The organism is Sutcliffiella tianshenii (genome assembly GCF_016908565.1).
Lineage (GTDB): Bacteria > Bacillota > Bacilli > Bacillales > Bacillaceae_I > Sutcliffiella_A > Sutcliffiella_A tianshenii.
This window is the reverse complement of sequence record NZ_JAFBED010000017.1, coordinates 1-55,642: the sequence shown is the minus strand read 5'-3', so window position 1 is coordinate 55,642 and position 55,642 is coordinate 1. Positions and strand designations below refer to the sequence as shown.

The 55,642-nt window shown below is 44.6% G+C and carries 56 protein-coding genes and 2 tRNA genes; 3 read left to right on the top strand and 55 right to left on the bottom strand.

The features are described 5' to 3' along the window. Positions 1 to 458: 458 nt before the first annotated feature. From lysS to spoIIE, 19 genes are all read right to left on the bottom strand, one after another. Positions 459 to 1,949, bottom strand: a complete 1,491-nt coding sequence (lysS, locus tag JOC95_RS20555; RefSeq protein WP_204419976.1) for a lysine--tRNA ligase — start codon at positions 1,947 to 1,949, stop codon at positions 459 to 461. A gap of 183 nt (positions 1,950 to 2,132) precedes the next feature. Next, the gene (gene dusB, locus JOC95_RS20550; RefSeq protein ID WP_204419974.1) at positions 2,133 to 3,131 is read right to left on the bottom strand and encodes a tRNA dihydrouridine synthase DusB; all 999 of its coding nucleotides are present in this window, start codon (positions 3,129 to 3,131) and stop codon (positions 2,133 to 2,135) included. Further along, on the bottom strand, positions 3,131 to 3,364 hold the full coding sequence (locus tag JOC95_RS20545; protein ID WP_204419972.1) for a helix-turn-helix domain-containing protein: 234 nt from the start codon (positions 3,362 to 3,364) through the stop codon (positions 3,131 to 3,133). Before JOC95_RS20545 ends, dusB begins: the two co-directional genes overlap by 1 nt. After that, on the bottom strand, positions 3,316 to 3,837 hold the full coding sequence (gene folK, locus JOC95_RS20540; protein ID WP_204419991.1) for a 2-amino-4-hydroxy-6-hydroxymethyldihydropteridine diphosphokinase: 522 nt from the start codon (positions 3,835 to 3,837) through the stop codon (positions 3,316 to 3,318). The genes JOC95_RS20545 and folK overlap by 49 nt, the downstream gene beginning before the upstream one ends. Next, a complete protein-coding gene (folB, locus tag JOC95_RS20535) occupies positions 3,834 to 4,196 on the bottom strand; it encodes a dihydroneopterin aldolase (RefSeq protein ID WP_204419988.1) in 363 nt (120 codons plus the stop codon). Before folB ends, folK begins: the two co-directional genes overlap by 4 nt. Further along, entirely contained in the window at positions 4,189 to 5,043 is an 855-nt protein-coding gene (gene folP, locus JOC95_RS20530) for a dihydropteroate synthase (RefSeq protein WP_204419970.1), read from the bottom strand. Before folP ends, folB begins: the two co-directional genes overlap by 8 nt. Then, entirely contained in the window at positions 5,015 to 5,920 is a 906-nt protein-coding gene (gene pabC, locus JOC95_RS20525; protein WP_204419968.1) for an aminodeoxychorismate lyase, read from the bottom strand. Before pabC ends, folP begins: the two co-directional genes overlap by 29 nt. 1 nt (position 5,921) lies before the next feature. Then, entirely contained in the window at positions 5,922 to 6,503 is a 582-nt protein-coding gene (gene pabA, locus JOC95_RS20520) for an aminodeoxychorismate/anthranilate synthase component II (RefSeq protein WP_204419966.1), read from the bottom strand. Further along, the gene (locus JOC95_RS20515; RefSeq protein WP_204419964.1) at positions 6,500 to 7,927 is read right to left on the bottom strand and encodes an anthranilate synthase component I family protein; all 1,428 of its coding nucleotides are present in this window, start codon (positions 7,925 to 7,927) and stop codon (positions 6,500 to 6,502) included. The genes pabA and JOC95_RS20515 overlap by 4 nt, the downstream gene beginning before the upstream one ends. A 123-nt stretch (positions 7,928 to 8,050) precedes the next feature. After that, positions 8,051 to 8,977 (bottom strand): cysteine synthase A, encoded by a 927-nt coding sequence (gene cysK, locus JOC95_RS20510; protein WP_204419962.1) that lies wholly within the window; start codon positions 8,975 to 8,977, stop codon positions 8,051 to 8,053. Between the two features lie 105 nt (positions 8,978 to 9,082). Beyond that, positions 9,083 to 10,012, bottom strand: coding sequence for a peptidyl-prolyl cis-trans isomerase (locus JOC95_RS20505; protein WP_204419960.1), 930 nt, complete (start codon positions 10,010 to 10,012; stop codon positions 9,083 to 9,085). Positions 10,013 to 10,021: 9 nt separating this feature from the next. Then, positions 10,022 to 10,903, bottom strand: a complete 882-nt coding sequence (gene hslO / locus JOC95_RS20500) for an Hsp33 family molecular chaperone HslO (protein ID WP_204419958.1) — start codon at positions 10,901 to 10,903, stop codon at positions 10,022 to 10,024. Between the two features lie 21 nt (positions 10,904 to 10,924). Further along, positions 10,925 to 11,698, bottom strand: coding sequence for a type III pantothenate kinase (locus JOC95_RS20495; RefSeq protein WP_204419956.1), 774 nt, complete (start codon positions 11,696 to 11,698; stop codon positions 10,925 to 10,927). A gap of 267 nt (positions 11,699 to 11,965) precedes the next feature. Beyond that, positions 11,966 to 13,900: an ATP-dependent zinc metalloprotease FtsH gene (gene ftsH, locus JOC95_RS20490; RefSeq protein WP_204419954.1), complete on the bottom strand. Its 1,935-nt coding sequence runs from the start codon at positions 13,898 to 13,900 to the stop codon at positions 11,966 to 11,968. An 84-nt stretch (positions 13,901 to 13,984) separates the two neighbouring features. After that, positions 13,985 to 14,533 (bottom strand): hypoxanthine phosphoribosyltransferase, encoded by a 549-nt coding sequence (gene hpt / locus JOC95_RS20485; RefSeq protein WP_204419952.1) that lies wholly within the window; start codon positions 14,531 to 14,533, stop codon positions 13,985 to 13,987. 22 nt (positions 14,534 to 14,555) lie between these two features. Continuing rightward, the gene (gene tilS, locus JOC95_RS20480; protein ID WP_204419950.1) at positions 14,556 to 15,950 is read right to left on the bottom strand and encodes a tRNA lysidine(34) synthetase TilS; all 1,395 of its coding nucleotides are present in this window, start codon (positions 15,948 to 15,950) and stop codon (positions 14,556 to 14,558) included. 154 nt (positions 15,951 to 16,104) lie between these two features. Then, entirely contained in the window at positions 16,105 to 17,151 is a 1,047-nt protein-coding gene (locus JOC95_RS20475) for a protein kinase domain-containing protein (RefSeq protein ID WP_204419942.1), read from the bottom strand. Then, on the bottom strand, positions 17,117 to 17,854 hold the full coding sequence (locus tag JOC95_RS20470; RefSeq protein WP_204419939.1) for a VWA domain-containing protein: 738 nt from the start codon (positions 17,852 to 17,854) through the stop codon (positions 17,117 to 17,119). Before JOC95_RS20470 ends, JOC95_RS20475 begins: the two co-directional genes overlap by 35 nt. A gap of 75 nt (positions 17,855 to 17,929) precedes the next feature. Then, positions 17,930 to 20,416, bottom strand: a complete 2,487-nt coding sequence (spoIIE, locus tag JOC95_RS20465; RefSeq protein WP_204419986.1) for a stage II sporulation protein E — start codon at positions 20,414 to 20,416, stop codon at positions 17,930 to 17,932. Between the two features lie 301 nt (positions 20,417 to 20,717). Between spoIIE and JOC95_RS20460 the strand changes: the two genes are divergently transcribed. Both JOC95_RS20460 and JOC95_RS20455 read left to right on the top strand, forming a co-directional pair. Then, positions 20,718 to 20,794 (top strand) — tRNA-Met (locus tag JOC95_RS20460). Positions 20,795 to 20,803: 9 nt separating this feature from the next. Next, positions 20,804 to 20,875 (top strand) — tRNA-Glu (locus JOC95_RS20455). A gap of 162 nt (positions 20,876 to 21,037) precedes the next feature. Here JOC95_RS20455 and JOC95_RS20450 read toward each other — a convergent pair. The 26 genes from JOC95_RS20450 to metG all read right to left on the bottom strand — a co-directional run bounded on the left by JOC95_RS20450 (position 21,038) and on the right by metG (position 46,989). Beyond that, positions 21,038 to 21,499 (bottom strand): S1 domain-containing RNA-binding protein, encoded by a 462-nt coding sequence (locus tag JOC95_RS20450; protein ID WP_204419938.1) that lies wholly within the window; start codon positions 21,497 to 21,499, stop codon positions 21,038 to 21,040. 87 nt (positions 21,500 to 21,586) lie between these two features. Continuing rightward, positions 21,587 to 21,970: an FtsB family cell division protein gene (locus JOC95_RS20445; RefSeq protein ID WP_204419937.1), complete on the bottom strand. Its 384-nt coding sequence runs from the start codon at positions 21,968 to 21,970 to the stop codon at positions 21,587 to 21,589. A gap of 15 nt (positions 21,971 to 21,985) precedes the next feature. Then, positions 21,986 to 22,624, bottom strand: a complete 639-nt coding sequence (yabQ, locus tag JOC95_RS20440; protein ID WP_204419936.1) for a spore cortex biosynthesis protein YabQ — start codon at positions 22,622 to 22,624, stop codon at positions 21,986 to 21,988. Next, the gene (gene yabP, locus JOC95_RS20435) at positions 22,621 to 22,926 is read right to left on the bottom strand and encodes a sporulation protein YabP (protein ID WP_204419935.1); all 306 of its coding nucleotides are present in this window, start codon (positions 22,924 to 22,926) and stop codon (positions 22,621 to 22,623) included. The genes yabQ and yabP overlap by 4 nt, the downstream gene beginning before the upstream one ends. Positions 22,927 to 23,006: 80 nt before the next feature. Further along, positions 23,007 to 23,276, bottom strand: coding sequence for an RNA-binding S4 domain-containing protein (locus tag JOC95_RS20430; RefSeq protein ID WP_204419934.1), 270 nt, complete (start codon positions 23,274 to 23,276; stop codon positions 23,007 to 23,009). Positions 23,277 to 23,306: 30 nt separating this feature from the next. Continuing rightward, positions 23,307 to 24,770, bottom strand: coding sequence for a bifunctional methyltransferase/pyrophosphohydrolase YabN (gene yabN / locus JOC95_RS20425; protein ID WP_204419933.1), 1,464 nt, complete (start codon positions 24,768 to 24,770; stop codon positions 23,307 to 23,309). A 13-nt stretch (positions 24,771 to 24,783) separates the two neighbouring features. Then, positions 24,784 to 26,376 carry a putative polysaccharide biosynthesis protein gene (locus JOC95_RS20420; RefSeq protein ID WP_204419930.1) on the bottom strand — a complete coding sequence of 531 codons (1,593 nt, stop codon included), beginning with the start codon at positions 26,374 to 26,376 and terminating at the stop codon, positions 24,784 to 24,786. A gap of 719 nt (positions 26,377 to 27,095) precedes the next feature. After that, positions 27,096 to 27,632 (bottom strand): stage V sporulation protein T, encoded by a 537-nt coding sequence (spoVT, locus tag JOC95_RS20415; RefSeq protein ID WP_204419928.1) that lies wholly within the window; start codon positions 27,630 to 27,632, stop codon positions 27,096 to 27,098. 206 nt (positions 27,633 to 27,838) lie between these two features. Beyond that, positions 27,839 to 31,372 (bottom strand): transcription-repair coupling factor, encoded by a 3,534-nt coding sequence (gene mfd, locus JOC95_RS20410; RefSeq protein ID WP_239583052.1) that lies wholly within the window; start codon positions 31,370 to 31,372, stop codon positions 27,839 to 27,841. Between the two features lie 88 nt (positions 31,373 to 31,460). Further along, positions 31,461 to 31,691: an anti-sigma-F factor Fin gene (locus JOC95_RS20405; protein ID WP_204419917.1), complete on the bottom strand. Its 231-nt coding sequence runs from the start codon at positions 31,689 to 31,691 to the stop codon at positions 31,461 to 31,463. A gap of 63 nt (positions 31,692 to 31,754) precedes the next feature. Next, positions 31,755 to 32,315, bottom strand: coding sequence for an aminoacyl-tRNA hydrolase (gene pth / locus JOC95_RS20400; protein WP_338083129.1), 561 nt, complete (start codon positions 32,313 to 32,315; stop codon positions 31,755 to 31,757). Positions 32,316 to 32,527: 212 nt separating this feature from the next. Continuing rightward, positions 32,528 to 33,175, bottom strand: a complete 648-nt coding sequence (locus JOC95_RS20395; protein WP_204419912.1) for a 50S ribosomal protein L25/general stress protein Ctc — start codon at positions 33,173 to 33,175, stop codon at positions 32,528 to 32,530. Positions 33,176 to 33,258: 83 nt separating this feature from the next. Continuing rightward, positions 33,259 to 34,212 carry a ribose-phosphate diphosphokinase gene (locus JOC95_RS20390; RefSeq protein WP_204419910.1) on the bottom strand — a complete coding sequence of 318 codons (954 nt, stop codon included), beginning with the start codon at positions 34,210 to 34,212 and terminating at the stop codon, positions 33,259 to 33,261. Between the two features lie 18 nt (positions 34,213 to 34,230). Next, a complete protein-coding gene (gene glmU / locus JOC95_RS20385; RefSeq protein ID WP_204419908.1) occupies positions 34,231 to 35,607 on the bottom strand; it encodes a bifunctional UDP-N-acetylglucosamine diphosphorylase/glucosamine-1-phosphate N-acetyltransferase GlmU in 1,377 nt (458 codons plus the stop codon). A 210-nt stretch (positions 35,608 to 35,817) separates the two neighbouring features. Further along, positions 35,818 to 36,108 (bottom strand): septation regulator SpoVG, encoded by a 291-nt coding sequence (spoVG, locus tag JOC95_RS20380; RefSeq protein ID WP_010191385.1) that lies wholly within the window; start codon positions 36,106 to 36,108, stop codon positions 35,818 to 35,820. Between the two features lie 128 nt (positions 36,109 to 36,236). After that, on the bottom strand, positions 36,237 to 36,611 hold the full coding sequence (locus JOC95_RS20375) for a RidA family protein (RefSeq protein ID WP_204419906.1): 375 nt from the start codon (positions 36,609 to 36,611) through the stop codon (positions 36,237 to 36,239). A gap of 15 nt (positions 36,612 to 36,626) precedes the next feature. Continuing rightward, entirely contained in the window at positions 36,627 to 37,469 is an 843-nt protein-coding gene (gene purR, locus JOC95_RS20370; protein WP_204419904.1) for a pur operon repressor, read from the bottom strand. 57 nt (positions 37,470 to 37,526) lie between these two features. Then, positions 37,527 to 38,396, bottom strand: a complete 870-nt coding sequence (gene ispE, locus JOC95_RS20365; RefSeq protein WP_204419984.1) for a 4-(cytidine 5'-diphospho)-2-C-methyl-D-erythritol kinase — start codon at positions 38,394 to 38,396, stop codon at positions 37,527 to 37,529. Positions 38,397 to 38,573: 177 nt separating this feature from the next. Continuing rightward, positions 38,574 to 38,756 (bottom strand): small, acid-soluble spore protein, alpha/beta type, encoded by a 183-nt coding sequence (locus tag JOC95_RS20360; protein WP_204419901.1) that lies wholly within the window; start codon positions 38,754 to 38,756, stop codon positions 38,574 to 38,576. A 126-nt stretch (positions 38,757 to 38,882) separates the two neighbouring features. Beyond that, the gene (gene veg / locus JOC95_RS20355) at positions 38,883 to 39,146 is read right to left on the bottom strand and encodes a biofilm formation stimulator Veg (RefSeq protein ID WP_078378395.1); all 264 of its coding nucleotides are present in this window, start codon (positions 39,144 to 39,146) and stop codon (positions 38,883 to 38,885) included. A 219-nt stretch (positions 39,147 to 39,365) separates the two neighbouring features. Continuing rightward, complete coding sequence (gene yabG, locus JOC95_RS20350; RefSeq protein ID WP_204419898.1) at positions 39,366 to 40,262, bottom strand: sporulation peptidase YabG; 897 nt, start codon at positions 40,260 to 40,262, stop codon at positions 39,366 to 39,368. Between the two features lie 280 nt (positions 40,263 to 40,542). Then, positions 40,543 to 41,433 (bottom strand): 16S rRNA (adenine(1518)-N(6)/adenine(1519)-N(6))-dimethyltransferase RsmA, encoded by an 891-nt coding sequence (rsmA, locus tag JOC95_RS20345; protein ID WP_204419890.1) that lies wholly within the window; start codon positions 41,431 to 41,433, stop codon positions 40,543 to 40,545. Next, positions 41,434 to 41,988, bottom strand: coding sequence for a ribonuclease M5 (gene rnmV, locus JOC95_RS20340; RefSeq protein WP_204419880.1), 555 nt, complete (start codon positions 41,986 to 41,988; stop codon positions 41,434 to 41,436). It lies immediately after the preceding gene. 237 nt (positions 41,989 to 42,225) lie between these two features. Then, the gene (locus JOC95_RS20335; RefSeq protein WP_204419869.1) at positions 42,226 to 43,428 is read right to left on the bottom strand and encodes a G5 and 3D domain-containing protein; all 1,203 of its coding nucleotides are present in this window, start codon (positions 43,426 to 43,428) and stop codon (positions 42,226 to 42,228) included. A gap of 226 nt (positions 43,429 to 43,654) precedes the next feature. Next, the gene (locus tag JOC95_RS20330) at positions 43,655 to 44,422 is read right to left on the bottom strand and encodes a TatD family hydrolase (RefSeq protein WP_204419860.1); all 768 of its coding nucleotides are present in this window, start codon (positions 44,420 to 44,422) and stop codon (positions 43,655 to 43,657) included. A 575-nt stretch (positions 44,423 to 44,997) separates the two neighbouring features. Next, complete coding sequence (gene metG / locus JOC95_RS20325; protein ID WP_204419858.1) at positions 44,998 to 46,989, bottom strand: methionine--tRNA ligase; 1,992 nt, start codon at positions 46,987 to 46,989, stop codon at positions 44,998 to 45,000. Positions 46,990 to 47,523: 534 nt separating this feature from the next. On the opposite strand from metG, the gene JOC95_RS20320 reads away from it, so the two are divergent. Then, positions 47,524 to 47,805, top strand: a complete 282-nt coding sequence (locus tag JOC95_RS20320) for an AbrB/MazE/SpoVT family DNA-binding domain-containing protein (protein WP_204419855.1) — start codon at positions 47,524 to 47,526, stop codon at positions 47,803 to 47,805. Positions 47,806 to 47,839: 34 nt separating this feature from the next. On the opposite strand, the gene rsmI is transcribed toward JOC95_RS20320, so the two are convergent. The 10 genes from rsmI to JOC95_RS20270 form a co-directional block, all read right to left on the bottom strand. Further along, entirely contained in the window at positions 47,840 to 48,718 is an 879-nt protein-coding gene (gene rsmI / locus JOC95_RS20315) for a 16S rRNA (cytidine(1402)-2'-O)-methyltransferase (protein ID WP_204419982.1), read from the bottom strand. A 65-nt stretch (positions 48,719 to 48,783) separates the two neighbouring features. Then, entirely contained in the window at positions 48,784 to 49,533 is a 750-nt protein-coding gene (locus JOC95_RS20310; protein ID WP_204419853.1) for a tRNA1(Val) (adenine(37)-N6)-methyltransferase, read from the bottom strand. Positions 49,534 to 49,628: 95 nt separating this feature from the next. Further along, positions 49,629 to 49,997, bottom strand: a complete 369-nt coding sequence (gene yabA, locus JOC95_RS20305; RefSeq protein ID WP_204419850.1) for a DNA replication initiation control protein YabA — start codon at positions 49,995 to 49,997, stop codon at positions 49,629 to 49,631. A 12-nt stretch (positions 49,998 to 50,009) separates the two neighbouring features. Next, positions 50,010 to 50,837 (bottom strand): PSP1 domain-containing protein, encoded by an 828-nt coding sequence (locus JOC95_RS20300; RefSeq protein ID WP_204419848.1) that lies wholly within the window; start codon positions 50,835 to 50,837, stop codon positions 50,010 to 50,012. 1 nt (position 50,838) lies between these two features. Then, a complete protein-coding gene (gene holB, locus JOC95_RS20295) occupies positions 50,839 to 51,831 on the bottom strand; it encodes a DNA polymerase III subunit delta' (RefSeq protein WP_204419846.1) in 993 nt (330 codons plus the stop codon). 17 nt (positions 51,832 to 51,848) lie between these two features. Then, entirely contained in the window at positions 51,849 to 52,289 is a 441-nt protein-coding gene (locus JOC95_RS20290) for a YaaR family protein (RefSeq protein ID WP_204419844.1), read from the bottom strand. A gap of 77 nt (positions 52,290 to 52,366) precedes the next feature. Continuing rightward, a complete protein-coding gene (locus tag JOC95_RS20285; RefSeq protein ID WP_204419842.1) occupies positions 52,367 to 52,696 on the bottom strand; it encodes a cyclic-di-AMP receptor in 330 nt (109 codons plus the stop codon). 67 nt (positions 52,697 to 52,763) lie between these two features. After that, entirely contained in the window at positions 52,764 to 53,402 is a 639-nt protein-coding gene (gene tmk / locus JOC95_RS20280; RefSeq protein WP_204419840.1) for a dTMP kinase, read from the bottom strand. A gap of 7 nt (positions 53,403 to 53,409) precedes the next feature. After that, positions 53,410 to 54,876: an aminotransferase class I/II-fold pyridoxal phosphate-dependent enzyme gene (locus JOC95_RS20275; RefSeq protein WP_239583049.1), complete on the bottom strand. Its 1,467-nt coding sequence runs from the start codon at positions 54,874 to 54,876 to the stop codon at positions 53,410 to 53,412. Positions 54,877 to 55,013: 137 nt separating this feature from the next. Next, positions 55,014 to 55,211 carry a sigma factor G inhibitor Gin gene (locus JOC95_RS20270; protein ID WP_204419978.1) on the bottom strand — a complete coding sequence of 66 codons (198 nt, stop codon included), beginning with the start codon at positions 55,209 to 55,211 and terminating at the stop codon, positions 55,014 to 55,016. Positions 55,212 to 55,642: the final 431 nt, after the last annotated feature.

Below are 55,642 nucleotides of genomic sequence, written 5' to 3'. Positions count from 1 at the left end.
AGGCACGCCGCCAGCGTTCATCCTGAGCCAGGATCAAACTCTCCAATAAAGAGTTTGAGCTTATGCTCAAATGTTGACTAGCTTATGTTACATAAATCATTTATGGTTAACCTCGTTAAAGATTAACTTAGACGCTGTTGTTTTGTTTAGTTTTCAAAGATCATTTTCTTTCGTCGTCTCTCTCAAGGCGACTTTATTATCTTACCAAAATCATCATTCTGTGTCAACAACTTTTTTCATTTCTTTTTTTGAAGAAACGCTGTCGTTCGTGACAACGTTTATAAATATACCACCGTACAACCCTAAAGGCAATAGCTTTTTGTAATATATTTTACGAAACCTTAATGTTGTAATAATCGCATTATTCTAAGCAGAAAATGCCAGCAAATCCCACTGGAAGATATATGTCTCTGAGCAACAAAAAAGGACCCTTCTCCGGAAGAAGGATCCCTTTTCTATTAACGGTGTCTCATTTGCGGGAATAATAATACATCTCTAATGGAAGGAGAATTGGTTAATAGCATCACGATGCGATCTATACCGATTCCAAGTCCGCCTGTAGGAGGCATTCCGTATTCCAGCGCCTCAATGAAGTCATGATCCATTTCATGCGCCTCGTCGTTTCCTTGCTCTTTTTCCTTAAGCTGCGCTTCGAATCTTTCCTTTTGATCGATAGGATCATTCAACTCCGTGAAGGCATTTGCATGCTCACGTCCTACAATGAACAATTCAAAACGATCTGTGAAACGTGGGTCTTCGGCATTTTTCTTTGCTAGTGGGGAGATTTCCACCGGATGGCCATAGATGAACATTGGCTGTATAAGTGTTTCTTCCACTTTCTGCTCGAAGAACTCATTCAGGATGTGTCCGAATTGCATATGCTCGGTCACTTGGATGCCGTGCTCTTTTGCAAGGGCATGCGCCTCTTCGTCCGTCATTTGCTGCCAGAAGTCTACACCCGTGGCTTCCTTCACTGCGTCAACCATGTGCAGTCGCTTCCACTCCGGAGTCAGATCCACCTCTGTATCGGCATACATGACTTTTGTGCTGCCAAGAACTTCTTTGGCAATATGGGCAATCAGATTTTCTGTAAGATTCATAATGTCTTTGTAGTCCGCATACGCTTCGTACAGTTCGATCATCGTAAATTCAGGGTTGTGTCTAGTGGACACACCTTCATTACGGAATACACGTCCAATTTCATAGACTTTCTCAAGTCCACCGACAATCAGGCGTTTCAAGTGAAGCTCTATGGCAATTCGCATATATAGCGTCATATCCAAGGTGTTGTGATGTGTGATGAATGGTCGTGCAGAAGCTCCACCCGCGATAGAGTGCATCATCGGTGTTTCCACTTCCAGATAACCATGGTCATCAAGGTAGCGACGCATGGATTGAATGATTCTGCTTCTCGCAATAAACGTCTCTTTGCTTTCCGGATTTGTGATCAAGTCAAGATAGCGCTGACGGTATCGTTGCTCCACATCTTTCAGTCCATGATATTTTTCTGGCAGTGGACGTAATGCTTTTGTCAGCAATTCAAAAGAAGTGGCTTTAATGGAAAGCTCGCCAACCTTAGTTTTAAAGATCATGCCTGTAACTCCGACAATATCCCCGATGTCAGCTGAGTTGAATGTCTCATAGGCATCGTCTCCAACCGCATCTTTACGGACATATAACTGGATTTGGCCAGTCAGGTCCTGAATGTGGGCAAAGCCCGCTTTCCCTTTGCCGCGCTTAGTCATGATTCGGCCTGCGATCGTAACCGAGATTTCCTTTGTATCCAATTCCTCTTTCTCGATATCTCCGTATTCAGCAATCAGCTGTTTTGAATCGCCTGTACGCTCAAATCTAGTTCCGAATGGATCTAAACCTTTATCACGGTGCTTTTGCAGCTTTTCACGTCTCACCAATAACTGGTCATTCAAGTTTAATTCTTCTTGACTCATCGCACTCAACTCCAACTTCATAATTATTCTATGTACATGTCTCGTTACATATCTTTTAACACGTTCCATCTATTACTATATCTTATATTTTCGCCAACTATAAATAAAGCTAAAACTGCCAGCATCCTACTGGCAGTTTAGAAGGGTAATCTAGGGGTATTATAGGATAGCCTCATGGGCATGTCAAATTACCTGGATGTTCAATTCCTCTTGTTCTTTTTCTTCGACCATCCTGTCTATAAGACTGACAAGATCAGATCTTGTATTGCATTCATTGATGCCGTTGCGCGTCTTTGCATTCCCACGGATCCCTTTGAGGTACCACGCGGCATGCTTGCGCATTTCACGAACGGCAACATTTTCACCTTTCAGGTCGATCAAACGATCCAGGTGAAGCTTGCATACGTCCATTTTTTCACGAACGGATGGTTCTCCTACCAGCTTGCCTGTTTCAAGGTATTGCACGGTACTGTAGATCATCCACGGGTTGCCTAGTGCGGCACGGCCGATCATCACACCGTCCACTCCCGTTTCCTCGAGCATCCTTTTCGCATCTTGAGGGGTTTCTACATCGCCGTTTCCGATAACCGGGATTTTCACGTTATCTTTTACTTGCTTAATGATGCTCCAATCCGCATGTCCTTCATACATCTGGACGCGGGTACGTCCATGTACCGCTACCGCCTGTCCGCCGGCACGCTCCACCGCTTGGGCATTCTCGATCGCAAAGATATGCTCCTCGTCCCAGCCGGTACGCATTTTGACTGTAACCGGTTTGTCCACTGCATCTACTACCGCAGAAACCATTTCGTAGATTTTGTTCGGATCGAGGAGCCATCTTGCCCCTGCATCACATTTTACGATTTTCGGGACCGGGCATCCCATATTAATATCGATAATATCAGCAGTCGTATTTTTATCCACGAATTTTGCCGCTTCTACTAATGTATCTTTTTCGCCTCCAAAAATCTGAAGGCTTAGCGGTTTCTCTCTTTCATCGATGTAGAGCATGCCCATTGTTTTTGCGTTTTTATAAAGAATGGCTTTGTCGCTGACCATCTCCGCACAAACGAGACCTGCTCCGAATTCTTTGACCGTCAAACGGAATGCTGCGTTACATACTCCAGCCATCGGTGCCAGTACCACTTGGTTTTTCAATGTAATATCACCGATTTTCAACACTAGCTTTTGACCTCCTCTCTTGTTCTTAGTTCTGGTGGTGTCAATTCTTCTAACGGAACCTTCAGTTCTGCCGCTATGGTATGAAGGAATTCTTCTTTTGGCATACGGTTGCCGCGTTCCACCTCTCCAAGTACGGAGACAGATATGTTTAGATTTTTAGCAAAGGCTTCTTGGGTATATCCCTTCAGCTTTCGAAACGCACGGATACGTCTTCCCCATTTTTCGGCTTCCATACTTGTACCCCTTCTCTATCTTGTAATTCAAGAAGTGCTTCTTCATCTATAATTTTTGGGATAGCTGCCCTATCCGCAATCTCTATCAACGGAACCAATACAAAAGCTCTTTCCCACATTCTCGGATGGGGAATGATTAGCTCTTCATTTTCAATATTTTCTTGGTTATACAATAAAATGTCAAGGTCTAAAGTTCGAGGACCCCACCTTATCTTTCTTTCCCTGCCAAAAAAATGCTCTATTTCTTGCAGGACCTTTAATAATTCAAGGGGGGCATACGAGGTATTCACTTTAATTACCATGTTCAAAAACTTTTCCTGATCGGTATAGCCGACCGGATCTGTTTCATATATGGAGGAAGTTCTCTCTATATCCACTTCCTTATCCTCTTCCAACTTTCTGATTGCGCGGTACAGCAATTCCGCACGGTCCCCTTGATTGGACCCCAGTGCAATATAGGAAGTATTCATCAGCCTCTGCTCCTTGTGATCTCCACCGCCACAGATTCATAGTGTCCCGGTATGGGAGGGTCCGGCTTGATCGCCTTGATTGTGCAGCGTTCAATAATAGGAAAGTTTCCCAGTACTTCTGATGCAATGCGTTCAGCAACCGTCTCGACCAATTTGTGGGTTTCCTTTTCCACCACCTGCTGGCATGTGTTGTAGAGGTCTGCATAATTGACCGATTGTGTCAGGTCGTCCGTTTGTCCTGCTTTGGAGAGGTCCAGCTCCACCATCAGATCTACCACAAACCTCTGACCGAGCTTCGTCTCTTCCGGAAAAACACCATGGTATCCGTAAAACTTCATCTGATTCACATAGATTTTATCGATGAGTGCTCCCTCCCCTTTGCAGCATGCTATCCATCATTTGGGCCATTCTCTTGATTTCTTTTACATCATGCACACGGACAATCTGACAGCCCTTCTGTATCCCAAGACACACAGTAGCCCCAGTACCCTCCATTCTTTCCTCCGGAGGAAGATCCAACACATGTCCGATGAAGGACTTTCTCGAGGTTCCAAGCAAAACCGGGTACCCAAGTCCGGTGAAATGTTCGAGCCTTTTCATCACTTCAAGGTTATCTTCCTGTGTTTTGGCAAAACCGATACCCGGATCCAGAACAATGTTCTTTTCCTGTACACCTGCCTGTTTTGCGATTGTGATGCTTTCATATAGGTCACTGATCATATCAGGAATAAGCTGGGCATAGTCCCGCTCTTTTCGGTTGTGCATCAAAATGATCGGTACCCCGTATTCGGCCGCAACCTTTGCCATCTCGGGGTCCGCTTTCGCCCCCCATACATCATTGATGATGGTCGCACCAGCCTCAATGGCCCGCTTTGCCACTTCCGCTTTATACGTATCGATGGAGATCGGCACCTTTATTTCTTTTGCCAATGCAGAAATGATCGGAAGGACCCGCTCGAGCTCCTCCTCCACTTCCACATACTGGCTGCCGGGCCTGGTCGATTCCCCGCCGATATCAATAATATCCGCCCCGTGCCCGATCAATTCTTTGGCACGCGTTACCGCGGCATCTAGATGATTGAATTTTCCGCCGTCCGAAAAAGAATCCGGGGTGGCATTCAGGATACCCATGATGAGCGTTCTCTCTCCAAGCGGAAGCTCGTAGGGACCGCACGTTAATTTATTCTGATATAAGTTTGTCTTTGCCATTTTGAATATCAACCCTCTTTGCCTGTTGGTAGGACTGCAGCTGTCTGTAGGTACTTTCTTTATAAAGCTCTCTTAACCGTTCGAATAGGGAGTGCCAGCCCGCTTTTGGGAATTCAACCTCATCCACTTGATTGATGCGGACCATTTCCTGTGTTGAATTGGTCACAAACACTTCCTCGCTGTGCAGGAGCTCATCTTTCGTAAAAGTCCCCTCTTCCACTTTGACTCCAAGCAGCCTTGCCAAGTGGATCACATATTGCCTTGTTACCCCATTCAGGATTCCCGTGGAAATACTTGGAGTATAAAGGGTACTGTTCTTCACCCAAAATATATTGGAGACAATCCCTTCGGATACATAGCCCTCTCTAGTTAGGAAAATGCCCTCTGTATCTGCAAGATTCCCGAGTTCCCGTTTTCCTAAGAGATTATTAAGATAGTGATGCGATTTAAGACGAACAGATCCCTCCGGGGTATTGCGGGGAATCTGCAGAAATATAGCTCTTCTTCCTTCATCCTGAACCGGGGCAACGGGTCTTGTGAATAGAAGGGTGGAAGGCCTTGTATAGGTTTCATTCGGCAGCCCCCAATTACTGATGCCTGCTGTTACGTTCAGGCGAAGGACACCGTCTGTCAGATTGTTTTTTTCAAGTGCTGTCCCGATCATTTGCAGAAGGGAGTCATCATCTTCCTCCCATTCTATATAAACGGACGCTAGGCCTTCTCTTAACCTTTTCAAATGGTCTTGAAAAAGAAAGGGGGATCCTTGATAGGTCCGAAATGTTTCAAAAAGCCCTACTCCATATAAAAATCCGTGATCCATGACAGGGATGCTCGTTTCTTCAAGCCCTTGCCATGCTCCATCCTTGTAGACAATCATGCTACACCTTCTTTACAGAATAGGTATCGATGAAGTTGCGCAGCAATTCCTTACCGACGGAGGTCATGATGGATTCCGGGTGGAACTGCACCCCTTCGATCGGCAGCTCTTTATGGCGGATTGCCATAATTTCGTCCTGGTCGGTCCATGCCGTGATTTCAAAGCAGTCCGGCAAGGTTTCTTTTTTCACGATCAAGGAATGATACCTTGTTGCGGTGAAAGGATTGGCAAGGGTACGGAAGATTGTTTTTTCATCATGATGCATTTCCGAGGTTTTCCCGTGCATCAGCCTTTCTGCGCGAACAACATCACCGCCAAATACCTGGGCAATGGACTGATGCCCCAGGCAGACGCCAAAGATCGGCTTTTTTCCTGCAAAATGCCGGATTACATCCAAGGATATTCCCGCTTCATTCGGAGAACAAGGACCGGGGGATATCATCAGGAATTCCGGGTCCATTTCCTCTATTTCCTGTATCGTTATTTCATCGTTTCTTTTTACAACAAGTTCTTCACCAAGCTCCCCCAGATACTGTACAAGGTTATACGTGAAGGAATCGTAATTATCAATCATTAAAATCATACTCTCACCTCAGCTCGTAATTTTTGCTCTTCTTCGCTCAACTCTTTTGCCTTCCAAAGCGCTGCCGCTTTTTTCAGGGATTCTTTGTATTCTCTTTTTGGAACAGAATCGATCACCACACCTGCTCCTGCTTGCACATAGGCCATTCCATCCTTTGCAATCATCGTCCGGATGGAAATATTCAGTTCCATGTCACCGTCATAACCGATCCAGCCTATAGAACCAGTATAAACAGAACGCCTTACCGGCTCAAGTTCTTCAATGATCTCCATCGTCCGGACCTTAGGTGCACCAGTAATGGTCCCACCCGGGAACGCAGCTTCAATGATATCATCCACATCTTTATCCTTCGCTAGGACTCCCTGGACATTGGAAACGATGTGCATCACATGCGAATACTTTTCTATGGCCATGAATTCATTTACTTCCACCGTGCCGTACTGACACACCCTGCCAAGATCATTGCGCTCCAGATCCACCAGCATCACGTGCTCTGCGCGCTCTTTTTCATTTTCTATCAGTTCCTTGGCCAGCTGCAGATCCTCGGCATCCGTCTTTCCACGGGAACGGGTCCCGGCGATGGGCCTCGTACTGACAACATCGCCTTTTTTCTTTACTAAAAGCTCCGGAGACCCGCTCACTAGCTGGAAATCGGGAAATTGCAGATAGCCCATATATGGAGATGGGTTTATTTTTCTCAGTGCAGTATAGATTTCCATCGGATGGGTCAAAAGCGGCTCCGCTTGCCTCACAGAAAGATTCACCTGGAATACATCACCTTGCGCGATATACTCCTGCACCTTCACTACCGCATCCATGAAGGATTCTTCTGTAAAGGAAACCTCCCTGTTTAAGGAAGTGCTGGCAGCTGCATAAGGATAGATGACAGACTCCATCTCACTGCTCCACTGTTTTTGGTACCTATCCAGTGCTTCTTCAGCAGATCCCTCTTCCCCTTCTTGTACATGGACAATCATGTAAAGGCACTTTTCCTCTTTATCGTAAACGAACACATCGTCAAACAACAGGAAATACAAGTCCGGTATGGCAAGATCGTCTTCGGAAACAGTAGGGAGGTCTTCAATGAACCTTACACAATCATAGGTCAAATAACCGATGGCACCACCTGTAAAGTCAGGAAAACCCTCAAGTTTCTTTGAGGCCCTCGCTGATACGAACTCTTTCAGCTTTTTTAAGGGTTGGCCATTCACTACTTCTTTTTTCCCCTCATTATCTGTGATCTCAAGTGTGGTATCCTTTCCCTTCAATGAAGCCACGGGGTCCAGACCTATGATACAATACCTCCCGCCCCGGCCACTTTCCAATAGAATATGATAAGGTTTATGTTCAGCCAAAGCTTTATATCGGGTGAACCATTCATTCTCATCCAAAGAGATCTTTCGTCCAACAGGTACTTTTTGCATTCTTGCTGTCACGCTCCTAACTTGCATATTACCTATATTCTACATGAAATTTGTCGATTATTGCACTTCAATAAATCTATAAAAAAAGGAAAACAGTTCATGCCTGTTTTCCTTTAACATTTCCTATTCTTCAAATTGATATAACGCGGTACTCAAATAGCGTTCCCCGTTGCTTGGAATGACCGCTAAAACCTTTTTGCCTTCGCCAAGCTCCCTTGCCACTTTCAATGCGGCAAAAATGGCAGCCCCGGAAGATATCCCGCCAAGTATACCCTCAGCTTTTGCAGCAAGCCGGGCATACTCGAAAGCTTCCTCGTTTTTGACTGTAATAACCTGATCATAGATCTCCGTATCCAGGATGGAAGGAACAAAGCCCGCTCCGATCCCCTGGATTTTATGCGGCCCAGGCTTGCCCCCTGAAAGAACGGGAGAATCAGTAGGCTCCACCGCTACGATCCTGATGCCCGGGTACGTTTCCTTCAGCACTTCCCCTGCACCGGTGATCGTACCGCCTGTTCCGATCCCTGAAACGAAAGCATCAAGCTGCCCGCCCATCTGTTCCACAATCTCTTTCCCAGTCGTTTTACGGTGAATTTCAGGGTTGGCTTTATTATTGAACTGCTGTGGCATGAAGAGGCCCTTTTCCTTGGAGATTGCCTCCGCTTTTCGGATTGCACCACCCATGCCCTCTGCACCCGGTGTCAATACCAATTCCGCTCCATACGCACGAAGCAGGTTTCGGCGTTCTATACTCATTGTGTCAGGCATGACCAAGATCGCCTTCAGTCCTTTGGCAGCGGCCACCATCGCGAGACCAATCCCGGTGTTACCGCTGGTGGGCTCGATAATGGTATCTCCCTCTTTCAAAGTCCCCTCTTCGATCGCCGCATCAATCATTGCCAAAGCAATTCGATCTTTGACGCTGCTACCAGGGTTCATAAACTCAAGTTTCAGGTAGATATCCGCCATACCTTCTTCAACAATTCTATTCAGTCTTACTATGGGTGTTTGCCCCACTAACTCATCAATGGAATTTGCCACTCGTACCAATTGAACTCCCCCATTCGTTTAAAGCTTAGTGTTCTTGTCGGAATTACTTCCATTTAACACCACTTAATCTGAATTGTCAATTTATTTGCATCGACGTTTTTCTTCCTATTGTGCGGAGGTTTGATTCCATTCCACTCCAACCTCTTCCCAAAAAATAGAGGGATCGGCCGTTCCTTCCATATGCTCCAAAGCTAGCTGCCGTCTGATCTGGTCCTTCACTTCTTTATAGGAATATGTAACACCTTCAACCTTTTCATGCAAATACAACACCACATAATGGCCATCTACAGATATCGCATCGCTCCAAGAAGCATTCTTCATCCCTTGCGCTTCTTCAAGATAGGCGCTTGGGTACATTTCTGTTTTTGCAGAAAGGAAACCAAGGTCGCCACCTTGATTGGCGGTAAGCTCATCCGTTGAAACTTCCATCGCAAGGGAGGAGAAGCTAGAACCGCCTTTAAGGTCTTTAATGACGGCCTCCGCTTCTTTTTTCGTCTCCACTACAATGTGCGAAAGGTGAAAAGCTTCATCCAGGGCGAATGTCTCTTTGTTTTGTTCATAGTAGGATTCCATTTCCTCTTCCGGAATGGTTACATCCTTTACAAGCAGCTCCTCCAGTAGCAGGCTTGATTTGATCTGTTGCTTCACTGCTTCTTCTGAGGATGTCTGAAGCATCGGGGAACGGGTGTACATGGTTTTGATCATGTTCCATTCCCTTTCCACCGCTTCATCGGATACCGTGATTTTATATTTTTTGGCCATCTGCCTGACGACTTCCTGGTTCACCAATGAACGGGATACTTCATGGCCATACATCTTTTCCAATTCTTGAAGCAATGCTTTTCTCGTGATTGTTGTATCACCGACAGTGGCCACCACATTATCATTGCCATTGACAAAGGCTGCCGCTTCCGATGCCTCTTTCAGTGAAAAAGATTGCTTGGCTAAAAAGGCCAAGGTCAAACAGTTGATAATGACAAGTCCAAAAATGATATTCCATAACCACTTTCTCTTTAAATGCCCCTTTTGCTGCATAAATGTCACCTAACCTTTAACTTGCTCTCTCATACTTTCTAGCTCTTCTTTGGAGAATTTGTAGGATGAATTACAGAAATGGCACATAGCCTCAGCTTGACCATCCTCCTCGATGATTTCCGTGATTTCCTGCTCACCTAATGAGATGATGGCACGTTCAAACCGTTCTTTGGAGCACTGACATTTGAATTCCACCGGCAACGTCTCCAGGAACTTCACATTTTCCGCACCTAATATTTCATTCAGAAGTTCTTCAGGTGTCAGCCCTTTTTCAATCAGCTTCGAAACAGGTGTCATATTGTTTATCTTTTCTTCTATCACTGTGATGGTTTCCTCTGATGTACCCGGCATCAATTGGATGATGAACCCGCCTGATGCAAGGATCGAGTTATCCGGATTAACCAATACCCCTACTCCGACTGCAGAAGGAACCTGCTCAGAGGATACAAGATAATAGGTGAAATCCTCACCAAGCTCTCCCGAAATCAATTCTGTCTGGCCGGAGAAATGCTCTCTTAAGCCAAGGTCTTTTACAATCGAAAGGTTACCGTTCGTTCCCACTGCACGCGCAACATCCAATTTACCATGCTGATTCAAATCAAAGTGTGTTTGTGGATTGGTCACATATCCCCTTACCTGTCCCTTTGCGTTACTGTCCACGAGGATGACCCCGATCGGTCCCCCACCATCGATCTTTACGGTAAGTTTGTTTTCTCCTTTTAGCATTGCCCCAAGCATAACAGATGCGGACATCGCTCTTCCGAGTGCAGCCGAAGCGGTCGGCCATGTTTGATGGCGCTTTTGAGCCTCCGATACCGTGTCTGTTGTTCTTACTGCATACGCGCGGACTTGCCCTTCAAAGGCGAGTGCTTTTACTAGATAGTCTGACATGGTTGTTGCTCCTTTCTAATCTCAATCTTCTTTTGTATTCTTTGTATAAATCAAATGTAATCCTTTAAGTGTTAAAAACGGGTCGACAATGTCGATGACATCCGATTCATTTCCGATAAGGGAAGCGAGTCCGCCTGTTGCGATGACTTTAGGAGGAATAGGAGATTGACGTTTCATCCGTTCCACTATTCCCTCCACTTGCCCTACATATCCAAAAAGGATGCCTGCCTGCATGGCACTTACCGTGTTCTTCCCTATAACACCTTCAGGTCGGGCAATCTCGATTCTTGGCAATTTTGAAGCTCTGGAATATAGGGCCTCGGTTGAAATGCTGATACCCGGTGCAATCGCTCCGCCCATGTACTGCTTGTCCTCATTAATGTAGCAATAGGTGGTAGCTGTTCCGAAATCAACAATGATCAATGGGCTCCCATATAGATGGATACCCGCTACCGCATTGACGATACGGTCTGCCCCGACCTCCCTCGGATTTTCATACTTTATGTTCAAGCCTGTTTTGATCCCAGGTCCGACTACTAATGGTTTTAAATGAAAATATTTCTGGCACATTCTTTCAAGAGAAAACATGATTGGCGGTACTACGGACGAAATGATGATTCCTTCAAAGTCCTTGAAGGAAAGGCCGACATGCTCCAACAGGGATTTGATGATCATCCCAAATTCATCCTCCGTCTTATTCCGACTCGTTTCCACTCTCCAATGATGCTTAAGTTCTTCTCCTTCGTATACACCAATAACAGTATTTGTATTCCCAACATCCAAGACAAATATCATTATAATCCCCACTTTACTAACTATTTACATGGCTACATCATACCACACAACGCCTTATTCAACTCCAGAAAAAATTCTTATTCCTCGGGAAATACACAAATCGACAAATCTCATCACATAATGCTCTGTTTAACACCGCTGTTGATTTCCGCACTAGGCGCAGGAGTCTCCGCCTATTGCTCCAATCAACAGCTAGAATACACATAATAAGTAATCTTGTATAACTAGCCCCATAAAAAAAGATGCCTGGGACCAGGCATCTTTTTGTTATTCTTTCTTATCGTCAGTTGTATCCAATTTGTCCGCTTCTTTTTTAGTGTTGATGTTCACTTTTACATCATCTTGGCCATTGGCTTGTGTTAAAGGAAGGTCTGGTAGTTTTCCTTTTTCCACAAGGTGCTTGATTTGATCTGCATCAAGTGTTTCAACCTCTAATAAAGTCTGGGCAACAAGCTCAAGTTTATCGCGGTTTTCTGTAAGGATCTGTTTTGCACGCTCATAAGATTCCTTGATGAAGCGCTGGATTTCCATATCGATCTGATGTGCAATGGCATCACTGTAGTTTTGCTCGTTCTGGATATCGCGTCCAAGGAACACTTGGCCGCCTGAAGCCTGGCCGAACTGTAACGGTCCAAGCTTTTCGCTCATACCGTACTCCGTTACCATTTTTCGGGCAATGCCAGTCGCGCGTTGAAAATCGTTATGCGCCCCTGTACTCGCTTCTCCAAATACTAATTCCTCTGCTACACGTCCGCCCAACAATCCGACGATCTTGTCTAACAGCTCTGGCTTTGTCATGAAATAGCGATCTTCTTTCGGAAGCATCACCGCATAACCGCCAGCCTGCCCGCGAGGAACGATGGTAACTTTATGTACCATATCCGCTTCATCAAGGACGACACCGATAATGGTGTGGCCTGCTTCATGATAGGCGACGATATTTCGCTCCTTCTTGGAAATGACTCTGCTCTTTTTCGCCGGACCTGCAATGACACGGTCAATCGCTTCATCAATATCAAGCATATCGATTTTCTTTTTATCATGTCTTGCCGCAACCAATGCAGCTTCATTTAACAGGTTTTCCAAATCGGCACCTGAGAAGCCTGGTGTACGCATCGCAATGGTTTTCATATTGATGTTCTCATCTAAAGGCTTGTTGCGGGCATGTACTTGAAGTACTGCTTCACGGCCTTTAAGATCGGGACGGTCCACCGTGATCTGACGGTCAAAACGTCCAGGACGCAGTAATGCAGGGTCAAGGATATCCGGGCGGTTCGTTGCTGCGACAATGATGATTCCCTCATTGGCACCGAAACCGTCCATCTCGACGAGCAATTGGTTAAGCGTCTGCTCACGCTCATCGTGACCTCCGCCAAGTCCCGCTCCACGTTGACGACCTACTGCATCGATTTCATCAATGAAGATGATACATGGTGCATTTTTCTTTGCATTTTCGAACAGGTCACGCACACGTGATGCACCGACCCCTACGAACATTTCGACGAAGTCAGATCCACTGATCGAGAAGAATGGCACGCCAGCTTCACCGGCCACCGCTCTTGCAAGCAAAGTTTTACCTGTACCAGGAGGACCCACCAAAAGGACCCCTTTAGGAATTCGTGCGCCAAGCTCAGAGAATTTTCGAGGATCCTTCAGGAACTCTACTACCTCTACAAGCTCTTGCTTTTCTTCATCCGCACCGGCAACATCTTTGAACTTCACTTTTTTCTTTTCTTCACTGTACAGCTTCGCCTTACTTTTACCGAAGTTCATCACTCGGCTTCCGCCGCCTTGTGCTTGATTGAGCAAGAAGAAGAATAGGATGAAGATGATGACGAAAGGAATGATGGAAGTGAAGAAGGTTACCCAACCGCTCGTTTCTTCCGCTTTTTCCACTTTCATGACAATCTTGTTAGCTTCAGCAATAGTTTCCACACGTTCCAGGGCACTAGGACTGTTCGGTACGGCAGTGACAAACGTCTTGCCTTCTTCTGCACCTTTGATTTTCCCGCGCACTTCATAGACGGAACGAGTAGGTTGTATGGTGAACTCTTCCACTTTATTCTCTTCAAGATTTTGGATGAATGTATTATAGGTGATCGGGTCTTCTTTCGAATTAGGGCTGTTAAAGAAACTCACTACCCCAATGACCACTAAAAATATCAGTAAATAAAATATGGTGTTTCGAAATATTCTGTTCATCCCTTACCTCCTCCCACGATAGACAAACTAAACCAATAGTATCATAGAAAATTAATCCAATTCAAGAAATCAGGTTTTTGATGTTTACTCTTCGTTATTTGTGTAGATTTCAGGTTTTAACACTCCGATATAAGGGAGGTTGCGGTATCTTTCTGCATAATCGAGTCCGTAACCCACTACAAATTCATCCGGTACGATAAACCCGACATAATCAGCAGTAATATCAGCTTTTCTTCCGCTAGGCTTATCTAACAATGTAACGATTTTTATGGTTTTTGCTTTGCGGTAGCGGAAAAGCTCCACGAGATAGCTAAGAGTCAGACCACTATCGATGATATCCTCGATGATCAGGATATCCCTGCCTTCAACAGATGTGTCCAAATCTTTCAGGATCTTCACCTCTCCTGAGGAGACAGTGGAATTCCCATAGCTTGAAACATCCATGAAATCCATTTCCAGATATGTATCCATACGTTTAATCAGGTCGCCCATGAATGGCATAGCGCCTTTAAGGACACCAATCGCCAATGGAAAACGGTCACTATAGTCTTCTGTTAATCGAGCACCTAATTCTCTTACCTTTGCTTGAAGCTCTTCTTCGCTAAAGAGTACTTTTTCAATGTCTTTGTTCATTTCGTTGTTGCCTCCCAAACTGTTAGCTCTTCTTAATTGTTAAAACTAAAACTGGACCCATCGTTTCCTCTGTGACTTCAAAAGGCGAACGTTTCAACATGGGCACCCATAAAACATTTTCATTTGCATCGACTATAATCGGCCATGAATCCCGCTTTGCAATCGGGATCTTCGCTTCGATAAAGATGCTTTTCAGTTTTTTGGAGCCCGCTGTCCCCTTCAGCTTCATCCGGTCACCGTTGAGCCTCGACCTGACTTGAAGCGGAAATGCTACTTTCGATAAATCTAGGATAGCTTGGTTCTTCTCTGGTTGAACCTCATGATTGTAGTGTGTCCAAACCTCGCTAATGATTACATCATCTGTCGGCAATGTTATCTTCCCAGGCACTTCAATCATGGCACGAAAGGGAATGGCCCTTTCATTTTCAAATGAAAACGTGCAATCATTGTAGGACCGAGTAACCTGCAGATCATCAGGGAAATGTAACATTCCAGAAGGGTGTTCGCTTTCCAATAAGGATAACAAATTATCAATATGTATAGAGGAAAGAGATGGAGGAATTTCATTATTATAGAGATAGTTTAATATTAGTTGAAACCCTCTTCTTTGTAAAGGTTTTGCCATTAAAAGCAAAGGTTTTATCCTTAGGACCACTCTGCTTTCATTTTTGGTTTTAATTACTTTATTCCATTCTTTTTTGGTTAATTCCTCCAAATAAGAATTGTCATCTTGTAAATGCTCGCTGAAGGCTTGGAATTTCTCATTCAAGGAAGGAAATTCATCTTTCAGCAAAGGAAGGACATGATGCCTTAATCTGTTCCTGCGATAGGCATCCTTATCATTGCTTGGATCGTGACGGTAGGAGAGTCCGTTTTCCTTCACATAGTCCAGCACTTCCTCCTTGGTGACAGAAAGGAGCGGGCGGATGATCCACCCTCTGCCGAATTGGCGCTTCGGCAGGATCCCTGCATATCCTTTGATGGAGGAGCCCCTTCCCAACCTCATCAACATCGTTTCCACTTGATCATCTCCGTGATGACCAAGTGCCAGGAGGTTCGCTTGGTGCTTTTCCATCACTTCCTGATAGAAGGAGTAGCGACACTTTCTTGCTGCAACTTGTGCACTCCATTTGTTTTCCCTTTGGTATGACAACACATCGATCTGTGATGCTTCAAAAGGAATGCATCTTTTTTCACATTCCTCCTTCACAAAAAGCATATCTTCCTCCGATTGCCTTCCCCTGAACATATGGTCCACATGGGCAACAATCAGTTCCAAATGCTTTTCCACCCGGATGGTGTCAAAAAAATGCAATAGACTGATGGAGTCTGCACCGCCACTGACCCCGATGACCACCTTGGAACCTTCAGGCAGTAAATTATGCTTTTGAATAAAGGCAGAAACATTGTTCCACATATATCATACCCATTCCTTTGAACTTACACGTATAATTTCTCCTTTATCCTACCACTTGAGGCAATAGCCTGCAAAATAGAAGCTCGTTCCGTTTACCGGTAAAAAACTCCATATCCCTTTATACCCATTCCTCCTTGCCCTAAACGCCATCAGATCAGAGCAATGTTCCATATATATAGAAAAAATATGCGGCAAGCACAATGGTGATCAGGACACTTGTTTCAATAAAGCCTTTGGACTTGCTTTTCGCCGGTACCACCTGTCTTTGTGCGGTCTGCTGATGTGCCCGGTTTTTTTGCGTACGATTTTGCTTACGATTGGTATAGGAAGTTGACGAGCTTTTAGGGGATGCTTTTGCTTTAGCCTGCGGTGCGGCATATGACTTGGCATCGCTCATCGCCTGGAGAAAATCCCTTTTCATTTCGATTGCAGTGGCATACTCGCCGGTCAAAGCCCTGACAAGCACCTTTTCATATTTGCGCAGCCAAAGATTTCCCTGTATATAGGAGGACAGCTGCTTGATTCCGCCCTCTCCATTCTTTTGGAATTGCTTCGGGTAGCATGTATGGATCATGATCATCGCAACAGCAAAAAGGTCATAGGTCGGTTCTGCTTTTCTAGAGCCCAACCCCCAATAGCCTCTATCGAAGAACTCGGTAAATTCCTTGATCGCCCTTCCTTGTATTGTGGTCCCACCGACATCAATCAGCCTTACTTTAGGAGGGTTTGCAGTGACAATCAGGTTGTCCGGCTTCAGGTCACCGAAGACCCAGCCTTCCTCATGCAAGGTATGGAGATCGGTCAACAGCTGCAGAACAAGGATGCCTGCCCACTCCATTCCCTTATTCTGAATAAAAGAGAGGAATGCTTCCCCTTCCAGATATTCCATGACATAGAAGGAGAATACCTTATGGCCATTGGCTATTGCCCAATCATCCACATCCAACAAAGAAGGCCCGAGGGAAAATCCCCGGACCTTCGAAAAATGACGTAGGACGTTAACCTCAGAAGTGATGGATGAACTATTTTCACTGATTTTTAGTGCAGCCAACCCATCGGCGCTTCTAGTCAAGTACACGTATCCTGTCGCGCCATATCCAAGCATCTTAAGAATCGTGTAGCTTTTTTTGTGCCATTTCCCGAAGATGTTCGTTCCTTGAGGCAGGTTACCTACCTGATTCTTCATAGTATTGTTCATCATCGGAAATCAAGCTCCTTAAGCTACGCGTTTTCTTGAAATAAGGAATGGCTTCTTTAAGTGCAGGTCCTGTCGGCGTGATTCCCCCTGTCGCCAACTTAGGGAAAATGCTAGACAAGGATTCCAACTTCGGCGTCCAATCCAGGATATTTTCCACCTCCTGGCGCTTTCCAGGAAAGACAAAGGCTGAAAACTGGTTGTCTCCCATTCTGGCATTCAAGCTAAGGGAAAGATCGAGCAGGGCTTCCTTTACCGTCGGAAGCTTCGATTTCATACTTGCGCTCGTATCCACCAGTATCAATACCTGAAGCGATACTGTTTCCCCTAATTCATCCACCACTTCCATGACCTCGCCGCGCTTTTCCGGAGGCAGATCCTCCATGGAAGAATTGGAACCCAAGATCTGCTGGAGCTCTTTGTTGATTACACCCTGCAAGGTTTGGGTCATTGCCTTTCTCGTCACCATCTGTACGGTCTGGGACAAGTTTTTCGCATAGACGATCTGACTGACCCCGCTACCTGACAATGCAATGCCCTCGATTTCCTGCATGCCTCTTTCATCTATCGTATCTTCATCCATGACCCCAATGACATTTACCGTAATATCCTGCTCCTTGGCAAGGGCTGCCATCGCAATCGGATCTTCCCCCGAGTTCGAGCACCCATCTGTGATCAGTAGAATTTGCTTTAACGTTCCTTTATACACGTTTCGTCCCCTCCTAATGCGTATAATTTACATTAGCCATCATGGACGAAATCACATGGATTTATACCTTATATTTCACAACGCCTCCTTCATTCCCTGATTTTTTGATAGATAGTGATAGGCAGGGATCGCTGCCCATTTCGGGATGTTCCTCTCTACTTTTGCCACCACTACCGTCATGTCATCCTGTATCTGCCCCGAGCGGGTTCTGATGACCTCCTCCATAATGATATCTGCCACTTCCTGCGGATCATCCGTCTGGATCTCCGACACCTTCCGTTTCATCCATAGATCATAGTTCTCTACATGTTTAGGACCCTCAAAGATTCCGTCACTCATCATAATGAGCAAGTCTCCGGCCTTCAGCTGTTCGCTGACGACATCCACATCGAATTCCTGAATAATACCCATCGGTAGGTTACTGGCTTCTATTTTTAATACACGGTCCCCCCTCTTGACGAAGCTTGGCGTGGATCCGACCTTCAGGAACTTGGCAGAAGCGTCCTGAAGATCTATCATCGCAAGATCTAACGTCGTAAATATTTCATCGGTCGTCCGCAACGACAGGACGGAATTCACCGATTTTATCGCGACCTTCTCTTTAATTCCCGATTGCAGGATTTCCTGTAATAATTTTAAGGTTTCTTTGCTCTCATAATGCGCCCTCTCCCCATTTCCCATCCCATCACTGATGGCGATGGCGAATTTTCCATGTCCCAACTCTATTGTGGAAAAACTATCTCCCGATATAAGCCCTCCCCCTTTTGCTGCATGCGCCACTCCTGTATCTATCGTAAATGCTTTCGCAGAACCGAATGATACGTAACAGTATCCATTGTTGTCTGCATTACACTCTTCTTTTTTCACCATAATATTTTCATTCAATATATCTGAAAGCATCGGAGCAATGAGCTTTTCACATTCGCCTCTTCCCTGGCAATAAGGAACAGTCATTTCAATATCGACATTCCCTTGCTCGACGCTGTAGATTTCCACTTGTTCAATTTGGATACCGAACGCTTGCAGCGCATCTAGTATTTGGTCTTCCTGGAGATAATGGTTCTCCCGTTCCCGTTGAATTTCTTTCGCAAAATCCTCCATCACCTGGGATACTCCCAATAATTGATCGGCTACCAACCTCCTACTCTCCATTAATTGTTTTTTCAGCTTTTCACTCGCGTGGAATTGGGTTAACTCGTGCTTGATGACTGTCTTCACTTTTTCGGATTTTACACAATGGCGATCCCACTCCTTTTGTAGTTTGACGTTTAAACTAATAGTCCCCTCCTCGGTGTCCTCCATCAATTTCGTCATATATTCATAGGTTTTATGAAAATTCTGGGTCCAGCACTGGTCCTTCTTAAAGCAGTTCTGACACGTTTTTTCCGTCACATTGCTCAAGAATAGATCCATTTCCTGCTCGGAATCAGGCTGTTCAAACTGAAACTTGGAAAAGCTGCTCGACAGCGCCTGGAATACATGGGAGAACTGCTCGACCCTGTTGGCTGTCACATCCCGTATTTTCCTTAGGTACTGCTGCTGTTCAGCATTATATTCCGCGGTACCCGGGATGAACTTCGCCAGATTGGAAATGGCTTTTTGCGGGGTTAGTAAAAAGAGTACCACCGCCGTCATCGATTCAAGGATGGTCGGCATCAGCATATTGGTCCCCTCGCCATAAATGCCGATCAAAAGAGTCCCGAGGAGCAGTCCCACGGATACACCAAGCTTATTCCCTTCTCTCAGCAGGCCCCCTAGCAGCCCGGCGAAAGCAAGCAGGCTCATCTGGTATAAATTCGAGACGGTGGCAAGGCTCAAAATCAAGCCTGTTACCACACCGACCGTCGATCCGATCGTGGCACCGGCGACAAACGCAAAGATCAGTACGAGGTATCTTGATAAAATATGTTCAATGGCCATGTCGTACATGGTCCATCCGATAGTTCCTGTCAGTACAGATGCCAATAGGATGATGAGGCAGATGATTTCTTCGGTCTTGAATGCCTGCCGCTTCTTTCTCATCATGATCAGCGGGATACTTTGAAAGAAGATAAGTGTCAGGATGAAGCCAAGCCCGGCTTCGACCCCGATCATCATCCAGTCATAGGCCACAATCCCGGTTGTAAAATACAGCATGGCCGACTTGGAAAGGAATGCCGACAGGAAGACGAGAAACGGTAAAGCTTTAAGCGCTTCGAACTTCAATGCCAGCGTCCACCTGAACAGGAGCACAAAAAGAATCATCCCGCCGAACACATAAGCTGCCGTCATAAGCGATACCGTACTCGATCCGACAAGCAGCGCTATCAAGGTCAGGCCCGCACGCTTCTTTTTCATAAAATAAACTGCTGCAAAAAATGGCAGGGCGAATGGCGTCACTTCTCCGAGTATCAGGGCCCGTCCCAACAAAAATCCGATAAAGACCAACAGGAATCCTTGATGAAACAGAATGGATGCAATCCTGCTCCTGGCATTTTGAATATTTCTCGTCAGTCCCTTTTTCAGCTTCCCAAGTTGAACATTGGAAACCGGCTCCCCCATATTCCCTTCTATTCTCTCCATCATATCCACTCCCGTTTCGGTTCATTGAGGTCATTATACAAAGGAAAAAGGAAAAGTTTTGTCAAACGAGCAGTGGCGTTCCTAAAAAACGTTCGACGTAATACAAGGAAATCGGGGAAAAGCTGTCACAAAAACATCGCATTTGCTACTGGTGCCCATCAGTTTTTGTAAATTCGCTACGCATAACCATGGATAATGTTCTAATTATTCTTACATTTTTAAAATGTATTGACATATATTTAATATCTTAGTAATATATTTTTTGTGCCTAATACGCACGCATATGACAACTTATTATTTTGGCGGTGTAGCTCAGCTGGCTAGAGCGTACGGTTCATACCCGTGAGGTCGTGGGTTCGACTCCCTCCGCCGCTACCAACTTAATAAGGCCCATTGGTCAAGCGGTTAAGACACCGCCCTTTCACGGCGGTAACACGGGTTCGAATCCCGTATGGGTCATACAATTCAGCTGTTTCCGGTTAGTTCCCACTAATCGGAGGCAGCTTTTTTGTTTTTTTATTTTTTTAATCCGCAATAAATACAAAAAGCACGCCCCATTTTCTGAGGCGTGCTTCATAACGTTACACGTACGTTTATATATATGTGATGTTCAGCAGCAAGTTAGCCCCTTTTAGCTCCACGACCTCCACGTTTTGATTCCGTGCTGCGCTTCAGGGATGTCAAACGATCTTCGCTATCCTTTAAGAACCTTGCCATTTTTTGCTCGAAGTTTTCCTTTGGACGGAATTCTTCTCTTTTTCTTGGTGGGCGTCCTCCTTGGTTAGGACGGTTTTGGTTATTTGGGCGTTGAGTCGGTTGAGCGGAACGTGGCTGAGGCTCACGGTAAGTATCGCTTGCCTTCTTAATGGAAAGACCGATCTTGCCGTCCTTCTCCACATTGATGACCTTCACTTGTACCTCGTCGCCAACTTTCAAGTGGTCGTTGATATCCTTCACATAGTTGTCTGCAACCTCACTGATGTGAACTAGACCGGTTGTTCCTCCTGGCAATTCAACAAACGCGCCAAAATTAGTTATTCCTGTTACCTTACCCTGTAACTTGCTGCCTACTTCGATTGACATAAAAAAAATGCTCCTCCTTAAAATCATAAAAAATAAATCACTTTACCTATCATTATACCTAGAGCAAGTGAGGTGTCAATACAACGACTAATCCGTTGAGGAATCCTCTGGTAAATTAAAGATGATTTCCCCGTCCTCTGACATGAAATAATCCCTGCGTGCGATCTTCGCAATATATTCATCATCGTTCAGCTTCACAATCTCTTCTTCCAAACGCTGCTGTTCTTTTTGCAACTGTACTAACTCCTGTTCCACCGCTTCTTTTCTATCCTGTTTTTCCTGCAAAATAGCCCTTTGCTCCAGAAGCGTCTTACCCATAAGAATTCCAAAAATTACTACAACCAAAAAGAATAATGACAAACGGCGATAAAGTCCACGGCGTTTTTTTTGCATCAGTATATGCTGTTCTTGTTTGGCGTCTGAATAGTCCGAATGGATTTTTGCTATTTTTTCGTTTCTTGCCGCGCTCATCTTATCATTCCTCTCCTAGCGCTTTTTCCAGAAATTCCTTACTCTATTCATTATACTATGTTTCCTATTCTTTACTAGTGAGAAAAATCCTGCAAATTTCTTGAAAAGACTTTGTAAATATTTTTTCCAGGCGTTCGGAAGCAGTTTCCATCCTAGCATACTGATCCATTTGAATGGTAGAGTACAAAGTTTGATTATTTTCCATACCAAAAGAAGCAAAAATCGCCCCACGGAGTAAACGGCTTTATAGATTCCTACTAAAATAAGAATAATAGCTTGTACCAATAATTGAACGGGCTTCACGATCAACATCTTCACCAACTTTTCCAAAAAGCGGTATAAGCTGATCGATAAACGAATCAAGGACTCTAGCAAACTTAAATACAAGTATCGAAACAAGGCTTGATACGCTGCATAACCACAAACCAGGGCAATGAGGATATAAAACCGGAGCTCTCCTTCGTTTACGAGAAGCAGAAAATAGAAAGTAACCAGTCCCTGCAAGAGCCAAAAGAGAAGGTCGTGCAGGAACACGATCCATCTCGCCCTTTTGTCTCTTTTCAAAAACCTTCCATACGTATCAATGGCCGCTCCAAGATACGCGCCTGTCCCGATCATGGCAAGCATGGTGTAAAGTTGAGTGGTCAGGCTCATTTGAACAACTTACTAAAGAATCCTTTAGCTTTCTCTCCTTGTTGGTCGTCGAGGTAAATGATCTCCATGATCTTGCCTTTGATGGAGACTACCCCTTTTTCCACATCCAGGTTCTTCATCTGGAGGTTTTGGCCCCGGACAGATAAGAAGCCCATGACCGTCTCAAGCAGGAATTCCTCGTTATCGAAGCTTTCCACCTGTTTTACCCCTGTAATATCAAGCAGCCTTCTGCTTCTCATCACGATGTCCTGTTCCTGGACAGTCTGTTTATTCGCCTGATTTGATTCATAGTATTGGTTCATTTTCATCCCTCACCTATCCATTACTTGAAGATAGTACATGTATATGAAAGGGATTCTTTTTTAGAACAAGCCTGCCATTCCTATTCCTCGCTTTGTGTGACTCTCTCTTCTTTTATAATGGTATACATCATGGTCGCTTCTTCTTTCTTCGCTGTTTCCTGCACATGGTCGATCGATGCCGTCACGATTTTCTGTCCAAAATGGATCGTCAGCTCATCACCGGCTTTTACATTGCTGCTCGCCTTCGCCTGAACGCCATTGATGGAAATTCGTCCTTGCTCCGCCACTTCCTTTGCAAGTGTACGACGCTTGATGATACGGGATACTTTTAAAAATTTATCTAAACGCATAAATATTTCCCCCTGTTTTATAGGCTGTCTTTATAAACCAAGCTTCTTCGCTTCATTCCAGATCTCATCCAGCTGTTCAAGCGATAGTGCTTCGAATTCCAGCCCTAACTCTTTTACCTTTTTTTCAATAAAAGTAAACCTGCGATAGAATTTGCGATTGGTTGCTGAAACCGCTTCTTCCGGATCTATTTTATAGAATCTAGCTATATTCACCAACGCGAAAAGGATATCGCCGAACTCCGCTTCGACTTTTTCCGTGCTGCCGCTCTTTGCTATTTCTTCCTTCAGCTCTTGGATTTCTTCTGAGACCTTGTCCCACATAGGTGCTACGTCGGCCCAGTCAAATCCCACTTTCGCAGCCTTTTTCTGGTACTGATAGGCCTTGGTCAAATTTGGCAGTCCTTTAGCCACGGCATCAAGAATGGATTGCTCCGCCCTTTCCTCTTTTTCGGCCTTTTTGATCTGCTCCCAGTTGCTTACCACTTCATCTGCATCTTCGACAGAGACATCGCCGAACACATGGGGATGCCTGCGGATCATCTTCTCATTTACGCCTTCAATGACATCCTCTATAGTGAAGTAGCCCTCATCTTCCCCGATTTGTGCATGCAGCATCACCTGGAGCAATACATCCCCTAGCTCCTCCATGATCCCGTCCACATCACCTTCATCTATGGCGTCTATCAATTCATACGCTTCTTCGATCAGGTACTTCTTCAAGGATTCGTGCGTCTGCTTCTGATCCCATGGGCAGCCATTAGGCCCCCTTAGGATCGCGATCGTTTGGCGGAAATGGGTGAATTGCTTGTACAAGAGACTGTCCTCTTTTACCGGTGGTACATAAACACTTGTAAGATTGTTGATTTCTGCTACACGGTCAAGTTCATATAAAGGAACCTTCGTTATTTTCTCCTGTGAAGATCCTGCTGCAGTCACAATCGTGACAGGATAATCATCAGGCAGGATATCCATCAAAGTCAGTTTTACTTCAGAGGCAATGAACGCGTCATACACCTGACAGAATATCATGTGTTGCGTTGGTACGATCGCCTCTTTGACAAGTGAGGTCGCATCATGGAACTGAAAGCCTTCGATCGGATCCATTCCCACTGCCGTGAACATCGGATCGAGAAAACTTTGTCCACCTTTTATATCGAGTGCTATCTCATTATTATTAGCCTTCTCCAGCAAAAGCTGAACGGTCCGCTCCGCTACGAGCGGATGGCCCGGTACGGCATAGACTATTTCCTTTTCTTTGCTTTCTTCCACCAGTATCCCTGTAATTTCTTCATATACATCCTCAAAGGAATCATGCTTTTCATAAACACTGTCAAAGGATGTAAAGGATAGGTTTTCTTTTGTCAGCTCCTGGATGACTGGATGTTCTTTCGTTCTCAGGTACAGGTGTTCACTGGAAATCAGCTTCTTATAAATGCCCATTGGAAGCTGTTCAAGATCACCAGCGCCCAAACCTAGTACAGTTATCTTCGCCATTTTTTCACCAACTCTATTTGATTAGTTTGCCGAGCTTCTTTCCCAAAGGCAGGAAGGAAAGCTCCGTTTTTGTAAAATAATTATTTTTTATCAACACAAACAGGAACACAATACCACCAAGCATGACCCCGATTAAGCTCTGTGCTGAAGCCAAAAGGCGGTTTGAACCGACTAGTGCAAGGCTTCCCTCCAAGAAAACTGCGAGCGTCGCTGACATAAGGGCGATACTCACGAGGAGTGGATATATGTATGCTTTCTCCATTATGGTTATGCCTGTTTTCCTTTTTATCTCCAATAGCAGGCCGCTTGCCACCACGCCGCTTGCCAGTAGCGTACTGAGTGCCGCACCCATTGTCTGGGATCCAGGTATGAAAGCGACGTTCAGCAGAATTTTCACCAACACTCCAGCAAGTACATAGAAGGCCGGCAGATAGGCATGTCCAAGACCCTGCAAAATTGCGGACGCCGTAAGCGCGATAGAGCAGAAAAGGATGGAAAATCCTAATACCAATAATACACCAGATCCATTTCCATTGGAAAACAGCATCGTATTTACAGGCCAGATCAGCCACGCCAAGCCGACGGAAGCTGCTGCCCCGATTGCAATGCTTACCCGGATCGATATCATCATTTTATCTTTCATCTCACTCAAGGACCCATGTGTCTTTGCCCTTGTAATATAAGGGACCAGTGATAAAGAAAAAGCTGTTGCCACAACCGTCCCGAGTTGGATCAAGGGCTGGCCCCGATCATATATGCCTTTGAGGAGCTTGGCCTCATCAGGCGAACTGCCGTTTTCGACTAAATAGGCATAGACGGAAAAGGAGTCCACCATTTGAAAAAGCACGAGCAATAGACTGCTGATGCAAATAGTAAATCCTTGGAGCACAAGAGCCCTGACTATGCTCCCCGTAGAGAAGAATACAGGGGGATTCTTTTGATGTTTAACTGTCGCTTGATGTCTATGATAAAAAAAGAACAGAACAGCAACAGCTGCCAGGCCGCCACCGACGGAACCAACCATGGCACCTGAGCCAACCTCGTATAAGGAATGGCCATGCTTCACAAGGTAATAAGAGAGCACAAGAATCGTACAAACCCGTATCAGCTGTTCACTTACCTGCGAAACAGCAGTTGGTGTCATTTCGCCCCTGCCTTGGAACATCCCCCTTCCAACAGAAAGAAAGGGCATGAGCAGAAAGGAAAAAGCGACTATTCCAATCAACTGCGTTAATTCTGAATCCCCCATCATCCCTGCCATTGCGTCCGCTCCAAAATAAAGAACCAAAAACAGAAGCCCTCCAAGGAAAAGGAGAAAAACAAAGGAAATGGTCCCGATCTTTTTGGCAGCTTCCGTTTTGTTCACTTCCGGATGCTCTGCAATGAGCTTCGATATGACCACCGGGAATCCATATGTAGAAAGAATGATGGCTATGCCGTAGAACGGATAGACCTGTTGATAAATATAAAAACCGACATCTCCCACAATATTCTGGAATGGGACCCTATATGCCGCACTCAATACTTTTACAAGTATCCCTGCTACCGTTAAGATCATGGCACCCTTCCAGATTGCTTCAAGATGATGGTCTGTCTGATGTTTCATTAAAGTACCCGCTTTCAACCTAATGTTCAATTGTATTATTGTACCATAAGAAAAGCATAAGCGCCTTGGTCACCCCCGACAAGCATAAGACAGTTTTCGGAGAAGGTTGCACTTTAACCTTCGCAGAAAAATCTCTTATGACCTCGAGTGGGTCACTCGTTTTCTCTTTTTGGCGGTTCCATTCCTCTGCTTTTAGACCATCATCTCTCTATTTTCTGTTTATCGCGGTCTCATTACACATCTTTGAGACCGTCATTTACTCTTTTCTACTTTATCGCAGTCTCATTCTACCTCTTTGAGACCGTCATTTACTCTTTTCTACTTTATCGCAGTCTCATTCTACCTCTTTGAGACCGTCATTTACTCTTTTCTCCTTTATCGCGGTCTCATCCTACCTCTTTGAGACCGTCATTTCCTCTTTTCTCCTTTATCGCGGTCTCATTCTACCTCTTTGAGACCGTCATTTACTCTTTTCTCCTTTATCGCGGTCTCATTCTACCTCTTTGAGACCGTCATTTACTCTTTTCTCCTTTATCGCTGTCCCATCCTACCTCTTTGAGACCGTCATTTCCTCTTTTCTCCTTTATCGCGGTCCCATTCTACCTCTTTGAAACCGTCATTTCCTCTTTTCTCCTTTACCGCGGTCCCATTACACCTCTTACAGACCGTAAAAAGCAAAAAGAAGCAGCAGAACGCCTCTGCTGCTTCCAATTACGATATTATTGCTCCATCTGCCTTGCCAAGAAGCCTGCAGCCGTTTCCACAGCCTTTTGTTCCACTTCTCCCAGCGACTTGTCCTTGGACATGATTACCACAGCTCCAATTGGATCTCCATTCGCAACGATCGGTCCAATCGTATAGGATGCGAGGGATTCAACATGACCATCCACAATTGCCAGCTGCTGCTCATCTGTTTTCAATACGGAATTGCGTTCTTCCATGGATTTCTCCACTACATCGCTGACACTCTTATTGAGATACTCCTTCTTGGAGCCGCCAGCTACCGCAATGAACGTATCGCGATCACAGATTAATACAGGGTGTCCTAAACTATCGTACAGAGCCTCAGCATATTCTCTTGCGAAATCACCTAGCTCTGAAATAGGAGAGTACTTCTTAAGAATTACTTCTCCATCCCGATCGACAAAAATCTCCAACGGGTCACCCTCACGAATGCGTAACGTTCTTCTGATTTCTTTGGGAATTACAACTCGACCTAGATCATCAATACGACGTACAATACCAGTTGCTTTCATTTCTTAGGTTGCCTCCTTCATCCGATGATAAAAAGAGATGAGTTAAATTGGTGGAATTGATCAAGATGTCCTGCTTTTGAAGAATTCACCATTTGTTGAAATTAGTATCCTTCACACCGTAAGTTATATACATGTTGGAAAAGTTTTTTTTAGTTTGTAAAATCCCCCAGTATTTATATAGACAAGATTTCACATACTTAAACCTTTTACGATGCATTAACACTTTCTTTTTTCACATTCTCTAGTCCTTTTATCATGGATATGGCAACCTCGATCCACTTATCCGGCTCTGTCCGTTTCGTTTGGATGACGATCTTCAGCCTCTTTCCTTCCATGCCAAGGCTGACCATCCGCCCAAATTCATTTCCAAGCAAAAAGAGCTTCTGCCCGTCGATATCATTACTTGCCTCTTCGGAAATCAGTAAGACCAATTCCTGCTTTGTCTGCTTGATCGAATCCACTTTCTCCTTCAAGCCATATACTTTCATTTCCGACACCAAGAAGAGATACTCGACTTCCTGCGGATACTCTCCGAACCGGTCCTTCATCTCATCCCGCAGTTCGTTCAGGTCCTCCGGCGACTCTATGCCACGGAAGCGTTTATACATATCGATTTTTTGCTTGCTGTCCCCTATATATGATTCAGGGATGTAGGCATCAAGCTCGACATCGATTTCCATAGTGCGCTGTTTCTTCTTTTCAGGATTCCCTTTTCGCTGTTCGATGGCATCCTTGAGCATCTGAGAGTACATGTCAAATCCGACCGAGTCGATAAACCCGTGCTGCTGGGCTCCAAGAAGGTTTCCGGCGCCACGGATCGATAGGTCACGCATGGCTATCTTAAATCCTGAACCAAGCTCTGTGAACTCTTTGATGGATTGAAGGCGTTTTTCAGCAACCTCTGTCAACACTTTGTCTTTTCTATAGGTGAAGTAGGCATAGGCCACCCTGTTGGATCTTCCTACCCTTCCTCTCAGCTGGTAAAGCTGTGATAGGCCCATTCTGTCCGCGTCAAAGACAATGAGCGTGTTCACATTCGGGATGTCCACCCCTGTTTCGATGATCGTGGTACTTACAAGGACCTCGGCCTCCCCTTCAAGGAATTGAAGCATCACCGATTCCAGCTCATTTTCCGTCATCTTCCCATGGGCATATACGACCCTTGCGTCCGGCACGAGCATCGAGATTTCGTCGGCTTTCCGTTCAATGTCCTCCACGCGATTATAAAGGAAATATACTTGACCCCCGCGGGCAAGCTCGCGTTCTATCGCTTCTTTTACTAGATTTCCATTATACTCCATGACATAGGTCTGGACCGGGAATCGGTTCTCAGGAGGTGTTTCGATGACCGACAAATCCCGGACCCCGAGCATGGACATATGCAGCGTCCGCGGGATAGGTGTGGCAGTCAGGGTCAATACGTCTATATTAGCCTTCAACTGCTTGATTTTTTCTTTATGCGTCACCCCGAAGCGCTGTTCTTCATCGATGATCAATAAACCCAGGTCCTGATATTTCACATCTTTTGAAAGCAATCTATGCGTTCCTATGACAATATCGACCGTACCATTTGCAAGCCCCTTCATCGTTTCCGTCTGCTGCTTTCTTGATCGGAAGCGGCTCAACAGCCCGATATTGATCGGGAAGTCCTGAAAACGCTCCCGGATCGTCTCATAGTGCTGTTGCGCAAGGATGGTCGTCGGCACAAGGATGGCAACCTGTTTCTCATCCACGATCGCCTTGAAGGCTGCCCGTATCGCCACCTCCGTCTTGCCGTACCCGACATCCCCGCATAATAGACGGTCCATCGGGCGAGTCCGCTCCATATCGAGCTTTATCTCATGGATAGAACGTACTTGGTCCTCTGTTTCCTGATAAGGGAAACTAGCCTCAAAGTCCCTTTGCATTTCTCCATCAGGCGAGAAGGAGAAGCCCTCACTTGCCTCGCGTTCTGCATAAAGCTTGATCAGGTCGTCAGCAATATCCTGGACGGATGATTCCACCTTGGATTTCACTTTCTTCCAATCTGTTCCCCCAAGCTTGTAGACTTTAGGTTCCTTGCCTTCGGATCCCACATATTTCTGCACCTGATCAATCTGTTCTACCGGAACATAAAGCTTATCAGAGCCCTGGTACTTGATGTGGATATAGTCTTTGTGAAGACCATTGATATCAAGCGTCTCTATTCCTAAATACTTCCCAATCCCGTGATTGATATGAACTACATAATCCCCGACATTCAATTCGGAGTAGTTTTTTATCCGTTCTGCATTGGAAAGCTTCTGCCTGTTCTTTGGCTTTTTCGCTTTCTTTTTAAACAACTCTTCTTCTGTCAGTACTGCGAGCTTCTGCATCGGCAGCTCAAAGCCCGACTGGAGATCACCCTCTATGATTTGGACCTCACCATGGGAGAAGCCGGATCCGCCAGAGAGCTTTCTGACATCCACCTCATAATCAGCCAGGACAGATTCCAATTTATCCATCCGCTCCTCATTGGATGCCATGACGACGATCGCATAATTCGCCTTTCTCCAGCGATCTATTTCCGATTTCAACAAATGCATCTGACCATGGAAATGCTGCATCGACTTTGATGATAGATTGATCAGATTTTCCGGATGGGTATGCGGGACATGCCTTAGAAATAAGGACAAATATATGAAAGGCAGTTTTTTGCTATGAACCAGCTGTGCAAAGGAATGCGAGAATTTCAGGTCGTGAACGGCCTTTCCTTCCGCCAAAAGCTCCACCAGCCATTCTGCTTCCTCTTTATCAAGGCTCTCTGCCGTTTCCTGGATGCGGCTGATTTCATCCAGCACCACAACCCCGTTTTCCGGAACAAAATCTAGTAAACTAGCTGGCTTTTCATAGAAGATACTAAGGTATTTATACAGCTCAGAAAACACCTGACCATTATCCAGCTGTTCTAGCTCATAGGTGATATTTTCCATCAAAAGCTGCTTTACCTTGTCGTTTTTCACTTTAGCAACCGATTTCGAAAGCTCCTTCTGGAGTAGCTCCCTGCCTCTTTCAAGCTCTTCATTTGTGAGGAGGATCTCTGTGGCAGGGCCGATTGCAATACTTTCCTTGTGCGCTTGCGACCGTTGATCCTCGACAGAGAAGGAACGGATCGATTCCACCTCATCATCAAACAGTTCGATTCGGACAGCCAGCTCTTCTGTAAGCGGATAGATATCGATAATGCCGCCACGGATGCTGAAGTCTCCCGGTGTCGCTACCATCCCCACCCTTTGGTAGCCAAAACGCACCAACCGGTCCGCCAGATTATCAAGGGGGATGGTTTTGTTCACTTCTATATGAAGCAAGGAATGCTGCCATTTAACCTTAGAAGGAAGCATCCTTTTTAATCCTGCAATCGGGGTAATGATAATTCCGTTGTTTTTTGTCGCCCAGTGATTCAGGGCTTCAATTCTCTGTGCTTTCAGTTCAGGGCTCGCGATTCCGATTTCTGCCGCGAGAACGTCATTGACCGGATACAGGTACAATTCGTCCTCCGGCAGGAAGCTTGCAAGGTCATCATAAACCTTTTGGGCGTGATACAGATTATGCGTCACCAATAGGACCGGCGCTTTTCTCTCCTCATATAAGGATGCGATAAACAGGGATCTCGCGGAATTTGATATACCGGAAACAAGCTGCTCTTCCAACCCTTCGTTTATTCCTGCCAATATCGACTCAAAATCTTCGTTTTCTGTAAAATATGGAATAAAACCTTTCAAGGCACTACCCCCTCCTCTCCTGATAAAAGTGCTCTGTTCTGAACACATATACGCAAAAAGGCCTTGGCATCAAACCAAAGCGTTTTTATTATTGTATGAAGCTCTCTGTTTCATGCCAGGATGGATTTCGCTCAAGCGCTTCCTGACAATCTTCACATATGGTTTTAACATGTATATCACCGTTTTGTTGGTATGCGATCATTTCCTGCCGTTCTGAATCTGTCAATTGGTGAAATCCCAATTGTTCTGTATAGACCGATTTATTCTCAATCGAACCGACTCTATGTCCGCAATGCCTGCAATTATAATGAATAGCCACTGTTTTCCTCCTAGCCCATTCGTTTTAGGAATAGTATGAACAGGGGCTCTCATTGTTATACAATTATTGGTTAAATGTATTCATCACTTGCAGAAAGTCTTTGGATAGAGCCTCTTCGCATGCTTCAGCCGCTTTTTTGACGGTGGCATCGATGTCCGGGCGTTCTTCCTTGGAGAACCTGCCCAATACGTAGTCCGAAATGGATTGGCCGTTTGTCGGGCGATCTATTCCCATCCGGATGCGGTTAAAGTTCTGCGTCTGCAGGTGGGCAATCAAGGACTTGATACCATTGTGTCCTCCAGCGCTACCCTTCTGGCGCAATCTCAGTTTTCCGACAGGAAGATCCAGATCATCATAAATGACAACAAGATCCTCTATTTCCAGTTTATAAAAGTCCAGTAAAGGACGAACGGTTTCACCTGAAAGGTTCATGTATGTAAGGGGCTTTACCAGCAATACCTTTTCCCCATTTACCACTCCTTGGCCGAATATCCCTTTGAATTTTGATTGGGTCAAGGGTATGCTCCAGCGGTCCGCTAACTCATCTATGACCATAAAGCCGATATTATGCCTTGTTTCTTCATATTGGCGGCCCGGGTTCCCTAAGCCTACTAGAACTTTCATTTTTTCTCCTCCTGATGCAACTGCCTCTTCCTCTTTTGCAAAGAGCGACCGAAAGAATTTTTTCATCCAAGGCCTCCATAAATTAGTAAGGTATCTCTATTTTAACACAAGAAGGGGGGCACTATTACATTTCTGCTTTCGTAAGCTTTCAACATATTCTGCAAAAAAGCATTAAGTTCAGCCAACCAGAGAAAAGACGCAACCCCCAGGGGTTACGCCTCATCTTCTGAATCGTTATTATTTTCTCTGCCTTCGACACGTTCAGGTTCACCTGGTTCCTGTTCTTCCCCACTGTCGATTTCTTCTTCCTGACGTGGAGGAAGGATGGACGCAATCACTTCGTCGTCCTCATGGTTGAACTTATATTTTCCTGAAGTATCCAAGTCGCCAAAAGTAATGGTTTCATTTACCTGCAGGTTCGAAACATCCACTTCGATGCTATCTGGCACATCGCCAGGCAGTACCTTTACAGATGCTTCGTGAAGTACCTGTTGCAGCACTCCTCCATCCTTCACTCCCGCAGCGTCCCCTGTAACATGTACAGTAACATCTACATCGATTTCGGATTTGAAGTTTACCACATGGAAATCCAAGTGGACGAATTCCATACTTTTTAATGGGTCTACCTGATAGTCATACAGCATCACTTTTCGTTTATCGGAACCGATTTCCAGATCGATGATGCCGTTTCTTCCGGTTTCCCTGATTGTTTTAATGAAATCCTTGCTATCGACACTGATTGATTTGTTCTCCGTGTCGTTCCCATATACAACCGCTGGAATTTGGCCTTCCTCACGGGTTTTTCTTCTTGAAGATTTTTTGAATTCCGTACGCTCATTTGCATGTAATACTGAAGTCATCTAATCACCTTCCTGGGAAAATATATTACTTGTCTCTCTAACAATTTCCCCTATTTCCAGAAGGTTAAACCTAAAATCTCCAATTAATCAAATAACGTGCTGACCGATTTCTCTTCATGGACACGTACAATTGCTTCTGCAATCAACTCTGCCACTGAAAGTTGCGTCAATTTATCGATTTTCTTGTCTTCAGCAAGCGCGATGGTATTTGTCACAACCAACTCTTTGATCTGGGAGTTTTCGATGCGCTCGATGGCCGGCCCAGAAAGGACTGGATGTGTACAACACGCATACACTTCTCTTGCTCCATTTTCGATGAGGGCATTCGCCGCAAGTGTGATGGTACCAGCAGTATCAATCATGTCATCAATTAAAATAGCCGTTCTTCCTTCAATATGACCAACGATGTTCATTACTTCCGCAACATTCGGACGCGGTCTGCGTTTATCGATGATGGCAATTGGAGCTTTCAGGCGATCAGCCAGCTTTCTTGCTCTTGTCACCCCACCATGGTCAGGTGATACGATAACTAGATCCTCTAGGTTCTTGCTTTGGAAATACTCAGCCAAAATAGGTACACCCATTAGGTGGTCAATGAGGATATCAAAGAAACCTTGAATCTGTGGTGCATGAAGATCAAGTGTAATGACACGGTCTGCCCCGGCAGTTTCTAGAAGGTTCGCTACAAGCTTTGCCGTAATCGGCTCACGCGCTCTCGCCTTTCTGTCCTGTCTGCCATAGCCGTAATAAGGCATCACGATGTTGATTGTTTTGGCTGATGCACGTTTCAATGCATCAATCATGATCAAGGTTTCCATGATGTGCTCATTTACAGGCGCACTTGTGGATTGGATCACATACACATCACAACCGCGGATGCTTTCTTCAATATTGATTTGAACCTCTCCGTCACTGAAGCGTGACACAGAACACTTTCCGATAGGAACCCCTACCTTGGTTGCAATTTCTTCCGCCAAGGCTGTATTTGAATTCAGAGTAAATATTTTTAAGTTAGAGTCGGCATATTTATTAGACATGATTACATGAACCCTCCGTTAGGATTTTTTATTATGAATCTTTTCTGCGTAATTCTCTTTATTCACTTGACGTGCACGTGCGATGGATAATGCTTGACCCGGAACATCCTGTGTAATGGTCGATCCCGCCGCCACATAGGCATTGGTCCCGATTGTTACAGGTGCAACCAGGTTGGAGTTGCATCCTACAAACACTCCATCCTCGATTTTCGTTAAGTATTTATTTTTCCCATCATAGTTTACGGTAATCGAACCACAGCCAAGATTTACATCTTTTCCTACTTCTGCATCACCGATATAGCTTAGGTGAGAGGCTTTGCTTCCATCTCCAAATGTAGCTTTTTTCACTTCGACGAAGTTACCTAACTTCACTTCGTTCCCGATTTTGGAGTCAGGTCGCACATGTGCGAAAGGACCGATATTTACATCATTCCCAATTTCACTATCATGAGTGACCGATTGACGGATGGAAGTGCGATCGCCGATTTGGCAGTCCTTGATCTCCGAGTTCGGTCCAACTACACAATCTTCTCCAATAACAGTTGCGCCATGGATGACTGTGCCAGGATATATCACCGTATCTCTCCCAATCACAGCATCTACAGAGATATAAGTGTTAGAAGGGTCGATGATGCTGACGCCATTGATCATGTGCTTTTTGTTGATTCGCTTTTTCATGGTAGCTTCCGCTTGAGATAGAGCGACGCGGTCATTTACTCCCAGCGTTTCATCAAAGTCCAATGTTTGATAGGCGGAAACGATATCTCCTTTTTCTTTAAGGATTTCAATTACATCCGGCAGGTAGTATTCCCCTTGGACATTGTCGTTGGAAACATTGCTGAGCGCTGTAAATAGCGCTTCGTTATCAAAGCAGTATGTGCCTGTATTGATTTCTGTGACTTTACGCTCTTCTTCACTTGCATCCTTATGCTCCACGATCTTACCTACATGACCTTCGCTGTTGCGGATGATACGGCCGTATCCGGTAGGGTCTTCCGCATATGCAGTAAGGATGGTTGCCTTTGCCCCCGTATTTTGGTGCAAGTCCAGCAATTCCTGCATGGTTTCAGGAGTGATAAGAGGAGTGTCACCGCATATGACCAGGGTTACGCCCTTTTTATCTTTTAAAATAGGTGCTGCTTGCATGACAGCGTGAGCCGTACCGAGTTGTTCTTCCTGTAGTACATATTCACTTCTGCTGCCAAGATGGCTCTTGACCGTTTCTGCCCCATGTCCCACGACAGTAACGATGCTCTCAAAGTTCAATGCAGAAACATGATCCACGACGTGTTGGACCATCGGCTTGCCACATACAGGATGCAATACTTTATATAATTTGGATTTCATCCGAGTGCCTTGCCCAGCTGCTAAAATTACGGCATAACGATTTATCATAACAAGCCTCCATTTTTACCTAATTATCCATTACGAATATATCTTAAAATGAGGGCTATTTCAAGGAAGTACGCGAAAGTACAATATTTTGACAAAAAGAGGACAGATTTTGAGTGGGTGGGTTGAGGATGATCGAGGTGTTTTATCAAGTGCTTTTTTACAAAAAAAAGAAAAGCAGGGCAATGTTGATCGCCTGCTTTGCTCTATTGATTAAGAAGCGCCTGCTTCTTCGTATTCTACTTCCAGTTCGCCTAAACGATGATACTCGGCCAAGACCGCTTCCTGGATCTTTCCGCGAGTGCCTGAATTGATAGGGTGCGCGATATCGCGGAACTCTCCATCAGGCGTACGTTTACTAGGCATCGCAACAAATAAGCCATTGTTCCCATCGATTACACGAATATCATGAACAACAAATTCATGGTCAAGTGTAATAGACGCGATAGCTCTCATGCGACCATCGGTATTAACGCGGCGTAATCTTACGTCAGTTACTTCCATTCTGTTCACCACCTTTTCCCCAATAAAAAAACTTAGTATTATAAATTCTCTAAATTTTTAATAATTCCTTCTTATTTCAAAAATATTTTTTGAAAATTTTGGGCGAATTGGTGAAAAAAGAATAGATACTATTTTACTAGCGCGATTACTTCGATTTCTACAAGGACATCTTTCGGCAGTCGGGCTACCTCTACACATGATCTTGCAGGTTTATGTGTGTGGAAATACTCGCCATACACTTCATTGATCTGTTGGAATTCATCCATGTTTTTTATGAATACAGTAGCTTTTACGACAGTTTCAAGGGAAGCACCCGCTTCAGCCAATACGGCCTTCAGGTTTTGAAACACTTGATGTGTCTGTTCCTTCACATCTCCGTTTAACAGTTCCCCATCCGCTTTTAATGGAATTTGTCCGGAGCTGTAAAATAAATTGTTCACAACAATACCTTGAGAGTATGGTCCTATTGCTTTTGGCGCATTGTCAGTATGCACGACTTTCATATTCACACACCTCTATCATTTTAAATTAGTGTTCGTTTTGACGTGCTGCAGATAGTTGCCTTTCTGCACTTCGATTTGACGATCCTTTTCATTTACCTTTTCAAGCTTCACCAAGGACACGTAATCCTCGATCAGGCGTTCTTCGATATGCTCCGATTCTACCAGGATCCCGATCCCCGCCACATTGGCCTGGAATTCTGCCAGCAGGTTGACCATTCCGCTCACGGTGCCGCCTGCCTTCATGAAATCATCGATGATCAGGACATTTGAACCTGTTGCCAGGCTTCGTTTCGCCAGGACCATCGTCTGGATCCTTTTGGAGGAACCTGATACATAGTTGATGCTTACCGTAGAGCCTTCCGTTACCCTGCTGTCTCTTCTGACGATCACTACAGGTACATCCAGGTAGCTCGCAACCGCATGGGCAAGAGGAATGCCTTTGGTGGCCATCGTCATGACGATATCCACTTTTTTGTGACTAAAGGCTGTGGCAAACATTTTTCCGACTTTGTTCAGCACTTTTGGATTACCCAATATATCGGTCATATACAGGTATCCACCGGGCAGCAGCCTTTCCGGTTTGGCGATGATGGTACATAGCTCCTCCAGGTAAGCTTCTGCCTCTTCATTGCTGACAAATGGAATATATTTCACACCACCGGCAGCTCCTGGTACCGTAATGAGGGTCCCGATTCCCTGCTGTTCAAAAGTCTGTTTGATGATTCCCAGGTCTTCACTGATGGATGATTTCGCAGAACCGTATCTGTCAGCAAAGAAGGAAAGTGGTACAAGGCCTTGCGGATGCTGCAGCATATAATGCGTCATATCCACAAGACGACCACTTCGACGTAATTTCATGACTTTTCCTCCTAAAATCCGAATATTTTAATGTAAATATAACATTAATATACGGATTTAATCAAGGGTGTTTCGCTCTCCAAGCACTCGCACGGCAAATACCTGATCACAGAATCCCCTTAGGCCATTATAAATGCGGTGCATTCTGGAATCGTACTGTACAATCCCGAACACGGTCGGCCCGCTCCCGCTCATCAGCACAGCATCAGCACCGAATTTTTTCATCTGATCCTTGATATGTGCCACTTCCGGATAAAGCTTCAGGGTAACAGATTCCAATACGTTGCCGACCAGTCCTGTCATCCGGTCATAATCGTTTTCCTGTATCGCCGCTATCATGCCATCTACATCAGGATGAGACACCTTTGTCAAATCCAGGTTGTTGTAGACTTCTGCTGTGGATACACCGATTGTCGGCTTGGCAAGGACAATCCAGCTATGTGGAGGTGCGGGCAGATGCTCCACGATCTCCCCGCGTCCAGTAGCGAGGGCCGTTCCCCCGTATACACAGAAAGAGACATCCGATCCGATTTCGGCACCGATCACCGCAAGCTCGTCCAGCGTAAGCCCTAATTTCCACAACCTATTCAACCCTCTGAGCGTTGCCGCTGCATCACTGCTTCCACCGGCCAATCCTGCAGCAACAGGAATCATTTTGGTAATCGCAATCGACACTCCCTTGTCCACCTTGAATCTCTGCTTTAAGAGAGAGGCTGCCTGGTAAGCAAGATTCCGATTATCGTCCGGTACATAACGGTTATGGGAAATAATATGGATCTGACCATCATTTCTTTCTGTCAGCTCAATGCGATCAGCCAAATCGATGGTGGTCATGATCATCTTTACTTCATGAAAGCCGTCCGGACGCTTATGTAGCACATCTAGCGATAAGTTGATTTTCGCTGGCGCTTTTTCTAACAGTCTCACTTTCTTCACCTACTTTTATCGTCTCCAATTATTTCTGTATTGTACCACATTTTGATGTAGAAATATCTCATATTATGTCAAATATTATGCCACTTAAAAAAGTGCACCATATCAACCGGCATTTTCCCTTTATCGTGAAAAAACCGAAGTGTCTCGCACTCCGGTTTTGACTGTGTGTCACTTAGGTTGATTTTGTCCTAATTGTCTCTCCGCAAGTTCAATGGCCCGTTTGACCATATTGCCTGCATCCTTGGCGCGAATGGCGCCCCAACCTTCCTGCTGCACCACATCATAGAAGCCAAGCTCTTTTGCAAGTTCCTCTTTCAGCTGGTAAGACATCATTCCACGTCTTCTGCCCAAAATGAACAGCCCCCTTTATGATTTTAATGGTGACAGTATTAGTATAGGTACCAATCAGTCCTTTTATAAGCGGATATATATGTATGGGGATTTTTTGGGCAAAATAAAAAGCAGCAAACTATTTGTCTACTGCCCACTAATTGCCATATTGCCTTCTTCGAAGAATGTAAGTTGTACCGTTTCTGTGAGGACATCTGCATAGCTGTAGGATACGCGTTCAAAAGCATTTTCGTCTTGATCTAGTTCTATTACAAATACAGATGGATAAGTCTCTGCCAAAACCCCAATGCGCTCAATCGTCTTTCTCCGACCACCGTTTGCACGAAGAGTTAACTTTTTTCCTAAATTAGAATCTAACGTCCTTTTGATATCAACCAACGTTTTTCCCATTTCACTCCACCTCACTATACTATACATAGTATAACACATCACAAAGAAAAATTCAAATAAAACTTAAAATTATAACAACCCTAAAAGCAACCTGTCAATAACTTTCCTTCAACAATTATCTCCATATGTCTACATTTATGATGTGCTACTAGTTATTGGAATATGTATAATATCCGGAAAAAGTTTATAGGGCGTAAAAAAACCCTTAACATCATGATGTTAAGAGTCTTCATCGTCGTCATCTGACGGAGGGCTGAATGGCATGCCGGTCCTTAGCACGCCCCGTGTTTCGATTCCGCCTAGCCCTTTTTCCCCTGTGAGTGTATTTTTTAGGACATCCCAGACATTTACGCGGTCCATGAAAGGGGTAAAGCAAATTCTGGCGACAATATATACAGGATCCAAGGCGTGGATGTTCACCCTTGAAGGAGAGCTTGCAAAATTGGCCCCCGCCCTGATCAGCGACTCAAAATGCGACTGGCAGGCTCCTGCGAAAATGACAAGCTGATCAAGGTTCGGCTGGATTTTACGGGCTTTTTGAACCGTTTGTACAAAATGGCGTGAGTGCCTATACGCTGAGATATCCGACACTTTTCCCTTGCTTTTGGAATAGGCGTCATGCCCGGTAATGACGAGGATATCCGGGCGATACTCTTCCATCAGCCCTGCAATCTTTTGCGGCATTTCCTTTTCATTAACATGAAAGCCATTTACAGGTACGCCGATCCGCTCATATAGCTCCAGGCACTTTTTTAAATACAGGGGATCTCCATCGATATGAAGCACCCTTCCAGGCATCTGAAAGTAATTTTGGTCCGTACTGTACCCTCCTGTTGCCTGGTATTCATTTTTCTCGCGGATCAATTGATAATCCTGTTGAAACAGCTGAAGTGAGCGGTTAGCCTTTGTTTCGGCACGAATTTTTCGCATCAGTTGTTCCTTGCCATCCATTATTTCGAGATCACTGTATGGGGCATCTGCCATCAATCGCACATCTTCCCCATATAATAAAACGACCAATTGGTCATATTCCGTTTTATGAATATCCATGACGCGAAAGAGAAGGTCATAGTTATATGATTTGCGGGCTACAATATCTCCAACCTTAATTTTCATATTTTCCCCTCCAACTGGGAGGCTGCACCTATCCCAACTGACTATCTAACCTAGAGTATGCAACACCTCGTTTCAATGTGAGAGGGAATATGCCTTTGGAGCACATACGATAAAACAAACAACTTCCCCACCTCACCAGTGCCTGGACCCTCCAACCACCACCCATCCTCTCTCTCCCCCAAACAAAAAAAGAGGGGCCTGGCACTACTAAGTACCGTCCCTCATAACAAAAATTCCAAATAGCAAAACCAAAACACAAAAAAACGACCCTAAAGGCCGTTTAGTTTATTGATATTGGATAGATTTCCAGTAGTGCATCACTTAGCTTGCCAAACTCCTCGATGGAGAGTGTTTCGCCCCTTCTCTTCGGATCGATGGATGCTGAATCCAGGGCAGTTTCAATTTGTGCTTTTTTTGCCTTTCCTTCAGGGAGGTGACTTGTAAGGTTGTTCAGGATGGTTTTCCGGCGTTGTCCGAAGCTTGCCCTGACCACTTCAAAGAAAAAGTTTTCATCCCCTACCTTCACTGCAGGCTCGTCTCTGACGGTGAGGCGGATAACAGCTGAATCTACGTTAGGTTGCGGCACAAAAACTGTCTTAGGAACGATCATGACCGTTTCAGCCTTGGTATAGTACTGCACGGCAATGGAAAGGGATCCATATTCCTTGGTGCTCGGTTTTGCAGCCATCCTATCGGCCACTTCCTTTTGCAACATGACGGTGATGCTGTTTAAAGGCAAACCTTCCGTTAAGAGCTTCATGATGATCGGCGTGGTTACATAGTAAGGAAGGTTCGCTACCACCTTCACTTCTTCAAAGCCTTTGATCTCATCACGTATCAGGTTTTCTACATCTGCCTTCAGGATATCCTGATGGATCACTTTTACATTATCATACGGTGATAGTGTGTCCGCTAAGATTGGCAATAGACGCTGATCGATTTCAAAGGCGATGACCTTACCCGCTCTTTTGGCAACCTGTTCGGTAAGGGCGCCAATACCCGGTCCGATTTCGATCGCGGCAGTGTTTTCTGAAACCCCTGCAAAGTCCACAATCTTATTAAGGATGTTTGTGTCGATCAGAAAGTTTTGCCCTAAGCTTTTCTTGAATGAAAAGCCGTATTTATCGAGTATTTCCTTCGTTCGTTTCGGTGTGGCGATATCCTTTTGCATTTATTGCTCCTCCTGCTCTATTTGAACTAATGCCTCTTCAAGCCGCTCCTGGGTGATATGGAACATCTGCAAGCGCCTCTGAAGCTGCTTTCCATTTGTGTAGCCTATATTCAGGAACTCCCCTAACCGCTCTCTTTTTTTCTTGGCAGAAGGACCTGCTATCAGACCGAAAGATAACAATATGTCAAAGGATATCAGTTCCATGTTCTGCTCATATTCCTGATGAAGTCCGGATAAGGCCTCTTGGATGGAAGCAACCGTAGCGTGCTCGACTCCAATCCCTTTGCCGTTTTTTCCACGCGCCAGGCTCTTTGGCAAAAACGCGTGCTTGCAGCCAGGAACAGACTGTCTGATGGTATGCCGGATCTTTTCACCGGGATAATCAGGATCGGTGAATACAATCACCCCCCGCGTCTCTTGGGCATGCTTGATCCTATTCAATATCTCTTCATTGATGGCAGAGCCGCCCGTTTCAATCGTATCGGCATCCACCGCTCTTTTTATGGCAACTGTGTCGTCTTTTCCCTCGACCACAATTATTTCTTTTATTTTCATTTTTTCCTCCAAAATGGTGAAACTTTCTTTAGTTTGATTCGTCTAACTATATGAACGGTGACAATAGTATGTATTCTACTTTATTTTATCTATCTTGACTAATTAATATTAGTAGCGGGTATGGAATAATAGGAACGGCAATAAGCCATTTCACTCTTTCCATTCTAACAGAATAACAGAAAAAAGCAGAGGCTGTTCACCCCTGCTCCGTTATTTACCAAAAATAAATAAATCATATTAATCGAGGATTTTGATTTTAACTCTTTTTCTTCCCCAGCGATACGCAGATTCTTTGTCAGCGAAAAACACATCGATTTTATTTCCTTTGATGGCACCGCCAGTATCTCCGGCAATCGCATAGCCGTATCCTTCTACATAGACCTTTGTACCCAGCGGGATCACGCTAGGATCCACGGCAATCACCTTCACACCCGGATTTGCGCGCAAATCGATCCCTGTGCTTGTGACTCCACTACAACCATTGCAAAACGCAGTATAGGCTGTGGAGGACACATAGAATTCCTTCGAGCTGCTTTCCGTACTACGGGAAACAACTTGTTCCGGCTTTGGAGCAGCTTTCGTTCCGACTGCCACGATTTTATCCATCGTCTCTTTTAACGTCTCTTCCTTGACCAATTCACGAGACACTTCTTTTCCATTCTCAAAAACCACTTCATAATGCTTTGCAACGGTACCGTGTTGTCCTTCTTGAACAACTTTTTCTTTCCCTTTATCGAGGTTGCCATCATTTTTTGTGACAACACCGTAATCGATAGTCTCTTCCACTACATCGGTGACTTTTTCAACTCTAGTAACGTTAACTACAGAATTGTTTGCTACCAATTCTTCTAAGCTTGGCTCCACTCGGTCAAGATCATTCAATGTAATTTCTTGCTGTTCTAAAAAGTCAGCGACCGTAGTCGAAGTAGACCATACCTGTTGCTCTTCTCCAGCGACATTCAGGGTTACCTGGAATGCCTTCTCTATTTCTATGACTAACTCATCTTTGATGGAGTCATTCAGACTCACATTCAATTTATCATGCTCTGCTAGCTTTATTTCTTTTTGATTAAGTAATTCCTTGACTGTTTTGGCTGTCGTCCAAACCTTTTGCTTATCATCATCGATGACGAGCTCTACTTCTTTGGCTGGATTCCATACTATTTGCATCGAATCGGTTACTTTTGTATTCTCTGAAGGATGCAGATGATCCTCCGCGCGAACTGTGATATTCAGTTCTTTCAGTATATCCGCTACGGTTTTAGCGTGAGTGCGTAATGACACTTCTTCTCCGTCAACATTCACTTTTACAGCAGCCTTTGTGCCATGGAAGACACCAAAGCCAAGTATGGATGAAAAGACTATGAAACTAGTAATGATAATAGCTAGTCTGGTCTTGCTCATCGAACCAGAAAACAGTTTTTTCATGCTTTGTAACATGTAAAAAAACGCCTCCTTCTCCTCGGATGGAATTATATAGACATGTATGTATCTTGTCAACCCTTGCCACTTGCTTGACCGTAATGTCTATTATGCAGAATATTTCAACAAAAGGGAAGTGAAATATATCGACACGATTATCCTATGAAGAGAAGAAGTATGGTAGAACCCATTTATTTTTTGAGGCTTTTGGACAAGTATCCCCTAAATATGTCAGGCTTTCTTGTCAGTTTATGCCGAATAGTTTTTTTGCATTTGCTGTTGTTTTTTCTGCTACCTCTTCCACGCTCATTCCTCTCAAGGCTGCTATCTCCTCCGCCACAAAACGGACATAGCCAGGTTCATTTCTCTTTCCGCGGTAGGGATGCGGTGTCAAGTATGGACAGTCCGTTTCTATCAAAAGCATATCCAAAGGAATCTCCTTCACTACCTCCTTCGGCTTTTTCGCATTCTTGAATGTGACCGGTCCACCAAAGGATATATAGAAATTCATCTCCATGCATTCCTTTGCCACTTCCAGACTTCCGGTAAAGCAATGCATGATGCCCCCTACTTCCTGCGCATCCTCTTCTTTCAGGATTTGCACGACATCCGATGTAGCATCACGATTATGGATCACGATGGGAAGCTTCACCCTCTTGGCCAATTGAATCTGTTTCCGGAACACTTCTTTCTGAATGTCCTTCGGGGATTTGTCCCAATGATAATCCAAGCCCATCTCACCGATGGCCACCACTTTTTCATGGGAGGCTAGCTCCTCTATCCAAAGAAGGTCCTCTTCTGTCATATCGATTGCGTCTACAGGATGCCAGCCGACAGCAGCGTAGATAAAGTCATACTCTTCTACCAGTTCCATCGCTTTTTGGATCGTTTTCCGGTCAAAGCCGACCACCACCATATTCATCACTTCTTCATTCCGCGCCCGCTCGATTACCTCCTGAAGGTCTTCCTCATACTGATCTGCATTCAAGTGAACATGTGTATCAAACAACATCTATAACACTCCTGTTTTATAATTGGTATGGTATGCACCGCTTTTGATTTCCGCGCCAGTCTTCGCTTTCCGCGGGCGGGTAGGGAGCCTCCTCGGCTACGCCTGCGGGGTCTCCCATACTCCGCTTCTCCCGCAGGAGTCTACGACTTGCGCTCCAATCAAAAGCTAGAAACGGTATAAATTCAACTCTTTGTTAAAACAAAATCACTTTCTAAAAAAATTCTTTAACAAGATATTTTTACTACAATAGTCTTTAGAGTAACTTTATTATTTTTAAAATATTTTATGTCCTGAGTGGATTGTAGCGGAAGGCACTTGACTCCTGCGGGAAAATAGAGGGAATGGGAGACCCCACAGGCAAAGCCGAGGAGGCTCCCATCTCTCCCCGCGGAAAGCAAGTGCCTGCAGCGGAAAGGAACGGGAAACATTTTAAACGAGAACAAGCTTCAGAAAATAACTTTTTTGAAATATTATTAATCAATATTATTCTTGATAAGAAAATAAGAGATGCAACCCGTTGTTACACGTGAAACATCTCTTACTTTTAAATTTTATTATTCCCTGATAGGAATTAGTTATTTCACTTTTGCTCCGAGAGGCAACTTTTCATCCACCGAAGCCAAGGATAGGATCCCGTCTTTCTCTCCGGCAAGGATCATTCCTTCGGATAGTTCCCCGCGAAGTTTCACAGGCTTCAAGTTCGTCACACAAATCACGCGTTTTCCAACCAGTTCCTCAGGTGTATAGAATTTCGCGATTCCTGAAACGACCTGCCTCTTTTCATAGCCTAAATCCAGTTGAAGCTTGAGGAGTTTATCCGCTTTTTTCACTGGTTCACAATGGGTGACCTGCGCCACACGCAAATCGATTTTCATGAAATCATCGAAAGTGATTTCATCTACAGCAGGTACTTCTTCCGGTTGTTTCGCTTCCGGTTTTTCTTCCGTTGCAAGTGCAGGCTGCATCATTGTTTTGATATATTCCACTTCTTCCTTCACATCAAGACGCGGGAAGATCGGATCTGCTTTTTTCGTTCGTGTTCCTTCCGGGATGCTGCCAAAACTTTGCAGGCTCTCCCAGCTCGTCAAGGACTCGTTTATGCCTAACTGATCAAATATTTTGCCTGGGGTTTTAGTCAGGAACGGCTTAAGAAGGATTCCGACATAGCGCAGGGACTCTGCTAGATGTCCCATTACGGAAGCGAGCTGCGCGTTCGTCTCTTCAGACTTTGCCAATACCCAAGGCGCTGTTTCATCAATATATTTATTCGTTCTACTCACTAGCTGCCAAATTGTTGACAATGCAACGGAAAATTCCATGTTCTCCATTGCTTCCTCATACTGGACAACCGTTTCCTGCGCCAGGGCACTCAACGACTGATCAAACTCAGTGACATTTCCTTTATATACAGGGATTTCCCCATTAAAGTACTTATCAATCATCGCAACTGTACGGTTCAACAGGTTCCCCAGGTCATTTGCAAGATCGAAGTTTATCCGCTCCACGAAGCCTTCCGGAGTGAATACACCATCAGAACCGAATGGCACTTCCCTTAATAGGTAATAACGCAGTTCATCCAATCCATAGCGATCAATCAATGTGACAGGATCCACCACATTCCCTTTGGATTTGGACATTTTACCATCCTTCATTAAAAGCCAGCCATGGGCGAAAACTTTCTTTGGAAGCGGCAAGTCAAGGGCCATCAGCATGATCGGCCAATAGATGGTATGGAAACGCACGATTTCCTTTCCTACAAGATGGACATCCGCCGGCCAGTATTTCAGGTATTTCTCATCGTTTTCCGTTCCATAGCCGAGTGCCGTGATATAGTTGGACAACGCATCAATCCATACATAGATGACATGCTTCGGATCTCCTGGCACTTTTACTCCCCAATCAAAGGAAGTACGCGATACCGCAAGATCCTCTAATCCTGGTTTGATAAAGTTGTTGATCATCTCATTCTTGCGGGATTCCGGCTGGATAAACCCTGGATTCTCTTCATAATACTGAAGAAGTCGATCAACATATTTACCCATCCTGAAGAAGTAGGACTGTTCTCTTACCAATTCTACGGGGTGCCCGCTGTCGGGACTTTTTCCGCCGACAACCTTTCCGTTTTCCATGACAGGATCGACAAGCTGGTGTTCACGATAGTAGGTTTCATCAGGAACAGAATACCAACCTTCATATTCATCCAGATAAATATCCCCTTGATCCAACAGCTGTTTGAAAATCTTCTCTACGACATCCTTGTGTCTGGTTTCCGTTGTGCGGATAAAATCATCATAGGATATGTCGAGCTTTTTCCAGAGATCTTTGATGCCGGATACGATTTCATCCACGTATGCTTGGCACGTAATCCCTTTTTCTTCCGCTTTTCTTTGGATTTTTTGTCCATGCTCATCCGTACCGGTCAGATACATCACATCATAGCCCTTCAGACGCTTGTATCTCGCCATTGCATCCCCAGCAACCGTTGTATAGGCATGGCCGATATGTAAATTACCACTTGGATAATAGATAGGCGTTGTAATATAGAATGTTTTTTTATTTTCTACCACCAAAATTACCTCCCTTTAATCGAAACATATAAAGCAGAAAGCCCTCGCCCATGGGACGAGAGCATTGAGCGACTTCTACTTATTCATTTATGTACATCTTAACCTAATTTTTATTACTATTATACATGGTTTAGGCCGGTATTGTTAAGGATTGAGCAAAAAAATTAGTGCAATGCGTTTCCCCGGATCCCCTCCAAAACAATAGTGAACTTTGTCGAAATTTCGCTTGAGGAAAAAGTTGAAATTTGTCGAATGATGTATATAATATTATTATCATTCAAATATTTATAAAGTAATAATCTGTAAACAAAATGTAATCTTTAATCCCGAAATCCCTATATATAGCGCTTTAAACCCGCTTTTCAAATACATATTTTTATAGAAATACAATTTTTTTCAATTAAATCTGTTGACGTATTTTGTAAATATTGTTATGATGAAATTACATTAGATTTGTCGAATAATGACGAAAATGATAGATAATTAGATTCTTATAATATTACAATTTTTCTATTTGAGAGGGGTATTTTTCTTATGAAATCTACTGGTATTGTACGTAAAGTTGACGAGCTAGGCCGCGTGGTTATTCCTATCGAGCTTCGCAGAACATTAGGAATTGCTGAGAAAGATGCTTTAGAAATCTATGTGGATGACGAAAAAATCATCTTAAAGAAATACAAGCCAAACATGACTTGCCAAGTTACTGGCGAAGTTTCTGATAACAACCTTACACTTGCAGATGGCAAAATCATCTTGAGCCGTGAAGGTGCAGAAAAAATCATCGAAGAGATCCAAAACAGCTTAACAGCAAAATAAAAAAAGAGGTCGCGACTGCGACCTCTTTTTTTTGTTACTCTTCCACATGAAACGCCTGATAAACTTCCCGTTTTGGGAGGTCCCTATCTTTTGCGACTTGTTTGATCGCGTCCTTGGATGATTGGTTGCCTTCCTTCATATAATGTTCCACGTGTTCCTGTAGGGAGAAGGATAGCCACCATGCTTCCCCTTCATCTGTGATTTCTTCTGCATTGCCCTCGAGAATCAGGCAGCATTCCCCTTTTACAGCCTGGTCACCCAGCAATGCGATCACTTCGGAAATCCTTCCACGGGTGAACTCCTCAAACTTCTTCGTCAGTTCCCTGCTTACAACAATCTTCCTGTCCCCTAGGACCTCAAGCATTGCTGATAGTGTATCCTTCAGACGGTGTGGAGATTCGTAAAGGATAATGGTATCCTGCAAACGCAGAAGTTTTTCCAGCTCCTTTTTCTTCTCCTTTTTATGCCTGTCGAGAAAGCCGTAAAAGTAGAACGGCTGAGCTACCAGTCCGGATGCGATCAGCGCGGTCAGCGCAGCATTTGCCCCTGGCATCGGAACGACATACAAGCGTTCTTCCAACGCCTCGACCACAATTTCATATCCAGGATCTGAGATGGAGGGCATCCCTGCATCACTGACAAGCGCCACATCCTTGCCTTCTTTCAAGAGTTCGATGATTTTCTTGCCGCTCTGCTGCTTATTATGCTCGTGATAGCTGATCAGCGGGGTGGCTATCTCAAAATAATTGCACAGCTTCTTCGTTTGCCTTGTATCCTCTGCTGCTATGAAGTCAACTTCCTTCAACATCCTAAGGGAGCGAAAGGTGATATCCTCCAAATTCCCGATCGGGGTCGGCACAAGATAAAGCCGCCCTTCCTGATATTTATCTGAAAAACTGTTCTGTTGCCAAATATCCATCTTTCCATCCCTCATTTAGTTACTTTTCTTTTTTGCCATTTTTTCGCCGGTTCCATGCTTTATTCATTTTCGCCATAGAGCATATATCGCACCTCCGGGGAGTACTCCCCTTTTTCGTCATATACAATCAGCGGCGGAAGTATTTTCATATCAGGGTTGCCATCCTTTATTCCTTCGATTAACAGCGTATTGGCGGGTTTATCGACCCTCGAATGTACAAACTGGATGCGCTTTGGCTCCAGGCGGTACTTCCTCATTAACGTCACAATATCCAAAAACCTTCCCGGACGGTGGACAAAAGCAACCTTGCCCCCTTGTTTGACCATTTGACTGCTCACCCTAACTACATCCTCCAGCGTACAATGGATTTCATGACGGGCAATCGCATAATGGATATTCGCATTGATCTTCTCTTCCTTTTCCGGTACAAGAAAATATGGCGGGTTGCACGTCACTACATCAAACTTCCCATGCCCAAGAATTGCCGGGATATTTTTGATGTCCTGATGCAGCACTTTTAACCGGTCTTCCAGCTTGTTATAGGCAAAGCTCCTTTGTGCCATGTTTGCAAGCCGTTCTTGGATTTCCACTCCCGTAATGGTTCCCTTGGTCCTTGTGCTCAATAATAATGGGATGATTCCGTTTCCTGTGCAAAGGTCAAGGATTGCGCCCTTTTGAATAGGCACATATGCAAATCGCGCCAGAAGGACTGCATCCAAGGAAAAGGAAAACACCGAAGGACTCTGTATAATTCGTAAATTCTCTGCCAATAAGTAATCTAAACGCTCATCTTCTACAAGCTGTACCATTTCTCCATAACCCTTTCTTTCCTATCTTAACCTTTATTATAACCTAGACTTCTTTTTAAATAGAAAAAAGTCGCCACGCATTGTAGGAGGCGACTTTACTTTTTATTAAGGAAGGACAGGCAAAACAGGCAATCGCCTTCTTTTCGGGGACTCCCAAAATGGAGATTGCAGATATGAAACCCCTCTTGATACAACCGTGCAAGGTTATCATATCCTTCTCCCACATCGTTCTGCTTGTTCTGCTCCTTATGCTCGTTCTGTTTCTTTTTTGTCTTCTTCTGCGTAACGGACTCATTTGACATTTGTTCCAGACGGTTCCGCAAATGGCCGTTCTCGACGAGGACACTGTTGTTTTCTTCGATAATAAGGGCAAGGTGTTCTTTCAATTCTCCGAGCTGTTTATATAAATGTCCGATCTGTTCTTCCATATTGCTTACAGAATCAAAAATCTCTTTCTTGTCCAAATTCTCCACCTCTTAATCTGTGGCTTGTGATGAAACGGCTCCCTCTTGTAGTAGTTCATCCAGCGTGTATTCTACCACTCGTTCTTTTCCTGCCAACTCCACTTGCAACACGCGTTCCAGGATATTTAACCCTACTACACGGCCAGAACCGCTTGGAGTTTGGATCACCTCGTCCAAATCAGGCAATTGCTCTTTTGCAGACTCATATTCGTCATTTTCATATTTCAGACAGCACATGAGGCGTCCGCATAGACCTGAGATCTTGGAAGGGTTTAAAGACAAGTTTTGATCCTTTGCCATTTTGATGGACACAGGTTCAAAGTCCCCCAGGAAGGTAGAACAGCATAGCATGCGTCCACATGGCCCGATTCCGCCAAGAAGCTTGGCCTCATCACGTACCCCGATCTGACGCAGCTCGATCCGTGTCCGGAAGATGGAAGCCAGATCTTTTACCAGCTCGCGGAAATCCACTCGGCCATCTGCTGTAAAATAGAAGATGATCTTATTGCGGTCGAACGTGTATTCCACATCGACCAGCTTCATATCCAATCCATGATCGGTCACCTTCGTGAAGCATACATCGAACGCTTCCTGGGCAGCTTTTTTGTTTTCGTCCACTATGAGACGATCCTTTTGATCCGCAATGCGCAGCACCTTTTTCAATGGAAGGACAACATCATTTTCATCCACTTTTTTCTTACCGATAACCGCTTTACCGAATTCCACACCGCGTACTGTTTCGACAATGACATATTCATTATCAGTTATATCAAGCCCATTTGGGTCAAAATAATATATTTTCCCTGCTTTTTTGAATCGTACTCCTACAACTTCATACAAACTAATATCCCTCCTGCAAGTTTAAAGCTAATCTTTCCATGAGAAGGTGCGGATTTACATTCGATGCTAGCCGAGACTTACTTTGTAAAATATAGGATAAATGCTCAGTCACACGTTGCTGGGTCGTCTGGAGTGCAAACTTTTCAATCTGCTCCTTCTCATCCGCAAATACGAACTCTTCCCTTTTGTCCACTTGAGCATATAACATATCTTTATAAATAAATAGCATTAAATCTAAACCTATCTCCAATTGCTTTCTATCTTGAAAATGAGGCATCCACTTTTCTTGAATGAACAACAACGCCTGCTGCTGTCTCGTGAATAACGCTTCATACAATTTTATCACTAAATTTCTAGCAAGCGCAAACCAATCATCTCGACATAATTCTACCGCTTCCTCTAAACTGTTCGTCAAATGGGAAGCAGTCCTTGCCAATGGTAGGGAAAAACCCTCTTCCACAAGCTTATCTACCATCCTGGTGGAGGTTAATGCCCGAAATGACAAGGGCTGGCAGCGTGAAATGATGGTGTTCAGCATTTGATGGACATTTTCCGTCAGCAAAAATGCGAAGGTTTCCTGGTTTGGCTCCTCTAAAAATTTCAACAGACTATTCGCTGCATTGGTCGTCATCTTATCTGCATGCTCAATAATGTATATTTTTCTTTTAGACTCCAAACCTGTTTTCGTAAACTCTTCCTGCAGAAACTGTATCTGCTGCTTTTTGATCGAGTTCCCATCCGGCTCAAGCACATGCACATCCGGATGATTCCGTGAATCTATCCGCTTACAATTTGAACATCCCTGACATGGGTCCACCCCATTACGGTCCTTGCATAACAGGCTTTTTGCAAAAAGATAGCTGACGTCTTTTTTACCTGTACCCTTCATCCCGTCAAGCAAATAAGCATGGGCAATCCGGTTCCTTTGCAGGCTATTGGTTACGATTCTTGCAACGGTAGGTTGGTAGTCCAAGTCTGACCAACTTTTTATCACATTTATCACTCACTTACTTACATATATAAATTGATGAGCAGGCCCTTGATTTCTCCGATACTGCCCAAAATATTTATTCTTGTTTTTTCTTGATCCATTACATCCTCGGTCAGGCTGATCAACGCCTCATCCACCTGTTTCACAATCTGCAGATGTCTGGATTGCCCTTCATTGGTCCAGTGATGGGACTGATGAAGCTCCATCCCGAACCCCACCGCTTCTTCCATGAACCGCTTGACGAGTGTCTTATATTTTGCAAGATCCTGAAATGTCCTGGAGTTACCCAATCTATTTCCGACAATATCTATATCTCTCATGAGGATATTCAGCTGTTCCGATTGCAGCTTGGAGGAATGCTTTTGCATGATTTCCCCGAAACCCGACCGGGAAGCTGCGTCCCCTTTTACATCCATTCTGCCTTTATCCAAATTCGTTCGAAGCTCAGACGAAATTTTCAAATGAAAACGTCCCTTTCACATAGAATGCCTGAAAAGATTTCTTATAAAAAACAGCCCAGATCAAGCCGCCAAAAAAACTAAAACTGGTGAAATTGCTCTACCGGTAACACAAAGACCGTGGCCCCACCGACTTCCACCTCAACAGGATAAGGAACATAGGAATCTGCATTTCCTCCCATCGGAGAAACCGGGGCAACCAGCTGTTGACGATGCTGGCAATTCTCTTTGATGATATCCATCGCTTTCTGAACGCGAACGTCCTCCGTACCAATCATGAATGTGGTATTACCGGATTTCAGGAACCCTCCTGTACTGGCAAGCTTGGTCGCGCGAAAATTATTTTCCACAAGTGCATTCATGAGCTTATTGCTATCTTTATCCTGTACAACAGCCATTATCATTTTCATCTTTTTGTTACCTCCTTTATTTTACCATTAATATGACGTATCTTCATTACTTCATTATTGGAAATTCTCAATATCCCTGTTTCTTCAAATATCCAGTAAGTTCACCTTTCACCTGCGCATACACAGAATCAAAGTCCTTCGACGCATCAATCATCAGAAAACGTTCCCGATACTTTTTAATCACTTGATCATAGCCCTCTTTTACACGATGGTGAAAATCCATTTCTTCCTGATCCAAACGGTTTATTTCTCGTTTATTATTCGCTGCAATTCTCTTAAGTCCTTCTTCAGGCTCGATATCGAAGTAAATTGTCAGGGAAGGCATCTGCTTTTCTGTCGCAAACTCGTTGATGCTTAACACTTCCTCGACGCCAATTCCGCGTGCATGCCCCTGATATGCCAATGAACTGTCTATAAAGCGGTCGCATAAAACGATTTTATTTTCCTTCATGGCGGGCAGCACCCTTTCCACCAGATGTTGTCGTCTTGCAGCTGCGTAAAGAAGAGCCTCTGTCCTCGCATCCATTTCCGTATTATCACAATCCAGAATGACACCCCTGATCTGCTCGGCAATCTTGATGCCCCCAGGCTCGCGTGTTAAAAGAACAGGAAATCCCTCCTCGGCCATCTCTCTCGCCAACTTCTGGATAATCGATGTCTTCCCTGCGCCTTCTGGTCCTTCAAACGTAATAAATAATCCACTCACTAGCCTGTTACTCCTTTACTTCCTTATATATAGAAATATAATTACTTTTCATTCTCTCATTTCCCTGAAATCTTGCGCCGAGCCTCGTAAGCTCGCCTAGGTACTCCACAACTTCCTCCGTCACCCTTTCCCCCTTCAAAAGTACAGGGATCCCTGGTGGGTAGGGAACAACAGATTCTGCCGCAACCCTTCCGATCGCGTCCTCCAGTTTGCACTCCATACTGGGAAGCTCTTGTTGCTGATCAAGTTGGATCGCAAGCTGACTGATTTTCTTCGGGAAAAGGGGAACACCCCCTTGTCTGGTGTATCTCCTGTCAGTTGTACCACCGGCGTTCTCTTGCAAAGCTCGTTCTATTCTCTCTATCATATCATGTTTTGCGTCCATAACCGCTAATGGCAAAACAATTAATACATTCCAAGCATCTGCAAGCTCAGAAAACACGCCTTCTCTTTCCAAATCCCGCTGCAATTCGAAGCCGCTCCGGCCACTCGTCGACCTTATCACGACCTTCAATGGGTCCACTGCTATACTTTTATTCTCAGGGACTACCACTCTTATGCCATCCAGCATGTCCAGTTCTCTTCTGATCTTTGCAGTCTCTTTTGCAATGGCATCTATCTCCTCTTTACTTAAAGCAGCGATATAGCTTCTTGCCAGATCCAACGATGCCATTATCGGATAGGAAGGACTGCTTGATTGAAGCATCCTTAAATAGTATGCGATCCTCTCACGGCTCACGAGGCTCCCCTTGATATGTAAAAAAGAACCCATCGTCATGGCAGGCAATGTCTTATGTGCAGAATGGACCACAACATCCGCTCCAAGCTCCAATGCCGAGACAGGGAATGGCGATCCTAGCACAAAATGGGCGCCATGTGCTTCATCAACCAAAACTGGGATTCCTGCCTCATGAACCCTTTCGATGATCGCCTTCAGATCAATTGAAAGGCCATAATAATTCGGATTGGTCAAAATGACCGCCTGTACATCCTCTATGGTTTTCAATGCTTCGTCCAATTCATCTAGTTCGACGGAGGTCGAGACTTCCATCATTGGATCATATCCACATGATAAAAATACCGGCTCCGCTCCCGCAAGCTCCAACCCATTCAATACGGATTTATGACAATTACGCTGCACCAGCACCCTGTCTCCCCTAGAACAAACTGACAATATCATGGCAAGATTCCCGACAGTCGAACCATTCACAAGGAAAAAGGAAGCATCCGAGCCATAAAGATCGGATACCAACTCCTGGCCTTCCTTTATCATTTCTTCCGGACTATGCAAATCGTCCAAACCGGAAATTTCCGTAGCATCTATCTTTAAAATATCCCGAAAAAAAGCTTGGCCCTTCTCTGGCAATACCCTTCCATACTTATGTCCAGGCACATGACCCGAAACAGGGTCTGTCTCCCAATGAGCCTTCAATCGAGAATAAATCGGTGTTTTCTGTTGATCCATCTTCTTCATAACCTTCACTCTTTTTCCTTCATTATTATTACCCATTATAGCCGATAGCCGTGCCTTCTCCTACCCTTGCCATCTAAAAGCCTATCCCCATTTCCCCATAAACAAAAATAAAAGCCCCGCGATCAGGACTTTTCTACTCAGGAATAAATTTTCGGAATCGTAATCTTTTTGAGCTGTTTCAGATAAAACCTATACTTCGGATCTTCTGTATCCGTCTGAAGCATATCCTTTTCACAGTCCGTACAGATAAACTCCGTATAAAGATGGATCCCTCTATCTTTCTTCTCTTCACACACAATACACATTTCCCCAACTGATGAATGAATGGACTCCATATCTCTTTCTCCACCTCCATCCACTAGTCTATCCAAAAGCTTCGACTCTATACAAAATTACGAATATCACAGCCTACCAAACTCTTACAATTAGTGTATGTAGCGCCTACTAGTCTGTGTTTGTCTTGAAATAAAAAGAATGGGCTGTTTTTTAAAAAGGGCATTGTCCCCCTCACACCACAGACGGCGGGGCCTGGCCCCTCCATCCACCACCCAACCTCTTTCTCCCCCAAACAAAAAAAGAGGGGCCTGGCACTAATAAGCACCGCCCCCCTCAACAAAAAATACAAAGTCAAAAACCAACACAACACCCCATCCAAACAAACCAACCCAAATCAACACAAAAAAAGACCAGCACCCAAAGCGCTGATCTCTCCTCTAAACTTGCCTGGCAACGTCCTACTCTCACAGGGGGACAGCCCCCAACTACC

Excerpts from the sequence above, each read along its gene's own strand:
- lysS (WP_204419976.1), bottom strand. The coding sequence starts at position 1,949 with ATGAGTCAAGAAGAATTAAACTTGAATGACCAGTTATTGGTGAGACGT.
- JOC95_RS20545 (WP_204419972.1), bottom strand. The coding sequence starts at position 3,364 with ATGGAAGCCGAAAAATGGGGAAGACGTATCCGTGCGTTTCGAAAGCTG.
- folP (WP_204419970.1), bottom strand. The coding sequence starts at position 5,043 with ATGGCAAAGACAAACTTATATCAGAATAAATTAACGTGCGGTCCCTAC.
- pabC (WP_204419968.1), bottom strand. The coding sequence starts at position 5,920 with ATGATTGTCTACAAGGATGGAGCATGGCAAGGGCTTGAAGAAACGAGC.
- pabA (WP_204419966.1), bottom strand. The coding sequence starts at position 6,503 with ATGATTTTAATGATTGATAATTACGATTCCTTCACGTATAACCTTGTA.
- JOC95_RS20515 (WP_204419964.1), bottom strand. The coding sequence starts at position 7,927 with ATGCAAAAAGTACCTGTTGGACGAAAGATCTCTTTGGATGAGAATGAA.
- JOC95_RS20505 (WP_204419960.1), bottom strand. The coding sequence starts at position 10,012 with ATGCAGCAAAAGGGGCATTTAAAGAGAAAGTGGTTATGGAATATCATT.
- hslO (WP_204419958.1), bottom strand. The coding sequence starts at position 10,903 with ATGTCAGACTATCTAGTAAAAGCACTCGCCTTTGAAGGGCAAGTCCGC.
- JOC95_RS20495 (WP_204419956.1), bottom strand. The coding sequence starts at position 11,698 with ATGATATTTGTCTTGGATGTTGGGAATACAAATACTGTTATTGGTGTA.
- ftsH (WP_204419954.1), bottom strand. The coding sequence starts at position 13,900 with ATGAACAGAATATTTCGAAACACCATATTTTATTTACTGATATTTTTA.
- hpt (WP_204419952.1), bottom strand. The coding sequence starts at position 14,533 with ATGAACAAAGACATTGAAAAAGTACTCTTTAGCGAAGAAGAGCTTCAA.
- tilS (WP_204419950.1), bottom strand. The coding sequence starts at position 15,950 with ATGTGGAACAATGTTTCTGCCTTTATTCAAAAGCATAATTTACTGCCT.
- JOC95_RS20475 (WP_204419942.1), bottom strand. The coding sequence starts at position 17,151 with ATGATGAACAATACTATGAAGAATCAGGTAGGTAACCTGCCTCAAGGA.
- spoIIE (WP_204419986.1), bottom strand. The coding sequence starts at position 20,416 with ATGGAGAGAATAGAAGGGAATATGGGGGAGCCGGTTTCCAATGTTCAA.
- JOC95_RS20450 (WP_204419938.1), bottom strand. The coding sequence starts at position 21,499 with ATGTCAATCGAAGTAGGCAGCAAGTTACAGGGTAAGGTAACAGGAATA.
- JOC95_RS20445 (WP_204419937.1), bottom strand. The coding sequence starts at position 21,970 with ATGAGCGCGGCAAGAAACGAAAAAATAGCAAAAATCCATTCGGACTAT.
- yabQ (WP_204419936.1), bottom strand. The coding sequence starts at position 22,624 with ATGAGCCTGACCACTCAACTTTACACCATGCTTGCCATGATCGGGACA.
- yabP (WP_204419935.1), bottom strand. The coding sequence starts at position 22,926 with ATGAACCAATACTATGAATCAAATCAGGCGAATAAACAGACTGTCCAG.
- JOC95_RS20430 (WP_204419934.1), bottom strand. The coding sequence starts at position 23,276 with ATGCGTTTAGATAAATTTTTAAAAGTATCCCGTATCATCAAGCGTCGT.
- yabN (WP_204419933.1), bottom strand. The coding sequence starts at position 24,770 with ATGGCGAAGATAACTGTACTAGGTTTGGGCGCTGGTGATCTTGAACAG.
- JOC95_RS20420 (WP_204419930.1), bottom strand. The coding sequence starts at position 26,376 with ATGAAACATCAGACAGACCATCATCTTGAAGCAATCTGGAAGGGTGCC.
- spoVT (WP_204419928.1), bottom strand. The coding sequence starts at position 27,632 with ATGAAAGCAACTGGTATTGTACGTCGTATTGATGATCTAGGTCGAGTT.
- pth (WP_338083129.1), bottom strand. The coding sequence starts at position 32,315 with ATGAAAGTTCTAGTAGGCTTAGGGAACCCGGGCCGCCAATATGAAGAA.
- JOC95_RS20395 (WP_204419912.1), bottom strand. The coding sequence starts at position 33,175 with ATGACTTCAGTATTACATGCAAATGAGCGTACGGAATTCAAAAAATCT.
- JOC95_RS20390 (WP_204419910.1), bottom strand. The coding sequence starts at position 34,212 with ATGTCTAATAAATATGCCGACTCTAACTTAAAAATATTTACTCTGAAT.
- glmU (WP_204419908.1), bottom strand. The coding sequence starts at position 35,607 with ATGATAAATCGTTATGCCGTAATTTTAGCAGCTGGGCAAGGCACTCGG.
- spoVG (WP_010191385.1), bottom strand. The coding sequence starts at position 36,108 with ATGGAAGTAACTGACGTAAGATTACGCCGCGTTAATACCGATGGTCGC.
- JOC95_RS20375 (WP_204419906.1), bottom strand. The coding sequence starts at position 36,611 with ATGAAAGTCGTGCATACTGACAATGCGCCAAAAGCAATAGGACCATAC.
- purR (WP_204419904.1), bottom strand. The coding sequence starts at position 37,469 with ATGAAATTACGTCGAAGTGGTCGTCTTGTGGATATGACGCATTATATG.
- veg (WP_078378395.1), bottom strand. The coding sequence starts at position 39,146 with ATGGGAAAAACGTTGGTTGATATCAAAAGGACGTTAGATTCTAATTTA.
- yabG (WP_204419898.1), bottom strand. The coding sequence starts at position 40,262 with ATGAAAATTAAGGTTGGAGATATTGTAGCCCGCAAATCATATAACTAT.
- rsmA (WP_204419890.1), bottom strand. The coding sequence starts at position 41,433 with ATGCAAAAGGATATCGCCACACCGAAACGAACGAAGGAAATACTCGAT.
- rnmV (WP_204419880.1), bottom strand. The coding sequence starts at position 41,988 with ATGAAAATAAAAGAAATAATTGTGGTCGAGGGAAAAGACGACACAGTT.
- JOC95_RS20335 (WP_204419869.1), bottom strand. The coding sequence starts at position 43,428 with ATGTTACAAAGCATGAAAAAACTGTTTTCTGGTTCGATGAGCAAGACC.
- JOC95_RS20330 (WP_204419860.1), bottom strand. The coding sequence starts at position 44,422 with ATGTTGTTTGATACACATGTTCACTTGAATGCAGATCAGTATGAGGAA.
- JOC95_RS20320 (WP_204419855.1), top strand. The coding sequence starts at position 47,524 with ATGAAATCTACTGGTATTGTACGTAAAGTTGACGAGCTAGGCCGCGTG.
- JOC95_RS20310 (WP_204419853.1), bottom strand. The coding sequence starts at position 49,533 with ATGGTACAGCTTGTAGAAGATGAGCGTTTAGATTACTTATTGGCAGAG.
- JOC95_RS20285 (WP_204419842.1), bottom strand. The coding sequence starts at position 52,696 with ATGAAAATGATAATGGCTGTTGTACAGGATAAAGATAGCAATAAGCTC.
- JOC95_RS20275 (WP_239583049.1), bottom strand. The coding sequence starts at position 54,876 with ATGAAGAAGATGGATCAACAGAAAACACCGATTTATTCTCGATTGAAG.
- JOC95_RS20270 (WP_204419978.1), bottom strand. The coding sequence starts at position 55,211 with ATGGAGTCCATTCATTCATCAGTTGGGGAAATGTGTATTGTGTGTGAA.